The organism is Corynebacterium hylobatis, from assembly GCF_003955685.1.
In the GTDB taxonomy this organism is placed as follows: Bacteria; Actinomycetota; Actinomycetes; order Mycobacteriales; family Mycobacteriaceae; genus Corynebacterium; species Corynebacterium hylobatis.
The window spans coordinates 115,344-173,014 of record NZ_RXHJ01000004.1 but is presented as its reverse complement, the minus strand read 5'-3'; the positions used below and the strand labels follow the sequence as shown (position 1 = coordinate 173,014).

The window sequence follows — 57,671 nt, the reverse complement described above, 5'->3', positions numbered from 1 at the left end:
GCTGCTCACGATGGGTGTGGTCATCCTGCTCTTCGCCTTCTACGAGTCCTACTGGACCAATATCGCCGCGGGCCGTCTCCAGGATGAGAAGGCCAGCGCGCTGGAGGACGCCTGGGGGGAGACGGAGAACTCTGAACGGGTGAACCCGCGTCAGCGTCTGACCCCGGAGCTCGGTGAGGCATTCGCCCGCATGTACATCCCCGCTTTCGGCTCGGATTTCCAGTTCGCCATCGTTGAGGGCACCGATGACGCTGATCTGCTGGCCGGGCCGGGACGTTATGTCGATTCCCAGCTGCCCGGCCAGGCCGGCAACTTCGCCGTCGCTGGCCACCGCGTGGGCAAGGGGGCCCCTTTCAATGACCTGGGCAACCTGGAGGTGTGCGATGCGATTGTCGTGGAGACGCAGTCCGCGTGGGTCACCTACCGGGTGCTGCCCATTGACGCGCAGGGGGAGGTGCGCCGGTCCGAGGCCGAGGGCTGTCTGGGCCCGGAGCAGGTCGAGCGGGTCACCACCGGTGAGTATGCCGCGGTCCAGGGCCGGCACATCACGCTGCCGGGTGCCATCGAGGTGATCAACCCGGTGCCGGGCCAGTGGGCTGCGGTCACCCCGGAGCTGGAAGGCATGATCACCCTGACCACCTGTCATCCGCAGTTCTCGAATGCGGAGCGCATGATCATCCATGCCATGGAGGTCGAGTCGACCCCGAAGATCGCCGGCGAACGCCCGGCAGAACTGGAGGAGATCTAGATGTACGGACCGTTGTGGCGCGCACTGCCGGGCCCGTGGCCGGTGAAGCTGGTCCTGTTGCTGGTCCTCCTGAGCGCGGTGTTTCTGCTGCTCATGGAGGTCATCTTCCCCTGGGTGTCCACCTTGATGCCCTACAACGACGTGGCGGTCTGATCAGAGGCTGATCACAGGCTCAACCGGTCAATGACCTCGTGGGCCACCAGCTCCGCCTTGAGTGACTGGTCCTGGTTGCTGAACACGACGACCGCCCGGTCCTCCTTCTGCACCGCGTAGAGGGCCCCGTTGTGCCCGGGCACCATGCCTGCGCCGGCCCGCCCACCGGACCAGCCCTCCGGATCCTCCGCGGGCTCGGTGGTGTCGATGGGGGCGGCCCAGTCGACGACAGCGATCGCGGAATCCACGTCCGGCATGTCCCGGACGATGACTGTCAGGTGCGGCTCCTCGGGGTAGGACCAGAAGACACAGGCCGGTGTGTCGAAGCGCGGGTCCACCCCGACGCCCAGGGTGCGCTGGCCGTTGGTGTCGGAGACCCAGGTGGTGTCCAGGTACGGACATTCGTCCTGGCTCTCCCGTCCGCCGGGGATCTCCGGCATCGCGTCATGGGGCAGACCCGAATCAGTGACGGTGCCGGCGGCCTCCGTCTCCACCGCGGTCTCCGGTGTGGCCGAAGGTTCCCCGGTGGTGGGCGAGCAACCGGTGAGCAGCGCGGCAGTGAGGGCAGTGACGGCAGCGACGGCGGGGACAACGGAAACGCTCGGTAGGCTCAGACGCATGGAGACCAGCTTAGATCCCCAGGAAGGCGTGGATAAGCTCCGGCGCACCCGGGCACCGGATGAGGATGCCCTGACCGACGGTGTCCACATCCTCACCACCGTCCTGCTCATCGCTGCCCTGGCAGGCTCGGTGAACCTGCCCTTCGGTGAGGCGGCGCTCAACCTGCTGCTCTGCTCCGGCTTCGCGGTCCTCTACTTCTACGGCTCCGCGATGCAGCCGGAGTGGCGGGAGGGCACAGGTCTGGCGTGGCTGGCCAGCCTGACGCTGCTGTGGGTACTGGCCATGGCGATCTCCCCGGTGAGCATCTACCTGCTGTTTCCCCTGCTCTTCCTGTATCTGCGGGTCATGGATGATGTCCGTGGTGTGGTGGCGGTGTTGGCGGCGACCACCTCCTCCGTGCTCATCCAGTTCCCCACGGGGCTCACCGTCGGTGGTGTCATGGGACCGGCGGTCTCGGCGGCCGTCGTCCTGGCCATCCACTACGCCTTCCGCACCCTGGTGCGCATCAGCCGGGAACGGGAGGAGCTCATCGACCAGCTCATGGCCACCCGCACCCAGCTCGCGGAGACGGAACGCGCCGCCGGTGTCGCCGAGGAACGCCAGCGGCTGGCCCACGAGATCCACGACACCGTCGCACAGGGGCTGTCCAGCATCCAGATGCTGCTGCACTCCGCGGAACGAGATCTGCTCAATCTCGGGCTGGATGAACGGCAGCTGGCGGGCCCCACCCGGTTTATCGAGCTTGCCCGCACCACCGCGAAGGACAACCTCGGCGAGGCCCGGGCGATGATCGCCGCCCTCCAACCGGCCTCGCTCTCCGAGACTTCGCTGGAGAATGCCCTGGGTCGGATCGCCGCCGGCTTCGCTGCCGCGGGGGAGCTCAACATCGAGGTCAGCGTGGAGGGCAATGGCCGGCAGCTGCCCATGCGCACTGAGGCCGCTCTGCTGCGGATCGCGCAGGGGGCGGTCGGGAACGTGGCCAAGCATGCGGGTGCGAGCCGCTGCCGCGTGACGGTGACCTACGAACCGGACGAGGTGCGTCTCGACGTCGTGGACAACGGCCGTGGCTTCGACCCCTCCGAGGTCGCCGGACGGCCCTCCGGCCTCGGCCACATCGGGCTCGACGCGATGCGACGCAGGGCCGCTGAACAGGGTGGGAGCCTGGAGGTGGAATCCACCCCCGGCTACGGCACGGCGGTTTCCGTGGCAATCCCCCTACCGGCGGAAACTGGGGGTGGGGTTAAACTCGAGGAAACCCAGTGTGAAGAATCTGAGCGGGAAGGGATCTGAATCGCCATGATCCGAGTGCTGTTGGCAGATGATCATCAGATCGTCCGTATGGGGCTGCGTGCCGTCCTGGAGGAGGCCGAGGACATCGAGGTCGTCGGTGAGGTGGCCACCGCTGATGCGGCGATCGCCGCAGCCCAGGCTGGCGGCATCGACGTCATCCTCATGGACCTGCGCTTCGGCCCCGGTGTCGAGGGCACGCGGGTGACCACCGGTGCGGAGGCCACCGCCCGGATCAAGGAGTCCATGAGCACTCCACCGAAGGTGCTGGTGGTGACCAACTACGACACCGATGCCGATATTCTCGGGGCGATCGAGGCCGGGGCCGTCGGCTACATGCTCAAGGACGCCCCACCAGCCGAACTGCTCGCCGCCGTGCGCTCCGCCGCAGAGGGTGACTCCGCCCTGTCCCCGGTGGTCGCCGACCGGCTGATGACCCGGGTGCGCACCCCGCGCACCTCCCTGACACCCCGGGAACTGGAGGTGCTCACCCTGGTGGCCGCCGGTTCCTCTAACCGGGAGATCGGGCACGAACTCATGCTCTCCGAGGCGACGGTGAAATCCCACCTCGTGCACATCTACGACAAGCTCGGTGTCCGTTCCCGTACCTCGGCGGTGGCTGCCGCCCGTGAACAGGGTGTGCTCTAGCAGTCCGCGCCGGGCTTTCAGGACCGCACGGGGGCGTGTGTCTGCTCAGTCTCCGTTGAACTGCGCTCCGTGTCCTCGGCGGTGGTCTCTGACTTCTTCTCCCGTGCCGGTCGCGGGTCCAGCAGCCAGGCCACGAGGCAGCCGAAGACGATGCCCCAGAACGGGGCGGTGATGCCGAGCAGGGTGATCTCGGAGACCGTCACCAGGAAGCACACCAGTGCACCGGTGGAGAAGGCCCCGGAGAAACCGGCGACGAAGGCGTTCTTCAGCGGCGTGAGCATGGCGATGCCGGCCAGTGCGGCGATGAAGGACACCGGCATGGCGAGCATGAAGCCCACGAATGCGGGGGAGAACAGACCCACCGCGATTGCGCCGAGTGCGGTGACCATCGCGGCCGCATAATGGCGTTCCTTGCGCGGGCCCGCGACGATGAGCGCGTTCGTCGGCCCGGTCAGGCAGGTGGTGATGTTGCCGATGAAGGCCATGGGGATGGACACCAGACCGCTGGCGGCTGCGGCGAGGTTCACGCCCGGTCGGTGGCCGGCCGCCCGCAGCACTGCCACGCCCTGGCCGTTCTGGACGATGACGACGGTGATGGCCAGCGGGAGGACCAGCTCAATCATGGCGGCCAGGGAGAATTCCGGGCTGGTCACCACCGGAGTGGCGATGAGGCCGTCATCGAGGATACCGGTGCCGAGTCGTCCGGCGATGATGGCGACGACCGTGCCCACGACCGCGGCCACCGCCACGGGCGGAGCGACTGCGGCCACCCGGGCATTGATGCTCAGGGCGATGAAGATGATGATCATGGGCAGGGCGATGAAGGGATCATCGACGGCAGCCCCGATCAGATCCAGGCCGAAGCGCAGGAAGATGCCCGCCACCATCGCCATGACGATCGTCGGTGGGAGCACCGCCATGATCCGTCCGATGAGTCCGGTCCAGCCCAGGAGAAAGACCAGGACACCGGTGGCCAGGTAGGCACCGATCACCTCCCCGAAGCTGAGGTGGGTGAGGGCATCGCCGGCGAGGACGGTACCGGGGATGGTCCAGAAATAGGCCTGGGGGCTGCGGTAGAGCCAGGTCAGCAGGAGGGTGAGCAGGCCGTTACCCAGGAAGGCGCCGAAAATCCAGGAGGAGGTCTGCCCCGGGTCCAGGTTGCCGGCGGCTGCGGCGGCCAGGATGACGGCGATGGGGCCGGAGGCGGAGAAGATCAGGGCCACCAGTCCGTTGCCGATCTCCTGCGGGCCGAGGTCGCGGGCGATCTCCCGGAGCGTGGGGCGGGGTAGATGCGGTCTCTCGATTGCGAGCAGAGGTGACAGAGCCATGGGCGACAGTGTGGCATGTGACACGTTTCCCGGCCAGGGCTCTACCCCCTCACTGTCCGGTGGAGGTGCCCGGGGGTGGGCTTCTGCAGGATCGGCCCAGTTCAGGCCGCCCACAAATAGTTCGCATAGCGTACACAAGTACCCCCACCGAACGCCGCCGGGGGCGGGAAGCAGTGAAGGCGCGTCGCCGGACTGGTGTCCGGCCACGCGCCCTACGGGAGGTGCAGCTACTGCGCGTGCGCTGCGTTGTAGAGGTCCATGATCCGGGCGGGAATCTTGCCGCGGTCGGAAACGTCGTGTCCTTCCCGGCGGGCCCACTCGCGGACGGCCCGGGAGCGCTTCGCGGAGGAGGCGCTCTGGCGGCTGCTGCTGCGCTGCGTGGTGGTGGGGGCCGGGGCGGTCTGGGCAGCGGCGATCCACGGCTCCAGCGCCGCGCGGAATGCGGCGGCATTCTCCTCGGAGAGATCGATGAGGTAATGACTTCCGTCGACGCTGAAACGGATCTCGTTCACTTCATCGTCCTCGAGAGGGGTGTTATCAAGGTCATCGTAATACTGGGTGATGTTGCGGCGTGCCATGATGGATTTATCCTTTATGTGGGGGATCAGTTACTTAATCGGCAATTTCTCAAGTATCTCTCATGCTAGACCGAATATCCCCCTTAGTCACTATCGGTCCTGATGATTCACAGGGAAATGAAAGGGGAAATGGAGAAACCGTCGAATTGCTCACTCCAGTAACAATTCGACGGTGTGGTGAATTACATTAGTCCGCGGCAATTCAACCGCGGTGAAGCCGCTCCTGAATTTCCCCTGCCACCGCATCAATATCGCGGGAGATGGTGGAATGCGCCCGCCGGCGCTGTTCCGGTGTCATGAATTCGGCATTATCTGCTGCGGTATCCAGTTCCGCGAGTCGCTCCCGGACATCCACCACGAAACCGGGCGGGAGCTGCTGTTGGCTGAGGTTGCTCCGCACGCCGTCAATACGCGCCTTCAGGTCAGCCCCATGGCCGGAGTATCGTGCGAGCTGATCGGCAGAGACACCCACCCGACGCGCCCTGGCATCGACATACTGTTCCCGCCCGGCGGTGATGGCGCGGTAGATCAATGGCAGCATCACCGGCAATGCCACCCTGGCCAGGCCCGAATAACGCTTGAAGGTATCGGTATTGAGCCGACCGGCACGCAGCTGTTTGAGCGTGTTGTCCGCCATCTTCTCCTCATGGCGACGCTTGGCCTTCAGTCCCTTCTTCTCATCCTTGAGAAGATCCTTCTCAAATTTGTGCAGCAGCCTCTCGCGCTTGAGCTGCAACTTCGCCTCTTCCTTCGCTTCATGCTTGGCGCGGACTTTCGCAGCCTGCACCTCTGCCTTCGTCCTGGCTCGGCTCTTACGGATGGCTTCGAAAATGCCCATGTCTCTGAGGCCCTTAACTTCCGGAGTGAATGGTCTGTTTCAACATTACCTGCGGGGGTGGGTTATGCTCACGCCATTGTGATTGCCCAGCACGTTAGCGCCGCTGATCTGGTGGGTTGCCGTTACCGGCAGGTCCAGCGGCAGGTTCACCCGGAGATTCCCCGCACCCGCGCGGCCGCGATGCGCAAGGCGCGTTCCGACGCCGCCCGCGCCGCCGTCCACGCCCGGCTGCCCGTCGGCCCGGCGCTGGGGGACAGGCGTCGTTTCCTCCGCACCGACATTCCCCCGCTCCAGCTTGAGGAGGACACCTTCTCCGTAGAGCTGGCCACCCTGGAAGCGCTGGCTGCCCGGGCGGACCTGATCACGGGGGCCGTGTTCACGGGCAACTCCGACGGCATCCCGTGGCGGGTCGACGTGGACCTGCTTGTGCGGCGCCCGGATGACACGTACCTGCCCGTCGTCATCAGCAACCACCGTGTCGCCCGGGCGGACGAGCGTTCCACCGCCACGGTCATCGCCACCGCCCGCCTCGGCCTGGGGGAACCTGTCCAGGCACCCTTCCGGCTCCGCCACCACGTCGCAGACGGCTACCGCCTGGCCTTCGCCGCCCGCGCACTGGCGGAGATCGGCCTCGATTCCGGCACGGGGGCGGCGATCGGGCAGGACAGGTCCCGGGCCTTCCTGGCGCCCACGGCCCCCCTGCAGCCGGCGCTGGACGTCGCCCTGGCCACGGAACTGCCGATCGGCCCCCGCCACGTCAAGGAGTGCGCCACCTGTCGCTTCTGGCCCCGGTGTGAGGCGGACCTGCGGGCAGCCGACGACATCTCCCTGTACCTGCGCGGTGACCGGGCCCGGGACTTCCGCGAACGCGGCATCAACACGGTCGCCGGACTCATCGACGCCGGGCTCGGGGAAGCCAGCGAACTGGCCGCCGCCTGGCGCGCGGGCACCGTCCTGCTGCGCAGGGTGGACACGGTGACGGCACCTGCGACGGACGTGGAGATCGACGTCGACATGGAGGCCTACCTTGACCAGGGGGCCTACCTGTGGGGTGCCTTCGACGGGGAGGACTACCATCCCTTCGCCACCTGGGTGCCCCTCGGTGGGGACGGGGAGGCGGAGAACTTCGCGCGCTTCTGGCACTGGCTCATGGACCGCCGGGCCCGTGCCCGGGCAGAGGGGCAGAGCTTCGCCGCCTACTGCTGGTCCAATAACGGGGAGAACCACTGGCTGAAGATGTCCGCGCGGCGCTTCGCCGGCCGCGTCTTCGGCGATGTCACGGTGCCCGCCGAGGCGGAGATCCAGGAGTTCATCAGCAGCGACGAATGGGTTGATGTGTTCCGGGTGGTGCGCAGCCAGCTGGCTGGCCCTTCCGGCCTGGGGCTGAAGGTCGTCGCCCCGGAGGCCGGCTACACCTGGGAGGACGGGGATTTCGACGGTGAGGAGTCCATCAACGCCCGCCGCGTCTCCCGGGGTTCGGATGCGGCCGCGATGCAGGCCCGCGCCCAGCTCCTGCGTTACAACGAGGATGACTGCCGGGCCACCGCCGCCGTCCGCCACTGGCTGCGGGCCGGCGCGCCGGGCGTACCCCGGTTGGGCGGCTAGTTCTCAGGAGGTGCGGCGGCCGAGCACGGTCGCCACCGCCACCACCACGAGGAGGCCCACCGCCAGGACGAGCACGAAGCCCGCCCAGCTCAGCGCCATGAACACCAGCCCTGTGGCGCCACCGACCAACGAGGAACCCGCATAGTAGCTGAACAGGTACATGCTTGAGGCCTCCGCCCGGTGGTCGGTGGCGGCCAGGCCGATCCAGCTGGAGGCGGTGGAGTGCATGGCGAAGAAGGCCGCCGTGAACAGGAACAGGCCTGCCAGGGCCGCGGGCAGCCAGTCGGCGGCGGTGGCGAGCAGCCCGGCCAGCATGAGGGCAGCACCGGCGGAGAGGACGGTGCTGCGGCCGTATCTCTCGGCCAGTGCGCCGGCCCGGGTGGAACTCCACGTGCCGGACAGGTACATGAGGAAGACCACGCCCACCAGGGCGGGGGAGAGGCCGAAGTGCTCGACCATGCGGAAGCCGAAGAAGTTGTACAGCGAGACAAAGACCCCCATGCCCACGAAGGCGATGATGAACAGTCCCAGCAGACGGGGGTTGCGCAGGTGGCCGAGCATGGCGGCGAGCTCGGTGCGGGGGCCGATGTGTTTCGGGGTGAAGTTCTGCTGCGCCGGCAGGAGGAACCACATGAGGAGGGCCGTCAGCAGGGCCACCGTGGAGCTGGCCAGCAGCGCCATGCGCCAGTCGGTGATCTCAAGCAGCCCCGCCGGGATGAGACGACCGGTCAGTCCGCCGACGGTGGTGCCGGCGATGTAGATCCCCATGGCCCGGCCCAGATCGAGGGGATGGATCTCCTCGGCCAGCCAGGTCATGGCCACAGCCGGGACGCCGGCAACGGCGATGCCCTGCAGGGCCCGCAGGGCGATGAGGGCGGCGGCGTTCGGGGCCAGGGGGAGGAGCAGGCCGACAATGGTGGCCGTGATGGCGGAGAGCACCAGGACCCGGCCGCGGCCGAAGCGTTCCGAGAGGATCGACATCGGCACCACGCATACCGCCAGCAGGCCGGTGGCGGCGGAGACGGTCAGGGCCGCCTCTGTGGGCGTGATGTCCAGGTCCTCGACCAGGACGGGCAGCAGGGCCTGGGTGGCGTAGAGGGTGTTGAAGGTGGCCAGGCCCGCGGCGAGCAGGGCGAGGACTGCGCGCCTGTAGTCGCGGTCGCCGCGTCGCAGGCCGGTGGGCGTGGTCATGGTGATCATCCTGTCCTACTGGTCATCATGTGTAAAATGCTCCGCATGGAGCTTTTCGATACGATTCATGCATGACCGGGATCTCCACCTCTGACCTGCAGGGCTTCGTCATGGTCGCCGAATCCGGTCATCTCACCGACAGCGCCGCACAGCTCGGTGTTCCCCAGCCGACCCTGAGCCGGGCCGTCCGTCGCGTCGAGCGGGGTGTCAGGGCCGAACTCTTCGAGCGCCGCGGGCGCAGCCTGGCGCTCAACGCCCGGGGGCGGGCCTATCTGCCCCACGCCCGCCGGGCCCTTGCGGAACTCGCGGAGGGGGCCGGGAAGGTCTCCCGGTTGATGGACCCGGAGCTCGGCACGGTCCGGCTGGATTTCATGCACTCCCTGGGTACCTGGCTGGTGCCTGACCTGCTGCGTGACTACCGGGCGCTGCATCCTGGAGTCGACTTCCTGCTTCACCAGGGTGACGCCCGCTCGCTCGTGGACCGGGTGCTTGCCGACGCCGCCGACATCGCCCTGGTCGGCCCCCGCCCGGCGGAGGCCGGCACGGACCTCAGCTGGCACCAGCTCAGTGTCCAGCGCCTCGCGCTGGCCGTGCCTGAGGGGCACCACCTGGCTGCTGTTGCCGGTCCTGTTGATCTGCGGGAGGCGTCCGGGGAGCCTTTCGTCGGCATGCTCCCCGGTTACGGGACCCGCACGCTCCTGGACTCCATTGCTGCTGAGCTCGGTTTCAGTCCGAACCTCGTGTTCGAGTCGATGGAACTGAGTACCGTCGCCGGATTGGTCTCTGCAGGCCTGGGGGTGGCTCTGCTGCCCCTGGATGATCCTTATCTGGCGCCGGTGGGTATCGTCCTGCGCCCGGTCGATCCGCCGCAGTACCGTGAGCTGGGACTGGTGTGGCGGGCCGGGGCGCTCGCTGCCCCGCCTGTGGATCAGTTCCGGTCTTTCATCCTCCGACAGGGAAACGGGTGACGCCCCGCTCACGGGGAGTGAGGCAGGGCGTCGATGTTTCACGTGAAACCCGGGATGTTTCCCGGGGACGTGGGGGTATTACTTGGCTGCGGCGTAACGCTGTGCGACGTCGTCCCAGTTGAAGACGTTCCACACGGCCTTGACGTAATCGGCCTTGACGTTCTTGTACTGCAGGTAGAAGGCGTGCTCCCACATGTCCAGCATCAGCAGCGGGGTGAAGTCGACGGAGATGTTGCCCTGCTGGTCGGTCAGCTGCTGGATGATCAGGCGGCCGGCGATGTGGTCGTAGCCGAGCACGGCCCAGCCGGAGCCCTGCAGGCCGAGAGCAGCTGCGTTGAAGTGGGCCTGGAACTTCTCGAAGGAGCCGAAGTCGCGGTCGATGGCCTCAGCCAGCTCGCCGGTCGGGGTGCCGCCACCGTTGGGGGAGAGGTTCTTCCAGAAAATGGAGTGGTTGGTGTGGCCGCCGAGGTTGAAGGCCAGGTTCTTGGACAGTGCGCGGACGCGGTCCGGGTTGGCCTCGCCGTTGCGCTCCGCCTCGAGTGCCTCGAGGGCGGCGTTGGCGCCGCCGACGTAGGTGGCGTGGTGCTTGGAGTGGTGCAGCTCCATGATCTCGGCGGAGATGTGGGGCTCGAGGGCGTCGTATGCGTAGTCGAGCTCGGGAAGTTCGTAAACTGCCATGTTGTTTCAGTTTCCTTTCGTTTAAACAGGGACGTTCCCGACTGTACCGCCGGAAACCGCCCACTGACCATGATAAGTGAAAGAATCATTTCCGCAACGATAATGTTGCCGAAATGGATCGATGCTGGTGGCGGACCCCGCGAAAGCGGGCGTACAGTAGGAACCATGTCCTGGATGTTTGTCCGCACCCCTGAACTTGTACCCACCGACAAGGCCTTGCCCGGCCGTGACGCCCCGGTCCTGGCCCATCCCCGTCCGCACGCCGTGCTGGGCACCCCGATCACCGGCCCCTGGCGGGAGGGGCAGCGCTCCCTCCTCGTCGGCATCGGCTGCTTCTGGGGCGTGGAGAAGATCTACTGGGAGATGCCGGGCGTTGAGGGGACCTCCGTCGGTTATGCCGGCGGCACCACCCCCAACCCCACCTACCGCGAGGTCTGTGGCGGCGGCACCAACCACGCCGAGGTCGTCGAGGTGGTCTATGACCCGGAGAAGGTCACCCTGCAGCAGCTGGTGGCCACCGCCCTGGAGAACCATGATCCGACCCAGGTCATGCGGCAGGGCAATGACGTGGGCACGCAGTACCGCTCCGCCTTCTACACCACCGGCCCTGACGCGGAGGCTGAACGCGATGAGGTCCAGTCGATCGTCGACTCCTACGCCGCCCAGCTCAAGCAGCACGGCTTCGGTGAGGTGACCACGGAGGTGCGCACCCTGGCGGAGACCGATTCAGGCGCCTACTACCTGGCCGAGGACGAGCACCAGCAGTACCTGCACAAGGTGCCCCACGGCTACTGCCCCCACCACTCCACCGGAGTGGCCTGCCGCCTGCCGGAACAGTCGTAGCGGCCGCCTCATCCCCAGACGATCTCGTCGAGGGAGCCGATGCTGTCTGCGGCGTTCCCCTCGCGGGCCAGGTGGATGGCGGTCATGCCCACCTTCTGCGCCCCCGCCACGTCATTGACCCAGGAATCGCCGATCATGACGGTCTCCTCCGCCGTCACACCGAGCCTCTCCAGTGCCCCGAGGTAGGCCTCCGGCTGCGGTTTCGGCGCGCCGATCTCCACGGTCGCGCACATGACCATGCCCTCGCGCCACAGGCCGGTGCTCTCCATCTTCGCCTGCTGCATGACCTGTGCCCCGTTGGTGAGGATCCCGACCTTCAGCCCGGCCGCCAGGGCGCTGTCGAGGGAGGGGCGTGCGTCGGGGAAGGCCCGCCAGTTCTCCCGGTAGACCGCGAGGTAGAACTCGTAGAGGTCGAGGGCCTCGGCCTCGCCCAGCTCAGGGCGGCCGAGGAATTCCCGGCAGCGTCCGACCCGTTGACCCATGTGGCTGATCTCGCCGTTCTCGAAGCGGGTGAACCAGCGTCGCTCGATATCCGACCACCGGTCCCACTGGCCGTCGGGCATGCCGAGGGTGCGGCACCAGGCATCGACCCCGGCGCGGGCGGCGTGGTCATGGTCGACGAGGGTGCCGTCCAGGTCGTAGAGGACGGCAGCGGTGGCGGCGGGGAGTTGCATGCATCACAGGGTAGGTGACGTGGCAGTGACATTAGTTAAAGCGGTGTGAATTCTCGGCTGCCCGGTTTGCGGACCCGCAGGTCAGTCGGGACAATGAGGGCCGTGAGCATCACAGGGCACCACCGTACCGGCCCCCGGATCACGCGACGGGGGCTTCTCCAGGGCTCCCTGATCGCCGGCGCCGCGGCAGCCGCACCCAGTTCCCTGACCCGCGTCCGCGCCTCCGATATCCAGGCCTACGCTGATGTGGATCTCGATTCCCTGCACGCCCCCCTTCCTTATGCTGACCCGGAGTACCACGCGTTCATGCACGGGGTGGCCTCGGGTGATCCGCTCCCGAATTCCGTGATCCTGTGGACCCGGGTGACCCCGACCCCGGAGTCGGTCCCCGGTTCCGGGGTCGGCCCTGATGTGCTGCTGCGCTGGGAGGTCTCCGAGGATCCGGAGTTCTCCGTCCTGACCCGCGCCGGTACGGTCACCGCCACCGCCGCGCAGGACCACACCGTCCACGTCGACCCCTTCGGCCTGCGTCCGGGCACGGTGTACCACTACCGTTTCACCGCCCTCGACGGGGCGCAGGCGGGTCGGGTGTCCCGCACGGGGCGGACGCGGACGGCGCCGGCGGATGACGCGGACGTCGAGAAGCTCAGTCTGGCGGTGTGCTCCTGCGCGAATTTCGAGGCCGGCTACTTCTCCGCCTACTCCGACATCGCCCGCCGGGCGCATGCCGGGGAGATCGACATTGTGGTGCACATGGGCGACTACCTCTACGAATTCGCGTCCGGGGACTACGCCGGGAAGTACGGGGTGGTCCGCCCGCACGTGCCCACCTGGGAGATCCGTACCCTGGCGGACTATCGCTCGCGCTACGGCCACTACCGTCGCGATGTCGAGCTGCAGGCCGCCCATGCCGCCGCGCCCTGGGTGGTGACCTGGGACGACCACGAGATCGCCGACAACGCCTGGGAGGGTGGGGCGCAGGGTCACGACTCCTTCCACGGTGACTGGCACACCCGCCGGGACGCGGCGATGCAGGCCTACCTGGAGTGGCTGCCGGTCCGCGGTGATGCGCCCTCCAGGGGTGGGCGCATCTACCGGACGCTGCGTTTCGGCCGCCTGGCGGAAATCCACATGCTCGACCTGCGTTCCTACCGCAGCGCCCCGGGGGTGCTGCACCCGGTGCAGCGCAACGCGGTCGACCGTACGATCATGGGCTCCGAGCAGTTCACCTGGCTGGCCAACCGCCTGACCGCGGCCGATACGCGGTGGAACCTCATCGGCACCTCCGTCATGATGGCCCCGCTCAACCTCATCCACGTCGACCAGGCTGTGCGTTCCCAGCTGGCGGGCATGGTGGGGCTCGATGTCGCGGGCACCCCGGTCAACGTCGACCAGTGGGACGGTTATGCCGCAGACCGCGAGCGCCTGCTCGATGAGCTCGCCCGGGAGCACGGCCACGGACGCAACGTCTTCCTCACCGGGGACATCCACTCCGAGTGGGCCAGTCACATCCACCACGGCGACCGGATCATCGCGGCGGAGCTGGTGTGTTCGTCCATCACAGCCAACAACGTCGACGAGATCCTCGGCCTGGCGGAGGACAGCCCCGTCTCGCAGAGTGCGGAGCGTCACGTGCTGGCCCACAACCCGCACATCCGGCACGTGGACCTGGACGCGCACGGTTACGCCACCCTCACTGTCCACCCGACGCACGTGGACATGTCCTGGCAGCGCGTCCGCGACGTCACCGTCGCCGGTTCCCCGGTGGTGCAGGGCCCGGGCGTGCGTTACGACGGCGCGCTGATCACCGCCTGATCGAATCGCGCCGGATGAACGCCCCGGCGCGCAGGGCCAGCCGCCTGTCCATCCGCACCGCGGCGTGCCCACCGAGCACCGCGTCCCAGTACCAGAGCATCTCCTCGTGGTAGTTGTGCCCGTGGCCGCCGGGCACCAGCAGGGAGGTCAGCTGATCCAGGCCGATCTGCCAGCCGGTGATGAAGGGGATCCAGCGCATCCCCTGGAACACATCCAGGCGCTGCGGGCGGGGGCCCGGCACCCCGCGGGAGCCGGGTTCGGTGAGCCAGACGGGGCGGCGCCAGAACAGCTCCTGGTCCCACCACACGATGGGGTCGGAGGGGTGCTGGGCGACCACGACGCGGGGATGGTCCCAGTCGTGGGCGTAGGGCATGCCGCTGAAGTCCTGGCGCAGGTGCTCGGGGTGGGAGACGAAACGCACGTGCCGGCCGCCGCCGACGACCGGCAGTCGGGCGGGGGTGCCGGCATCGCGGGCGTCGGTGAGGCCGCGCAGCATGCGGGTGAAGCGGGGGGCGCCGGAGAAGAGGGCACCGTCGGTGCGTTCGAGGAGGTCCTCCAGGCCGTCGAAGGAGGTGGCGATGCCGTAGGCGCCGAGTGATTCCCCCGCGACGTAGAATTTCGGTCTGTTCTCCGGGGCCATCTGCCCCAGGCGGCGGAGGATCGCCTCGATGAGGATCCGGGAGGCGCGCACCGGGGTGTCATGGTCCACCAGGTAGGACAGGGCGGAGGGGAGGAAGGAGTACTGCATGGCCATGGTGGCGCAGTTCCCGCCGGTGAGGAATTCCACGGTGTCCACGGACCAGTCGGTGATCCAGCCGGAACCCGCGGAGGTCTGCAGCACCAGGGTGCTGCGGTGGAAGGCGCCGGTGCGGTCCATCTCCGCGAGGACGAGCCGGGCGGCGGACTTCAGGGAACGCCCCGGCACCAGGCCGACGAAGATCCGGATCGGTTCCCGGGCCTCCGCCAGGCCGGTGACCTCGGCTATGTCCTTCGCCCGCGGGCCGAGGGAGAGCACCGCCCGACCCTGTGAACCGACGGCCGACCACCGTTCCAGGGACCACGGGGAACCGGAGCGTTCCGGTTCCCAGGGCATGCTCGTACCGGGGAAGACGGACTGGTTGAGCTGTTCGGCCCGCTGGGACATATCCGCCAGGAACCGGCGCATGAGCACCTTGTCGCTGAGCACCAGCGCCAGCCAGGTCAGGCCGCCGGCTGCCAGCGACCATGCCACCCCCAGCGGCATCCAGCGGGAGAGCCGGCGGCCGAGCTCGTCGACGGAGACCTGGGCGGCGTCACCGAGCAGCAGCAGCATCCCGTAACCGGCGGTGCCGACCACCCCGCCGGCGAGGGCGTGCCGGCCGCCGCGCACGTGCTCCAGGTGAACCAGGCGGGCCTGCTGGCGCTGCCGCCGCAGACTCATGAAGACCGCCCCCATGGTCACCAGCGCCACCGCCGTGTGGCCGGTCTCCAGCCAGAAGTGGCGGACCCGGGCGGGCGGGCGCAGGCCGTGCCGGCGCAGCCACCGGTTCAACGCCCAGGACACCCCCGTGCCCGCCACATGACCCGCCCCCTGGCAGATGGCGACATTCGCCGCAGTCACCCACCAGGGACGCGGCAGCAGGGAGGGGGAGATCGCCCACCACGTGGCCAGCTCGGCGCCGAGGATCCCGGCGCCGAGGTCCTCCGGGAGGCGGCGGCGCCGCGTCATCCGGAAACCGGGTGTGAGGTCGGCGGTCACCTCCAGGGCAAAGGCTGCCCCCCTGAGTGCGTGCACCGCCACTGGCGCGGCGGCGGCCAGAATCCGGTGGTGCAGGCGGCGGGGAACCCTCATGTGGGCGATTCTGGCAGAGCGACGTGGGGTTTGCAGGGTCTGCTGCGCAGACCACCGGATCAGGCGACAATGGGGAGTGTCCCCCTCCCCGAGCCACCGGAGACCCCCATGCGAACAGCAGTCGGCAACAAGATCGTGCTCATCGGCGCCGGAGACGTGGGTGTGGCCTACGCGTATGCGCTGGTCAACCAGGGAACGGTTGATCACCTGGCCATCATTGACGTCGACGAGAAGAAGCTCCGCGGCAACGTGATGGACCTCAACCATGGTGTGGTGTGGTCCAGCTCCACCACGCGTGTCACCGAGGGCACCTATGAGGACTGCCGGGACGCGGCGATCGTGGTCATCTGCGCAGGTGCGGCCCAGAAGCCGGGTGAGACCCGCCTGCAGCTGGTGGACAAGAACATGCGGATCATGAAGTCGATCGTCGATGAGGTCATGGGACACGGTTTCGACGGCATCGTCATCGTCGCCACGAACCCGGTCGACATCCTCACCTACGGCGTGTGGCGTTATTCCGGCCTGGACCACCACCGGGTCATCGGCTCCGGCACCATCCTGGACTCCGCCCGCTACCGTTTCATGCTCGGCGAGCTGTCCCGGACGTCACCGACGTCGATCCACGCCTACATCATCGGCGAACACGGTGACACCGAACTGCCGGTGATCTCCTCCGCCACCATCGCGGGCGTCTCCCTGGCGTCCCGGGTGGAGCAGGAGGAGGGCTTTGAGGAACGCGTCGGGAAGATCTTCGAGGAGACCCGCGACGCCGCCTACGCGATCATCGACGCCAAAGGGTCCACCTCCTACGGTATCGGTATGGGGCTGGCGCGTATCACCAGGGCGATCATCCAGAACCAGGACGTGGCCCTTCCCGTCTCCGCCTACCTGGACGGTGAATACAGCGAGCAGGACCTGTACATCGGTACCCCGGCGATCATCAACCGGGCAGGCATCGCCCGCGTGGTGGAACTGCGGCTCAATGACCATGAGAAGGAGCGGTTCGCGCATTCAGCCGACACGCTGCGCGCCGTCAAGGAGGAGTTCTTCCCGCCCACCCCACCTGTGTCCTGAGGGGGCCCGACCCCCGTCCGGGATGCCGGGCCGCCCGATCATGGGCACAATGGGAAGGAATTATCCAACCAACTCAAGCGTGCGGAGGCCGACCGTGGACATCAGGTTGCATGAGCTGATCACCGAGGTTGACAACCTCATCGAGGCGCTCGGGACGGTGGAGCGGCGCCAGGCGGGCGCGATCTCCGCGGCCGCGGACAACCACCGCAGCGGTGCCGCCAACCTCGTCCACTACGCCGAACTGCGCCAGCATGATGTCCGCGCGGTGCAGGGTGGCCTCGCCTCCATCGGCGCCACCCGACTGTCCACCGCCGAGCCGGCCGTCCTGGCCCGGCTGCAGGCGGCCCGCAACGTGCTCTCCGCCTACGCGGGCGAGGAGCTGAAGTACACCGGCGTCCAGGTCCGCAACGCCTTCGCCCTGGCCGATGACATCCTCGAGGACCACGCGGCCATCCTCTTCGGCGAATCCTCCGAGGAGACCCATTCCCGCATCATGGTCACCCTCCCGACGGAGGCCGGCGAGGACCTCGGGATGGTGCGCGACTTCGCCCGGGCCGGCATGGAACTGGCCCGGATCAACTGCGCGCACGACGGCCCGCAGGTGTGGGAACGCATGATCGCCAACGTCCACACCGCCGCCCGCGAACTCGACCGGGAGATCAAGGTGGCCATGGACCTGGCCGGCCCGAAGGTGCGCACCGGACAGATCGCGCCGGGCCCGGCGGTCGGGCGTGCCCGTGTCACCCGGACCTCGACCGGCCGGGTGCTCACCCCCGCGAAGATCTGGCTCACCCCCGCTGACCTGGATGAGGAGAATACCCCGCCGGTGCCCACCGGCCTGCCGGGGCGCCCCACCCTGCCGCTGCGGGTCGACCGGGACTGGCTGGAGAAGCTCACCGTCGACTCCGAGATCACGCTGTATGACAACCGCGACGCCAAGCGCCGCTTCACCGTCACCAGCATCCGGGACGAGGGGGTCCTCGCGGAGGGGCAGCGCAACGCCTACATCGCCAACACCACCTTCCTGGAGCACGACTGGGAGCGGACGCGGGTCTCCGGGGTCCCGCCCACGGAGCAGCGCCTGCGGCTCCACGCGGGCGACCGGCTCATCCTCACCGATGACCAGACCCCCGCGGAACCGAGCCCGGGACAGACCCCGCGCATCGGTTGCACCCTGCCGGAGGCGGTGGCGGCGATCGAGGTCGGGCAGCGCGTGCTCTTCGATGACGGGGCGATCGCCGCCCGCGCCGTCGATAAGCAGCGCAGCGACGACGGCCACGCGGAGATCTGGCTGGAGATCACCCGGGCCCGTCCCGAGGGCACGAACCTGGCCGCCTACAAGGGCATCAACCTGCCGGAGACCGTCCTGCCGCTGCCCAGCCTGACGGAGGAGGACATCGAGGCCTTCCGTTTCGTGGCGGCCCACGGCGACATCGCCAACGTCTCCTTCATCCGCGACGCCGGTGATGTGGCCTTCCTGCTGGACACGCTTGAGCAGATCGCGCAGGAATCACCCGACCCGGAACGGGTGCGCAGCCTGGGGCTCGTGCTCAAGATCGAGACGATCCCGGCGTATGAGAACCTGCGCGACGTCCTGCTGGAGGGCATGCGGCACCCGAACCTAGGCATCATGATCGCCCGCGGTGACCTCGCCGTGGAACTCGGCTTCGAGCGCATGGCCGAGGTGCCGCGCCTGATCTCGCAGATGGCGGAGGCCGCGCACGTGCCGGTGGTCATGGCCACCCAGGTGCTGGAGAATCTGGCCAAATCCGGCCTGCCCTCCCGCGCGGAGATCACCGACGCCGGCTACGCCCTGCGCGCGGAGGCGGTCATGCTCAACAAGGGCCCGCACATCACCGACGCGATCCGCATCCTCCACACCCTGTCCCTGAAGCTGGGCCGCTCCCAGCGCAAGAACCGCCAGCTGCTGCGCCGCATCGGCAGCTGGGTCGACGACGATGAGTGACAGGTGACCGACCGTGAAGATCATCGCCCACCGCGGGTATTCCGCGAAGTACCCCGAACTGACCCAGGTGGCCTTCGAGAAGGCCCTCGAGCTGCCCATCCACGGTGTGGAATGCGATGTCCGCCTCACCCTCGACGGTGAGCTCGTGATCATCCACGACCCCGTCATCGACCGGGTCTCCGACGGCCGGGGACGGGTCTCCACCGCCACCCTCGCCCGCCTGCGCGACCTCAACTTCGGCACCGCCGAGCACCCGCAGCAGGTGCTCACCCTGCCGGAACTGCTGGAGATGATGCAGGACCATCCGGACAAACACCTCTACATCGAGACCAAACACCCCGTGCGCTACGGGCGGATCATCGAGGAACAGGTGGTGCGCTGCCTGCGGCACGCCGCGCTTCTCGACGACCCCCGCATGCACTTCATCTCCTTCTCACCCGCCGCCATCATCCGCATGCGCCACATCGCCCCCCGGCTCGACCGCATCCACCTGCGCCGCAAGATCGAACGTCGCCTCAACCCGCTGGACGTCCACCCCGGCAAACCCACCGGCCTGGGGGTGTCCCTGTGGCGGGCCAAGCTGCGCCCCAGCCTCATCGGACGCATGGGCCTGCCCACCTACATGTGGACGGTCAACGATCCCGACGACATGCTCTGGGCCCGGGACCGGGGCGTGGACCTGCTGGCCACCGACGAACCCGAACTCGCCCTCCGGACCCTCGGGAACTGAAGGCGGGCGGGTATCTTTGACCCATGGCCAAGAAGAACAAGAAGAACGAGAACCTCCCCGAGGGCATGAGCCGCCGCCAGGCGAAGCTCGCCGCCCGCGCCGCGGAACGCGCCGCCCTGGAGAAGGACGTCCGCCCCTACGGCGGCATCGGCGGTGAAGCCGACCTCATCGCCCTGCAGGAGTTCGTCCCCTCCGCGACCGCGAAGGTTGCCGTCACCGGCATCGACCGTGACGTCCACATCGCCACCGTCCTGCCCGGCGGTGCCGCGGCGATGATCCGCGAAGGGGAGAACGGCGGCACCGGTTTCGTTGCCCTGCAGACCACCGTCCACACCCAGAACCCGGGCCGCGACCTCGCCTACGCCCTCAACTGGCTCAAGGACGCCGAGCCGGGCCAGACCCTGGAGTCCGGCGTCGCCGACGGCAGCCAGTCGGCCCTGAGCGAGTTCATCGCCGCGGACGCCAAGCTCGAGATCACCGAGCACCAGGACTTCAACTGGTGGCTGCCGGAGGGCACCGAGCTCGACGCGGCCACCGCCCAGGCCCTGCAGTCCGCCAACGACTCCGTCGTGGAATCCCACCGTGTGGACACCGACATCCCCGGTGCCGTGTGGTGGGTCAACCCGGGTGGCGGCAAGGCCCACATCCGCTGGATCCGTCCCGAGGACAACGAGGACGCCCTCCTCAACGCCCTGGCGCGTGTCGCCGCCCGCGGTGAGCTCAACCTGGGGGAGAACACCAAATTCGCCGGTGCCTTCCGTACCCACGGCATCATCGTCCCCGTCTTCGACCTCGACCCGGAGGTCGCCTGGGACTCCTACGGCGCTGAGCTCAGCCGCATCTCCGCGGCCGTCGACGCAGAGCTGGCCAATGACACCCAGCTCACCGCTGATGAGCGCAAGCAGCTGCAGAACATCAAGTCCCGCCAGGTGACCATCCGGTAGATTCCTGCGCTGGAGGAACCTGGGACGCCGCACCGCTGTGCGGCGTCTTTTCTCTGTCCCGGGACTACTTCATCGACTCCCACAGCGCCTGCGCCCCGACCTGGTCCCACAGGACCACGCTGCCTACGGCATAGTCGGCGAAACCGGCGACGGGCACGGTCTCCGTCTGGACCCCACCGCGCATGGCCAGACCCACCCGGCCGAGGTGCCAGACGTGATCGCTTTTGCCCACCGTGAAGGCACCGGCGGTGCTGCTGACCAGGGGGATGAAGCGGAAGGGGTTGAGCAGGGTGCCCGCGTTGGTGGACTGGTCGACCAGGGCGGCGAAGAACTCCCGCTGGCGGTGCACCCGATCAAGGTCACCCTGCGCGGTGGCGCGGGTGCGGACATAACCGAGGGCTGTCGGGCCGTCCATCTCCTGGCAACCGGCCTGGATATCCAGCCGGGCGAGCGGATCATAGATCGGCTCCGGCGGGCAGAGCTCCACCCCGCCGACGGCGTCGACGACATTGGCCAGACCACCCATGCCGATCTCGGCGTAACGGTCGATGCGCAGCCCCGTGGCCTGCTCCACGGTGGCGGTCAGCAGTGGAGGGCCACCGAAGGTGAAGGCGGCGTTGATCTTGTTCTCGCCGTAGCCGGGGATGCTCACGTAGGAGTCACGCGGCAGGGAGACCAGCCGGGCCTGCCCGGTGAGCGGGATGTGCAGGATCATGATGGTGTCGGTGCGACCCACCCCCAGGTCACCGCCCGTACCCAGCCGGTCGACGTCTTCATCGCTGAGCCCCTGTCGCGAATCAGAGCCGACGAGCAGCCAGTTGGTGCCGGCGGTGTTGGCCACCCGGTACTCCGGCAGCGCCTCGACGCGGTTGAGTTGGGAATCCGCCCACAGCATCATCGACAGGCTGAGGACCACGACGATGGCCACGACCCAGCCCAGGGTGCGCAGCGGCCGGAAACGGCGGCGACCCGGCCTGCGGCGTCGGCTGCGCGGAGGTGCGGCGGGTGGGGCAGGCGGGGCTGGGGGACGCGCCGCTGGACGTTGCGGTGCGCGGGCCGGGGTGGCCCGGGCGGGCGGGGCCTGGTGGCGACGGGGGGATTCCTCGCGCCGGGGTGGGATGTACTGCTGCGGCCGCTCAACCGGGGCTGCTTCACGACGCGGCGGTCGCCGACGCGCCGACTCCTGCTGTCCCGCGTCGGGGCGGGCTGCCCCGGAGCGGCGCTGGACCGGACGTCCGTAGCGGTCGACGAGGGGCTTGCCGTCCCGGCCCCGGACGATGTCACCGGAGTCGCGGGGGTCGCCGGAGCGGCCCGGCGGACGGCCGGGTCGGGGGTCGCGCTGCCGGGGGTCGCGTTCATGCATGTCAATAGACTAGCCAGACTGACCGTTCAGCCCCAGCCGGAAGGCTGTGGCCGGTGATCCAGCTCGGCACTGTTGCACAGTTGGGTGGAAAACCGAGAAGGCCTAAGCTCTCAGCTCTTGATGATCTTTCTGTGCCAGCGTGCTCAGGCCGTTTCGAATACCCGGTCGACGATCGCCGCGGGGCTTCCGAACCACCTGGATGTGCAGCTGAAGCGCCGCGCCGAGATCAACCACAACGCTTATACCGCCCTCTCCCAGCTGTTTCAGGACGAAGGACACCGCCTGCGGATGGCTGAACTCGTTGACCGGGCCACGGTACCCATGTCGTATGTGACCCGGGTGAGCGGGGCCGACGATCAGCGGTCGCAAGCTGGTGGAGTCCGTTGCCCCTGATTATGTCGTGCTGGTTCGGGAACTCCTTGTCGATCACTTCCACCGCGGAGGAAACTCGCCAGCTGGGCCAATTTTGCAGCAGCACCGGCCTGCGCGACTTTCGCCAATTTCGTGACGTGGAACACATCTCCGGGTAGCGTCTTGGCTGTAAGTCACATCCCGATCCCCAGGAGGCAACCGTCATGACCGCTGCAGTCGACCAGTACACCGCCGCCGTCGTCGAGAAGTTCGGCCCCGAACTGACCATCAGGAAAATTGATCTGCCCGAACCCGGCAGAAACCAGGCCCTGGTCAAGCTCCACGCCAGCGGAATCTGCCATACCGACCTCCATGCGGCCGAGGGGGACTGGCCGGTCAAGCCGTCGCCGCCCTTCGTGCCCGGCCACGAGGGTGTGGGCGAGGTTGTCAAACTCGGACCGGGCGAGCACTCCGTTGAAGTCGGCGATATTGTGGGCAACGCTTGGTTGTGGTCGGCCTGCGGGAAATGTGAGTACTGTCGCACCGGCCGAGAGACCCTGTGCAATGAAGCCGAGTATGGCGGGTACACGGTCAACGGTTCTTTCGGTGAATACATGCTCGTGGACACCCGCTACTGTGCGCTCATCCCGGAGGGCGTTGACCCAGCCGAGGTCGCACCCATCCTCTGCGCTGGTCTGACCGTCTACAAGGGTCTGAAGATGTCCGACACCAAGCCAGGGCAGTTTATGGTCATCTCCGGTGTCGGCGGCCTCGGGCACATTGCCGTGCAGTATGCCGTGGCCATGGGTATGCGCGTGATCGCCGTCGATATCGCCGAGGATAAGCTGGAACTGGCCCGCAAGCACGGGGCCGAGTTCACCGTCAACGCAACCGAGACTGATCCGGTGGCCGCGGTAGTCGAATACACCAATGGCGGAGCCCACGGGGTGGAGGTCACCGCGGTGCACCCGGACGCCTTCGGGCAGGCGATCGGTATGGCGCGCAAGGGCGGCACAATTGTCTTTATCGGCCTACCGCCGGGGGATTTCCCAGCTCCGATCTTCGACATCGTGTTCAAGGGTCTGACCATCCGTGGTTCGCTGGTGGGCACCCGCCAGGACATGATCGAGGCGCTCGACTTCTATGCCAGGGGCAACATCCACCCAAGGGTCCGGGAGTGCTCCCTGGACGATGTCAATGAGGTCTTTGAGGACCTGCGCCGGGGCCGGGTAGAGGGCCGAGTGTCGATCAGGTACTGAAACAGTTTCCCGTTATCGCATCCTGGCGCATCGCCGTCCGCTTCTGGCGAATAGCTTGAGTTGGTACCGGTGTCCACGATGTACCGAGGTTCCACACCACCTACCCGGAACACCGGTACCAACAGCCCCTATTCGCCAAGAGTTGAGGAGAGCCAAGAATCGTCTTGGCCAAAGACCTCGGCGTCAACTGGGGCACCTTCTACGAAGCGCTTGCTGGGGAATGCTCAGCTAAAACCTCACTTAATCACTACAGGATTAACTGGGGCACCAGTGCCCGAGTGGATTTTGAGTGGAGAGGCGCTGTACATGAAGCTCCACTGTCCGTCTTCGTGGCAGTCATGCGCCAGGTCGTCGAGGGAGAGTATCTCCGAGAAGAGGACGCCGAGGTTGCGCATGAGTGCCTGATGAAGCGGCAGGCTGGTGCCGTTATTGGGGTCGATTGTGACCTCATTGGCGATGGTGTCGGTCCCGAGTACCGGGATTTCCATCTCAGCAAACCATTGGACCAGCTCAGGTGAATAGGTTAACCCCGGTTCGATGAACGGAGTGGCATGGAATTTTTCCACATCACCGGTGTAGTACGAACCGATCCAGCCGGTGCGGATGAGTAGGATATCTCGTTTTTGGATCTCAAGGCCCTGCTGCTCGGCTGCGTTAAGGAGATCGTTGAGCCCGAAGGTCTCACCCGGTGCCAGCACTGCTTTTCCACGGTAGGCGGCCATATCGACCAGCACGCCTCGTCCGACAACCCCATGTTCGGCGATCGGCATGATGGAGGCCTTTTCCGTCGCCCCGATGGTGCTGTCCGCGGAGTAGCCATTATAGATCTGGTCACTGTGCCAGGCGTGGCCAAGGGCATCAAATTGGGTAGTGCCCTGCAGATACATCACTACCACGTCGTCAGCATATTCCGCGCCTCCGGGAATTGCAGGACCCTTGCCAGAGGCGAAATGGGAGCGATCAATGACATTGAAGCGCTGGGTAGGGCGACGCCCCGGCCACACAGGATCCCCAGCAGGGTCGGCGATCGGGATGCCAAGGGTGAAGGATTTTCCCGAACGGATGGCGGCTTTACCCTTCAGGGCTGCCTGCTCGTCCAGATAGTTAAGCGATCCGATTTCATCTTCGGGCCCCCACTTTCCCCAGTTCCTGGGAGAGTCTGCAAGCAGTTCGGTGAACTGCGGAGGGGTATTGACAGTGGTGGTCATGGGGGTTCCTTAAGAGAGGTGGTTAGTAGGTGGCACGACCGCCGGAGAGATCAAAGACAGCTCCGGTAGAGAAAGAAAGGGCGGGAGAAGCAAGGAAAGTGATCATCTCCGCGACTTCAGCAGGTTCCCCTACTCTGCCCATCGGGATCCGCTCCAGCAGCTGCTTTTTTGTTTTTTCGTCAAACCACGGCTGGTCAAGCATTCCCGAACCGATCAGCGCAGGCGCAATTGCATTGACCAATACGTCTTTCATCGCGAGTTCTTTCCCAACAGCTTTCGTCATGGCGATCACTCCACCCTTCGCTGCCGCATAGGGACTAGATAGTGCATGTCCTTCCATTCCAGCAGCGGAGGCAGTGTTGACGATCCGGCCGTAGCCTCGCTCGATCATCAGGGGGATGACGGCTTTGAGCATCATGAATTGGCTGGTCAGGTTGACTTCGATATCTTGGCGCCACGTGTCCAGCTCGATTTCCCACAGCGGAACCATTCCCGAACCCATGCCGGCGTTATTGACCAGAATGTCCAGGCCGCCAAACTCCGACTGGGCAAGCTCTACTGCCCGGATCGACAGCGTGGGATCCGTGACATCGCCCGCGAGGGCTACGACCTTTCCGCCTGTTCCGCTACAACTTTCTCTCAACCCGTCCAACGCTTCCTGGTGGAGGTCGACGGCCACGACGTTGATGCCGATGTCCGCGAACTTGGTCACTACAGCGCTCCCGATGCCGCCGGCGGCACCGGTCACAATTGCGGTCTGACCGTTCATCTTGTTTTCCATCTGTTTCCTCCAGGTATGTACAGCAGAATGTTTAGGTTGCCTTGACAACGTTCAAACCCCCGGCGATCCAGATAGGCTGCCCGGTCATATAGGGAAGGTCACCAGAGGCCAGCGTGCCCACAGCGGTGCCAATGTCCTCGGGGCTTCCCCACCTCGCCAGCGGCACCCTTCCGTCAGCGATGGCAGCTTCTATCTCAGGAGAACCTGCCGAGGCCGTCATGGCTGTCTGCATAAAACCAGGCCGGATTTCATGGACTGCTACTCCTTCCGGACCCAGGCGATAGGCCAGGACTTTGGTGAGCATGGAGAGGCCCGCTTTGGTGATGTTGTACTGGGAGCGGTCAGGGGAGACGAGTTCTGCAGCGATGGAGGTCACGATGATGATGGATCGGTAGATCCCGTCCGAGAACCGATCGGGGTCTTCTACCATGCGGTTGGCCACCGTTTGGCTCAGAAAGAATGTCCCTCGCAGGTTGATATCCACGGCCCGGTCGAATGCGTCAGGGGCGAGCTCTAAAATATCCGTCAGCGGCCGGGCCGCGATGCCGGCGTTATTATGCAGGCAATCAAGGCGCCCGAAATCCTCCCACACTTGATCGACGATCTCCTGATGTCGTTCAATCTCGGAGATATCCAGTTGGTAATAGCGGGCTGTCGCTCCGAGGTCTCTCAGTTCCTGGAGGACTGAGTCCGTGGCGGGACCGGCCTCAGGTAAATCAACGATGGCGACATCAAAGCCTCGGCGAACCAGCCCCTTGGCTGCACCTAATCCAAGTCCTTGTCTCCCGCCGGTGACCAGAGCCACTGGCCTTACTACTTCTCCCATAATATCCTCCAAGCAGGTGGAATCACGACTACATGTTTCCACTCATGGTTATATTCCCTTAGCTGAGTCGATGGCACCTACAAGCGGGGTGCCGTCTCCCTTTTTCTTTCCCTTGTCCGGTCAGAACGGGAATTGTGCCTGGCCGGGAGCCACACCCACCCAGTGGGTGGTGGTGAACTCCTCGATGGCCCACTCACCGTTGAAACGACCCAGGCCCGAGTTCTTCTCCCCGCCGAACATCACATGCGCCTCATCATTGACGGTGATGTCATTGACGTGGCTCATACCCGCCTCGATCTGGCGGGCGAAGTTGAGGCCACGCTGCAGATCCCGGGTGTACACGGCCGAGGACAAACCGAACTCGGTGTCGTTGGCCAACGTGAGGGCGTGTGCCTCATCCTCAGCGCGGATGATGCCGACGACGGGGCCGAAGATCTCCTCCCGGAACAGCTCCATCTCCGGGGTGACATCAGCAAAAACATGCGGGGCAATGACCCGGCCCTCCACCGGACCGGAAACCACCTCGCGCGCCCCCTCCGCGCGTGCACGCTCAATCTTCTCGGTGACAGAGTGCAGCTGACTGTCGTTGATGACCGGACCCACAACGGTGGCATCATCCAACTGATCACCGTAAGCCAGGGTCTGCACCCGTGCGGTGAAAGCAGCAACGAACTCGTCGTAGACCTCGGCCTGGACGATGATGCGGTTGACAGCCATGCAGATCTGCCCCTGATGCAGGAACTTACCCATCGTCGCCGCACCCACGGCCTGCTCCATATCCGCATCATCGAGGACGACCAGCGGGGCGTTGCCACCGAGCTCCAGGGAGACCTTCTTCATGTGCTCACCACCGACAGCCACACGCCCCACACCCTTGCCCACCGGGGTGGAACCGGTGAACGAGATCAGACGCGGGACAGCATGTTCGACGAAGTGGTCGCCGATCTCAGAACCGGCACCGACGACAATGTTCAGCACACCCTCGGGCAGGCCGGCGGCCTCGAAGATGGTGCCCAGCAGCAGACCACCGACGATCGGGGTGTCCGAGGCCGGCTTGAGCACCACGGCGTTACCGCACCCCAGGGCCGGGGCGACTGAGCGCATGGACAGGGCAAAGGGGAAGTTCCACGGGCTGATCACACCCACGACACCGAGTGCCTCACGGAAGACGTAGTTGGCCTTGCCCGGGGTGTTCGAGGGCAGGATCTGGCCGGTGATCCGTGTCGGGAAGGTCGCGGCCTCGCGCAGGGAACCGATCGCCAGGGACGTCTCGATATTCGCCTTGATCGCGGTGGAACCGGATTCGACACGGATCAGCTCGACGACGGCGGCGCGGTTGTCCTCGATCCAGTCAGCTGCCTTGGTGAGGATGGCGGCGCGCTTTTTCGGCGGCAGGGCTGCCCAGCCGATCTGGGCTTCCTGGGCGATCTCGTAGGCGGTGTCGACGTCCTCCTTCGAGGCCTGGCGGATGGTGGCGATGGTGTCGTTGTTGAAGGGGTTGGTGGTCGTGGTGGTGGTCTCGGAGGTGCCCTCGCGCCAGCCGCCGATGTAGAGCTGCTCGGTGATCAGGTCGGCGTAGGTCCGGGTTGCGGTGGTCATGGTGCTCAACTGCTTTCGTTGTGGTTCTGGAAGTGGTTGCGGTTCAGTGGTGATGGGTTAGTGGTTGGTCACTGGTGGGTGTCCTCGACCCGGAGCACGGCCTTGATGGTGGAACCCTCATGCGCATCGGCGATGGCCTTGTCGATCTCGTCGAAGCCGTAGACGGTGACCAGCCGGTCGAAGGGGAACCGGCCCTGGCGGTACAGCTCAATCAGACCGGGGATGAGCTCATGGCTGGTCGACGATCCACCGAGGGTGCCCACGATGTGTTTGCCGAACAGGGTGCGCATGTGGTCGACCGAGAACCGGGCCTGTGCCGGTGCCCCGCCGACGAGGATGACCGTGCCCAGCAGGCCGACAGCATCCGCGGCCTGCTCGATGACCTGGATGTTGCCGGTGCAGTCGAGCACATAGTCGGCCGGGCCGCCGCAGATCTCGGTGACCGCGTCGACGATGCCGCGCTCGCGGGTGTTGACGGTGTGGGTGGCGCCGAATTCGCGGGCCAGTTCCAGGCGGGAGTCCTGCAGGTCCATCGCGATGATCGTGGTGGCCGGGGTGTTGCGCGCGGCCATGATGGCTGCCAGGCCGACAGCACCCGCGCCGATGACCACGACTGATTCCCCCGGGCCGGGTTGCGCGGTGTGGAAGACGGCGCCTGCGCCGGTGGTGATGCCGCAGGCCAGGGGGCCGAGGAGTTCCAGGTCGAGGTCTTTGTCGACGGTGATCAGGGCGTTGGCACGGGTCAGGGAGTAGGTGGCGAAGGAGGACTGGCCGAAGAAGTGCCCGGAGATGGTGGTGCCGTCGGCGCGGGTGTAGGCGGAGGCACCCGCGTCGGGGCCGTGCAGACGCATACCGGCCAGTAGCTCGGCACCGATGTTGAGGCAGTAGCGGTGCTGACCGCGGATGCAGTTGCGGCAGGTGCCGCAGTAGGGCCAGCCCATGATGACGTGGTCGCCGGGTGCGACGTTGGTCACGCCCGCGCCGACAGACTCCACGACGCCGGAGCCTTCGTGGCCGAACACGCCCGGCAGGGGTAGGGGCATGTCGCCGGACTGGGTGTTGAGGTCGGTGTGGCACACTCCGGTGGCCACCACCTTGACCAGGACTTCGCCGGGGCCGGGGTCGTCGATGGTGAGGGTCTCGCGGGTGAACGGGGCGTTGATCTCTTCGACCACGTAGGCATCGATCTTCATGTTCTCTCCTCGGTCTTAGGGGTGAAAGTGCTAAAGAGTGGCCGGAGCAGGGGCGGGGACGTCGCGAAGCTCGTAGCCCTCGGAGTCGAAGGTTCCGTTCGCGTCGCGGAAGGCGTAACCGAAATCGGGCCAGATGAGAGTCAGTCGGCCGGTGCGCTGGTCGACGTACCAGGAGTTACATCCGCCATCGAGCCATACGGTGCCGACGGCATTGCGCTGAATGTGCTCGACATAGGCTTCTTCTGCCTCAGGGGTGGGCTCGATGATGCTTGCCCCGGTGGCAGACATGTAGTCCATGGCCCCCAGGATGTACTCGATCTGGGACTCGATGATGTAGACGATGGAGTTGTGTCCGAGGGAGGTGTTGGGACCGTTGATGGAAAACAGGTTGGGGAACCCGGACACTGCCACCGACTGGTAGGCCTGCATGCCCTTCTTCCAGTGCTCAGACAGGTTGACGCCGCCGCGGCCATCGATGAGCTGGGCGTAGGGAGGCTCGGTGGCTTCGAATCCAGTGGCGAAAATGATCACATCGAGCTCGTATTCCTCTCCGGAAGCTGCTCGAACAGTCGACCCGTTGATGCTTCCGAGAGCTGAGGCTTCCAGGGTGGTCGTCGGGGCCTGCAGTGCTGGATAGAAGGTATTGGAAATCAGGACGCGCTTACAGCCGGGTTCGTAAGCGGGGGTCAGTTTCGCTCGCAGCTCCTCATCCGGTACCTGGGCCGCGAGGTGATCCAGCGCCAGCTTCTTGCCTTCGGCGAGGAAACGGGGAATGGCACGTCGCTGAGCGAAGGTGTTCTCCCCTCCCCAGAAGAGCTCGGAGCGGAGGTCCTCGATGGCCTGGGGATTGCGCTGGAACAGCCGCTTCTCGCCGTCGGTGTACTCGCGTTCCATGCGGGGGATGATGTAGCTCGGAGTGCGTTGGAAGACGACCAGCTCTGAAGCGATTTTGGCCATTTCTGGCACGATCTGGATGGCGGATGCTCCTGTCCCCACCACGCCGATCCGCTTGCCCTCCAGGCTGACGCTGTGGTCCCAGCGGGCGGAGTGGAACTTCTCTCCGGTGAAGCCCTCGAGGCCGGGAATAGTGGGGTAGGACTCATCGGCGAGGTGTCCGGTTCCGGTGACCAGGAATTGTGCGATGTACACCTGGTCGGGAGTGGTGATGTACCACCGTCCTTCGTCTTCGTTCCACCGGGCGTTGTCCATGTTCCGGTTGAAATGCAGGTGGGGAAGGAGGCCCTCGTCTTTGGCGAAGGTCTGCAGGTAGGTCTGGATCTCCGGACCTGGGGAAAAGACCTGGGACCAGTTGGGATTGGGGTGGAAGGAGAAGGAGTAAAGGTGGGAGGGGACGTCGCAGGCTGCCCCTGGGTAGGTGTTGTCTCGCCAGGTCCCACCGAGGTCTGTGGCTCGCTCGATGATGATGAAGTCGTGGTCGCCGTGGCGTTTGAGCTGGGCGCCCATTCCTAGGCCGGCAAAACCGGACCCGACGATAACCGTGCGGGTACGGATGGCTTCAGTAGTAGTAGTCACTGGTGTTCTTCCTTTGAGAGTGAGGTTGGATGATTAGGGCTTGGGTGTGGGAATGATGGTCCCGGCGTCGTACTGATCCGGGTTATCCATGAACTGCTGGATGTGATGGCTGAGCTCACTGGGTCGTTCGAAGACCACGGCATGTCCGGTGGGGATCTCCACATAACGGGAGTTTTCGATTGCTCCGAACAGAGCGAGCTGGTGACGGGTGGGCACCATCTGGTCATGGGTGCAGGAGATGACCAGGGTGGGCGCCGTGATGGTTTCGGCTTCGGCGGTGATATCAATGCGTCGGTTCAGCTCCATCTGCTGGTCACCGAACTCATCGAAGGTCATGGCCTGCATTCCCGGTTGCATGTCAGACAGGGTCTTGGTTGCGAGGAAGGGGCCGCCGAAGGCGCAGAAGGTGGAGTATTCGCGGAGAGCCTGCTCGTCACCGGCTCGACGAAGCGCGTGCCAGACGTCGTTTCGCAGAATCTGCTGGAGATCGGTGCGGATCCAGCCGGCAACGAGGACGAGCCGATCAACCAGGTCAGGGTGGTCTGCGGCGATTTTGGCCGCGACCACGGCACCGAGCGAGTATCCCAGCAGAATGACCCTCTGGCCCGGCAGCAGATGCCGGATCGTCGTCGTGACCTGCTCGACCAGGTCATCGGTTTCGAGGGGGCGGGTGGGGTCCACCTGGGCCCAGTCGATGGAGATAACGCGCTGTCGGGCTGCAAGCACCGGGTAGAGGAAGCCGAAGTGGGCGGCCGTGGAACCTGAGGTGCCGTGAATGAGGACAAGCACGTCGTCGGGGTGGTTACGGGTGTCTTCAGAGTCGTAGTAGGTGATCTCTACGTCGTTGATAGTGGTGGTGCGCGGAATCATCAGATCCTGGGTAAGCATGAATGCTCCTGGGGTTTTTGAGGGGTGTGGTTAGCGGACGTCGGTGAGGCGGATGCCCTTGGTTTCCTTCCACCGGAATCCCACGACAATGGCGGTGCCGAGAGTCATGGCGATGATGTAGGCGTCGAAGAGCCAGAACATGTCGATGGAGGCCAACCAGGTGTTGATGTAGGGGGCAGTGCCACCGAACAGGGCGACGGCCAGGGGCATGGCGGTTCCCATGATCAGGGTGCGGTACCGGGTGGGGATCTGTTCAGCCAACATGGCTGGCTGTGTTCCGCCGATGCAGGCGCTGAGTCCCATCATCAGGGACTGGGCGATGAACAGAGTCCAGGGATTGTCGTCGATCATCGTGAAGACGGGGACGGTCAGGGCCGCGGTTGCCAGAGCGTAAACCAGGACTGGAATGCGTCGCCCGATCTTGTCGGCGATCAGGCCCATGATCGGCACGAGCGCCAGGTTGACGGCCATGGCTCCCAGGGATGCCGTAAAGGCGCCAGCCGGATCCATGTCTTTCTGGGTGATGGCGTAGGTCGCTGCGAAAGAGGACCAGATGTAGTACGGCAGGGTGGTGCCGGCCATGTAAAAGAACACTTCGACCGACTTGACGAAAACCTTCCGACGGGACCATTCGACCACGACAACGCCGGTGCTGGCCTCAGCAGTTGCTTCAGCGTCGGCCTGGGTGAGGGACGGGTTCTTTTCCAGAGCCTTGACCGTCTGGGCGGTTTCGACATGAGCCTCGTGGACCTCGGACTCCATCATGTTGCGGCGGAGCCACAGGACGACAACTGCCAGCAGGCCGCCGAAGATGAACGGGATACGCCAGCCCCAGTCACTCATGAAGGCGGAGTCAAAGATGTTGGTCAACACCGAACCGAACAGGATGGCGATCATCGTGCCCAGCCCCATGGCAAAGCCGATGGTGGAGCCGTAGAGGGCCCGGCGGTTACGGGGGGCGATTTCAGGCAGGTAGACATTTGAGGCGGTGGCTTCTCCACCATGTGCGAATCCCTGGAGCAGCCTGGCCAGCAGGAGCAGGAGAGATGCGAAACCGCCGATGGTTTCATAGCTGGGGATGATGCCGATGAGCAGTGAACCACTGGCCATCATGAGCATGGTGACCAGGAGAACCCATTTACGTCCTTTACGGTCAGCAATCCTGCCGAACACAAAGCCCCCGAGCGGGCGCATCACGAAGCCGACGGCAAATACCGCAAGGGTGGACAGCAGCGCGGAGACGGGATTGTCCTGATTGAACAGGGCCATCGCGATGTAAGTAGAGAAAACGCCGTAGACCGCCCAGTCAAACCATTCCAGGACGTTGCCTACTCCGGTGGCGAGCAGTGATCGACGGCGGGTGAATTCAGAGACGGGGGATGGTGAGGGCGTGGGGGTGATGACAGCAGTGGTTGTTGAGGTTGTCATGCTGTTCCTTCGTTCAGTGGGGAAGGTGGAACTGCGGGCGGAAGCGTGCCCAGTGACACGTGGATGGCTTTCCCTAAAACTCAAAGTTCATTAAATGAACTTCAAGGGAAGAGAGTTCTTGTGGTGCCAATCACCTTGTGTTGCTAGTGGATGGTAGGGCACATGTTGCAGCAGTGCAAGCATTGAAGTGCGAAAATATCGCAAATGACCCAGGATTCTTGTGGTCTTTTTGCGCGATGTAGCCCGCCATCTGCAGCTATGGACTGCTGTCGCCCCACGTCTTTTGTGATCTCGCGGTCAGAAAAAGTCCATTTAACGAACTTTTATGTTAAAGTGCTAGGGGGTCCGAGCGGGTGTCAACGCCTGGAGGGCTCGCATCGCGAGCGTGCGAAAATCAAGGGAAACGATGGCCAAGAAGTTTTTCAAGGAAAGCTGGGAAGCATGACAGATAAGGAAAATCGAACGCATGTACTGAGCCGGGCGGCTGTGATTCTGGAGGCTGTCGCATCTGCCGGCCCAGAAGGCATCCGGTTGCTGGATTTGGCGGAGGATACCGGCATCTCTCGCCCCACGGTGTACCGAATTCTCGGAAGCTTGCGGGAAATTGGATATGCACAACAGTTAGAAAATAAGCGTTATACCCTCGGGGTGCGGTTAGGGCTGCTGGGGTTGGCGGCTCCCCCGCCGCTCCACCACGCTTCCGAACTGCAGAAAATTGTCCAGGACCTGGCGGACAACTTAGGGGACACCGTCTATCTCGCAATGCAGTACTTCGACAGTGTTTATTATTTGGCGCGCGCCCATGGCAGTTTTCCCATTCGTATGCAGACCGTTGATGTGGGTGACGTCCAGCCGATGAGCGCCACCTACAGCGGTATTGCGATCTTGTCCCAGCTCCGACAATCTCAGCAAGAACGAATGATTGATAACCTGTCTCGTACTGAGCGTCCTGAATGGTCAGAGATCGGAACGGAACAACATCAACAACTTATTCGCCGGGCAATAGATCAATTCAAGAATGACGGATTTCTCTACGGGGACGACTACGTTTTGCCAGGACTGTCGGGGGCTGCGATCCTGGTTCCTCACAGTGCTGAAAACCAGCTCATTGCCTTAAGCGTCTCAGCGATCCATAGTCGGCTACCTGAGTCCCGCAAGGAGATCGTCATCAAGGCCATGCATGCCACCTCCCGGAGGATTCAGGAACTTCTGCGAACCGCAGGAAAAGGTGAGTGGTGATAGTCAACTTTCCGGAAGGGAAGCAAGGCACAACACCGGCAGTTTCCCGCTGCAAGGTCATGACTGACTGCCAACAAACGTCTGGCGAGCAGACGAAGCCGGAGGAGAACCACGCTTGCCCATTCCTTTCCCATGGGACAGAGAAACGGATTTCATCGCAGCTCATTCTTCAGCTCAGAGCATGGTGATCTGATCTCTCTACCTTTGATGCCGCCTCCAGATCTGTTTTGGCGGCATCAGTGCATCCATCTAACTTGCAGCTTATTCGGTGACGGGCTGGGTTTCTTCCTTCGCCTTCTTACGGCGGTGCAGGGTCGACCACAGCGCGATAGCGATAATCGTTGCGATGAGTGCCAGATCCAGCTTCATCCACCAGGACAGCTGCGGCCGCCAACCACCGGGCTTCTCATCCTCGGTGATCGGGGCGGTATCCCGGATCGCTGTGACCAGCAGCCGGTCGGAGTTGATGCCGTAGGGCGTACAGGTAATGAGGACGAGCTTGTCCACACCCTCCTGGTAGGTGACCGCCTCATAGTCATCGGGTTTGACCACCTCCGAGCCGGTCATGCGGTAGCGCAGGGTCTCACCCAGCACGTTGATGTAGACGGGCTGTCCCTCCTCCAGCTTGCCGAGGTTATCGAACATACTGGCATTGACCATTCCGGTGTGTGCCGTGATCGCCGCGCTGTTGCCCTCCCCGCCGATGGGCAGGTCACTGCCGTACATGTGGCCGGCCCCGCGGTAGAGGACGTTATCGGTGGTGCCGTGGTAGACGGGCAGGTCCACCCCGATGTCCGGAATCCTGATGCGCGCCATAACCGAACTGCGTTCGGAGGGCAGGAGCTGGGACTTGTAGTCCCGGTACTCCGGATCCTCTGGATCCTCCCGGCGGTAGTGGTGCCCAGTGGCGTCAAGATGGTCGTTGTATTCCTCAGCTCTGCGCCAGAGATCGGCAAACACATCCGGAGAGTCAATCTTGCTCAGTTCCTCTTCGTACTTCCGCGCGATCTCACTGTTTTGGTAGTCGTTCCATAGCGTGGACACCACCGGATACAGCAGGATCAGCAGACTCACGATGAGCAGCAGGAGGGAAAGCAGGCGAGATTTTCTTCCTGGGTCCTGCTTTCTGTCCGCTTTCCTGCGGTTCTCCAGGCTGTGTAGTGCCACTTACTTCCTCCGGCTCCGGACGTAGAGTGCCAGTGCTCCCAGCGCCGCGATCAGTCCCAGGGCCAGGACCCCCACGAGGGTGGTCACACCGGTGGCGGGAAGCATGCCGATCAGATCGGATAACCGCATCGCGCCGTGCTTGTCGTTGGCGGTGGCCGTGATCTCGCGGCCGTCGATGATCACGGTGGCCTCAGCTGTTACCTCTGCGGCGTCCGCCTCGTAATGGAAAGATGCCTCAGGGTTAGCGAATGAGACCTCAAGGGAACAGGTTGCTTCACCATTCGCATCGAATGTGAGTGTGCAGCCTGAGACCTCCCCACTGCTGGGATCCACCGTGACGCCCGCCGGTAGGGTGAACAGACTGTTGTTCAGCGAGGGGTCGTAAATCTTGATGGTGTCTAGCTCCACGGCACCAATGTTCTTGACGGTGTAGTGGATAGTCATGCTGTCTTCCCCGGAGGGGAGGAGAGTGGTTTTCCCGATGCCATCCAGTGGGCCGTCAATGTGTTTGTCCACTTCAATTGCGGCGTAGGAGTTGGTGACGTTCAGGGTCTGGTCCGGAGTAGTGAGAGTTGAAACAGGACCAGCCACGAAAGAGGCCGTCGCATAGCCACCTCCGTAACCTCCGGTGGTCAATTCGTCTTCGTCCAGGGCCCAGGAAACTACCGGGCCAGCCTCATCGGTTCCCAGAGTCTCACGGATCAGGACGGAGGTGTCCTCAAGATGTTCATCGAGCACGGGAACATCCTCGATGGTGAACGTCCCTTCGTGACTAATGGTGGTCCCAGGTTCTGGTGTCCAGCTTTCACCCCCATCAAGGGAGTACTGGAACGAGAAATCCCTGTCCTCGAACGCTTCCCCTGCCACCGTTTTCGTTACGACAACATCGCGGGTGTCGATGTCATAGACATGGACGATGTTGACCGAATAGAATTCAGCATCTTCGGGGACAACGAACGTGAATGAGTGGTTCTTCCACTCGTCACCAACCGACTCAGCATCCACCTCAACTCGATCATCGCTACTGTCCACCGACTCAGGAGACATGACGGTGGGATCATCTCCCAGTGTCTCCCCTGAGACAACCACAGCGTTATCGACCGTGTCGAGGAAATACGTGTACGGAGTGCGCGTAGGGGTATCTCCGGTAGGCCTCAGCGCATCTTGATGTCCCAGACCTTCCTGCTCAGGATCTGCGACCACGGTGCAGACTGCACCGGGAGCAACCTGAATGGGCTCTGCCAGCCCGCCGGCGGCACCGGCCAGAGCAAGGCCGGTGGTGGGGTCGAAGAGGAAGCCGTCACCGACCTCGTCCTCGCCGTATACCAGACCAGTTTCCGCAAGCCCGGGCCAGCGATCCGCTTCGCAGACCATGTCGTAGGTGTATCCCCCGGTGTGCAGATCACGGCCGTTGCCTATCTTCGCGACGTCCACATTCAGGTCGATGAGGTCCCAGTGCTGGGCCATCACAGAAGCGGTGCCAAGAGGAAGATGAATAACCTCGCCGCTTGTGTTCAGATCCAGGACGTTAACTTCAAGCGCGGATACCGTGAATACCGCTCCGTGGTTTACTTCCTCCAGTGTCTGCCGGTTGATAATGACATTGGCCAGTGGAGCCAACACCTGAGTGAGGACAGGATTCAAGGTGCTGAGCAGCGGAGAAACCACCTGTGTCTGGAGATCCCCGAGCAGGCCGCCGAGTAGACCGGTGCCCTCAGCGAAGAGAAGACCCTCAATAATAGCTCCGACGCCACCCAACAAAGTGACGATCAGGGGAGCTGTCAGTCCGGCGATGACACCTTCCCGGTAGTAGTAGTCGTAGGGGGCGGCTTGGTACTGTGCCTCAGACGTCGCTCTTTGAACGGCAGGATTGAGCAGTCCACCCAACGTTGTTTTTAGGGTCACCGTGGTCAGGCCCGTACAGATCAGGGCACAGATTTCGATATCCACCGCGGTGGCGTAGAGGCCACCCTGTTTATTTTCTCCCCGCAGAATCCTGTCGAGTCGGGCATTGAGACCATTCGGCTCATCTTCCTTGCCGGCTGTCAGCAGATTTGTCACGGTGTCCGTGATCTGCGACAGTTCCTGGGCCGTCAGCAGAGACGTGTTGGGATCGAGCCCGCTGAGGTTTCCGCCATGAAGCTGTTTCAGGTCAACAAGAACTTCGCCGGTTGACAGATCGATGGAAACAAGCCCTGTGGAATCCTCCAACGGATCAGCAAGTAGCGCCTGAGTGATATCAGTCGTAGGAAGGGAAACGTTTGCTTCAACTTTCCCGAGTAGACCAAGCACGGGACCAAGAAGAGGAAGATTCCTCAACGAAGCAATAAGTCCTGTTGAGCCCAGCACACCATTGAGCGTGTTATCAACGCCGCCAAGGAGGATATTCAGAGTGCCCTGCAGGGTGGTGACAAGTGTGCCCACCACAGGAGCATCGACAACAACCTGTGCGTCTGCGATCTGGTAACCGCTGCAGATCCTACCGTCTTCTTCAGCGAGGACTGTCAGATCCCCGGCGAGATCCGCTGTACCCAGCCTGTTGTAGTCGAAAGACGTCAGGTTGGCATCACACGACACGGGAGGTTCCGAGCTGTTGGGTTTGGTCGCAACTGCGCTCACCGCACCCAGTTCCAGAGCAGCGGCACTGATGATGCTCTCAGGGATGAGATTACTGCCCTGGAGGTCCAGCAGGCTGAGCAGGTTGATCGAGGCATTTTTACCTGAGCCTGGTTGGGTGATCTCCAACCCACCGGAGTCACTGACGACACCAGCGGCACCGTGCGCAGCGGTGGCGGAAGGGGTGTGAGCATACTCGCGGAGGACACCGACGGATGCGTCGTTAAGAACCAACTCAAGCAAACCACCCTCTCCCACCAGCGGGAGGGAGATTGCTCCCAGGTTGAGGTAGATGAGTTCGAGTGCCTGAAGATCAATAGTCGAAGTGGTGGCAGTCTGATCGTTGTGTATAGCGGTTTCCCAGAGCTGATCCACACCGCGGAGTTCGGCGGCACTCAGTGCGCGGCCGTTTTGGCCAATGGTGAGAAATTCGTGGAGCAACCGAAGGTCCAGCAGCCCACCGTAGCTGTAGGCGTACGCATCATCCAGATGCGTGATCGGATCGTACGTACTCTCCTGCGCATTCGTCTCCACCGGCAGCACGACACCAGCCATCAGGAAAACACTGAGGGCTGTTGCAAGTGGGCGACGGAGTTTCTTCTTCATGTTTCTAAGCACGGCGACCTCGCAGGAAAAGAGTGATACCGATAATCGAAAGGAGAGTTCCCAGGGCGAGCATTCCTAGGACACTGGCACCGGTAGAAGCCAGAGGATTCCTGGGCTCAGGCTGCTCCGGAGAGCCGGGTGCTTCAGGGGTATCCGGGGTGGCAGCGGGCATAATCTCCGGAGTTTCGCCCACGGAACCGGGTGTCAGCAGGGTGCTGCTTCCTGAACTTCCCGAAGAGCCCGCCGGAATGGGAATGGGGACAGGGATGATCAGGCCGCTGGAATCAGCCACCGGCAGCACATGCTCATTGGAGACCACTGACTCCTCGCCATCCTCGGGGTAGCCGTCGGGGTAGAGGTGGCCGATGTTGAGTACCTGGCTGCCGCCCACCAGATCAGAGGATGCACGCACACCGAAGGTGAAACGCAGGATCACGTCGGCGTGCTCCTTGCGTTCCTGGGCGAGAAGCTCCAGCCCAGCCTGGGTGAAAGTGGCGGTGATGATGCTGTCGTCACGGGTCGTGACGTTGTAGTGTTCACCGGCGCTGAGCGGGACTGTACGGGATCCGATGCGTAGCTGCGCTGAGGATTTCCCCGTCAGGGTGACACCTGCCGGCAGGGCATCACGGAAGACGTAGCGGTGCAGCTGGCCGTTGGTGTCGGGTAGCGGAACAGTGCCGTCGAGGGTGTAACGGAACTTTGAACCCGGGGTGACTTTGCGGACATCAGCGGACTTCCGCAGGGCCAGCGGCTGGGTCTTGGGGTAGACGGTGACGTCATAAGAATCACCCTTGGGGATGGTCGCCGTGATCGGTGCAACGGTGGCACGCGCAACGTCGCCGGTACGCGTAGCCAGCTCCCGGATGGTGTAGGTGCCGGGGGTGAGGTCGCCGAAACGTACCGTGTCGCTGTCGCTGTACAGCGTGACCGGGGTAGTGAGGTTGCCGCCGGACAGCTCAAATTTGACGGGATGGGCTCCCGGGCTGTCCAGCGAGGTGGGAAGCTTCTTGATGGTCACCGAACCGAGCCGCTCTTGGGCAGCGGCGGGGACGGGTAAGGCCATGACCATGGCTGCGAGCATCATGGACAGCAGCCGTAACAGGGTTTTTCTTCCTGAGCTGCTGACAGAATTATCTGTGCCGGCAATCGTGTGGGCCCACGATGTAGATGCCCTTACGGTCATTTCCGCTCCTTTCTGTGCCGATAAATCCAAACCAAAAAAATGAGAACAACAAGAGCAGCGCTCAAGGCGAAGGCCAGGAGCATCCAGGGCTGCCAGATGAAGCTGGCATCCTGGGAGGGGAGGGGGACGTCGATAAGCCTTTCCCCGGTGACCAGAAGTCGGTGCGTGTTGATGCCGTAGGGCGTGCACGTGAGCAGCGTGAGCAGATCCTTGTCCGCGACCGTGCGTAGCGTTTCGGCTTCGTGCGGCAGCACCGTCTGGATCTGCGTGACGCGGTAGACGAGCGTCTCACCCAGCACGTCGACGGCCATGAGCTCGCCCTCGGTGACATCGACGAGGTTGTCGAACAGTGTCGCCGTGGTGATGCCGGTATGCCCGGTGATCACCGCGTGCGTCCCCGTCCCGCCCACCGGCAGCGATGTTCCGTAGAGATGACCTGCACCGTGCGCCAGCGTCTGCTCATCCGTGCCGTGGTGCACCGGCAGATCAATCTGGGCCGACGGCACCCGGATGCGCGCCATCACCGGGGTGATATTGAGTTCCTGCAGATAAGCCTGGTAGTCGGGGGTAGCGGTGTCAGCGTCGACGGTCCAGGGATCACCCGCGACCGGAATGCTTTTCGACGCATTCCACTCCCACGCCCGACCTCGTTCCGCATCCAGCTGCTCCGCATGCAGCTGCGCGATCTGTTCCGAGTACTCCTGGGCAGTGCGTGCCTGCTCCATGTTGTGCAGCTGGGTCGACACCACCGGTGCCAGCATGATGCCGATGCCGAGCAGCACGAGAAAAATGGGTGCCACAACATAGCGCAGCGTGTATCCGAGTCCTCTTCTTTTCGAAGAGGCAGGCTCGGGAGCCGGCAATGTATGAGCACCCATGTGTATGTTTCTTGTCTCGCGCGTGTTTGTCGTGTGACCAGCCGGGAAGGCTGGTCACACGAGCTGGTTCACGTGATTAACCGCGTGCGCGGTTTCCACGCAGAGCTGCGAAGCCACCTACGACTGCAACGAGCAGACCTCCGGCGATCATCGCCATGGTGCCCATGCCACCGGTGGCGGGCAGCTGGCCGTCGATGGTGTCGTCGAGGTTGATGACGTTGACGACCATGGCGTAGTCGTCATCGGTTTCTTCGGTGTAGCTAACCGACTGCGGCTCCGGGTTGAGGGTGTATCCCTCAGGGGCCACGGTCTCCACCACGCAGAGGGCTTCACCAATATCGGCGGTCGGGGTACCGCCGTTGACCCAGTCGAGTACCTGGACGCCGTAGAGGGTGGCCTGTCCGTTGGTCGTGACGAAGGTGTCGGTCACACTGTTCACATCGGTGGCACTGGTGGCCGCGGAAAGCGGCTCGCCGATAACCCTGAACCCGTCGCCGTCAGCCTGGCAGCGCCACAGCTCGAAAGCAGCGGTGCCACCGGTGATCAGCTCCTCCTCAACATCAACCTTGTTGATGGTCAGCTGGCCGAGACGGGTCTCGGTGCCGTCATCGGGGTTGTCCGGGTCGTCGGTGCTGTAGACCAGGCCGCCACCGAAGTCGATGGAGGCATGGTTTTCAATGACATCGTTCGCCGGGAGGGAGCCAACAGTGGTGTCGAATTCGACAATGATCTGAAGGTCTGGATTTGCTCCGCGGAGTGCCTGCAGAGCCGCCCGGTCGTTGGCACCGAACGAGACGGTCAGTTTGTTGCCGTCGTCCCCAGCTTCGACAATTGAACCGTCGTCCAGGGTGTAAGCAGCACGGTCGGCCTCGCTGGTGCCGGTGAAGATCCGCACATTGGTGGCGGCGGTGAGCTCGTCAGGCAGGTCATCCACGACGGCAAGTGCGGTCAGATCACCGGCGGGAAGGGGCGCGGAGATGGTGTAGGTGATCTCCTGCCCCAGAGTGGCACCCAGATCCTCGACATCCTTCTCGATGTTGATGTCGGCCTGGTTCTTGGGGTGGACAACCTGGTCGTAGTTCCAGACACCGGTGTCGGTGTCAGTGAATGGGAGGGTCACGAAGAAGGGGGCTGCAACGGTGTAGCCCGGCATGGGCTGTTCGGTGACGAGATAGACACCGACCCCGAAGTCCGGGGTGTCGGAGTCGATGGTGGCGACCCCAGAAGTGTCGGTGGGGACGGTGTCCACCTCCGTCAGGATGAGCCCCGACGTATCAGCAGCATTGAGGTCGGCCACAGCCTGCCACCCTGCGGTGGTGCTGAGATCGATGCCCTCGACCTTCTCGATCAGGAAGTTGAAGCCTTCGAGCCGCTCCAGGTTGTCCAGATCGGCGGGATCCGTGACCGGCAGGCCCTCGTACTTGTTGATGGTCAGGGACACGTCTGCGCCCAGATCGACGGTGGAGGCCTGGTTCGTGGAAATCTGTGCGGCGGCCATCGGCGCGAGAACGGGTGCTCCGGCAACAGAGAAGCCGAGTGCAAGGCTCAGGACAGCGGCACTGATCCGCTTATGGGTCTTCTTCATTTTTCCTCAAAAGGTGGGGGAGGCATGTGGGCCACGTTGATCGCATCAGCGGTCAGTTCATCAGCTTGCGGTGGTCCAGCCAAACAGTATTTATGCTTTTGACAAGCAAGAACGGATGGTAACAATGTTCACAAAAAGTAAAAATTGAGTTTAACCGCAGGCACTTCTCTAAAGCCGATTTAAATAGTCAACATTGTTCTGAGCTGTGAGAATGCTGTGTGTTCAATGGTTTGTGGGGGGGGGTAGTGGAAGGGGGTGGGGACTGTCGATCAGGGCCTCCTGCGCGGAACCGATTGCATTCGTCGAAGTGGCCGGAATGCGCAGGTAAGCTGAGTTTTTATGACAATTCACTCAGCATTAATTAACAAACTGGCATGGTTGGCTATTATAAAAATCTGTTAATTGCGGAAGAAACAATTGGCTGGGCATTGTGGGAGAACATTTGCCCTGCGGGGCGGCGGAAGGCTAATTGGCCGGCGATTTCCCAGGGCCTTGTCGGCGACGGCAGCCATTGACGGCGCTGCGAATCGTTTGACTTTCCTGGCGCTCATTCAATTACTTGAGGCGGCAATCAATTGTTAATTGGAGAAGCAATGGAGAGGTGTCTCAGCGCGTTATTCTCCGGCCTTTAAAGCCCCAGCCAACTCAGGTCTCCACCGATCGCGGTGTAGCCCACAAACGCCACGGCGTCGATGATGAAGTGGGCGATGACCAACGGCCAGATCCGTCCGGTCCGCCAGTAGAACCAGCCGTAGAGCAGTCCCATGAGGATGTTGCCGAAGCCGGCGGAGACCCCCTGGTAGAGGTGGTAGCTGCCGCGCAGCACGCTGGAGGCGGCCAGGGCGGCAGGTAGTCCCCAGCCCAGCTGCCGCAGGCGGGTGAGCAGGTACATCACCACGACAACTTCCTCGCCGAAGGCATTGGCCAGCGACCAGAGCAGCAGGACCGGGATCTCGGTCCAGGGGTGTTCCAGCGTGGTCGGGATGACCTCCCGCGACAGGCCAAGGTGGACGGCCGCGGCATAGAACACCAGGCCCGGTATGCCGATGATCGCGGCCAGCCCCGCACCCCATCCGAGATCGCGCAGGCCCGGTCGGCGAAGTCGGGCATCCCCCGCCAGCAGGAAGACGGCCAGGGCCCCGTAGGCGAAGAGTGTCGCGGCGGAGGCGAGCTGCAGGCCGAGGTCGATCCAGGGACTCTGGGAGAGCGTCTGGTTGAGGGTGACCTGCTGCTCCTCGAGGGGGCGTGAGTCGAGAAGGGCGTCGGTGAGCCGCAGCAGGGCCCGGATCCCGGAGATGCCGAAGGTGACGGCGATGACCAGCAGGATCTCGGTACGCAGGCGCCGAGTCAGGTGGGTCATTCGTGCAGTACCCCGGCGAGGGTGAGCAGTGCAGCGTCGTTGAGCGTGACTGAACCCAGGTGCACGCCGACGGGTTGTCGTCCGGGCACCTCCCAGGGCACGGATACTGCGGCACGGCCGGTCATGTTGAACAGGGATCCCCAGGGCGACCAGCGGGTCTGCTCAAGGAAGTTCTCTGCCGGGCGCATGTCTGCGAAATACCCGATGGGTGGGGGATCGGTGGTGGTCATCGGGGTGAGCAGGGCGTCCACACCCCAGTACTCGGCGAGGTGGGTGCCCAGGTGGTCGGCGTGTTTCTCTGCGGCGGCGATCCGGTCTTGGCTCAGGGAGCGGCCGTGAGCGCGCAGCCAGGCGACCAGGCCTTCCGCGGGGTCGGGTAACCCGGACAGCCGGGAGGTGAAGATCGTGGTGAAGGCCTCGAAGGTCTCCTCCGCTCCCGGGTAGGGGTGAACTTCGACGACCTCATGGCCGGCCTCCCGCAGCACATCGGCGGCCTCCGCCACGGCACGCAGATGGACCTCATCAACGGAGGCGCCGGTGAACAGCGGCTGGGTGAGCACGCCGATGCGGCGGCGGCCCGGCGCGGGGGAGAGGCGGTGGAGGAAGGCGGTGTCGGCAAGCGAGCGGGTGATGAAACCCTGCGCCGCCAGCCGGGGGGCGGTGGGCTTGAAACCGACGACTCCACAGGCGGCGGCCGGCACCCGGATGGAACCGCCACCATCGGAGGCGTGGGCGGCGGGCAGCAGTCCGCGGGCGACAAGCACGGCGGCCCCACCGGAGGAACCGGCGGGGGTGCGCCCCGGCCACAGCGGGTTCTCGGGGGCAGCCATCCCCGGGGGCTCGGTGTAGATCATGAGCCCGAGCTCGGCGGAGGCGGACTTACCGGGGATGATGGCACCGGCGTCGATAAGCGCCTGCGTGACGGTGTCGGAGGCCTCGGCATGGCGGGTGCGGTGGACGGAGCCGAAGGTGGTGGGCATCCCGCGGACATTCGAGAGGTCCTTGACGGGAATGAGTAGCCCGTGCAGCCGACCGCGCTGCGCGGTGGCCACCTTGTCGGCCCGTTCCGCGCGTTCGTGGGCCTGCTCAAGCGCGAGATGGGAGAAACCGTGCCCGTCCGCGCCGAGTCCGGTGAGGCGCTGCGCCAGTTCCTCGACCTGCTCCACCGCCGACACCTCACCGCGGCGCAGGCGGTCGGCGAGTTCACGCAGGGAAGTGGTCATGCGTTACAGAATACGACTGTCTAGGCTGGCAGTCATGACTGAACCCACTGTCACCGTCGCCTATCTCGGCCCCGCCGGTACCTTCACCGAAGCTGCGCTGCTGCGCTTCGCGGTTGCCGGGGCCTTCGGTCCGGAGGAAGTGACGCAGCTGCCGGTCAGCTCCCCGCGGGAGGCGCTCGATGCGGTGCGTGAGGGGCGCGCGCAGTTCGCCTGCGTGGCCATCGAGAACTCCGTGGACGGCGCGGTGACCTCCACTTTCGACGCACTGGTCGAGGGCGGTGGCGTGCAGATCTACCACGAGCTGGAGATCGAGATCGCCTTCTCCATCATGGTGCGCCCCGGTGTGCAGCTGTCGGACGTGAAGACCTTCGCCACCCACCCCGTCGCCCACCAGCAGGTGCGCAGGTGGCTGGCCGCGAACATCCCCGATGCCCGGTTCGTCCCCGCCTCCTCGAACGCCGCGGCAGCCGAGGCCGTCGCCGAGGGGCGTGCCGACGCCGCCGCCGCTCCCGATCGCGCCGCTGTGCTCTTCGGCCTGGATGTGCTGGAGAAGGGCGTGGCCGACATGGCCGGTGCGCGGACCCGCTTCGTCGTCGTCGGCCCGCGCGGTGTGCCCACCCCGCGCACCGGTGCGGACCAGACCACCGTCGTGTTCACCCTGCCCAACGAACCGGGCACCCTCGTCGGTGCGCTCACCGAGTTCTCACTGCGCGGGGTGGACCTCAGCCGCATCGAATCGCGGCCGACGCGCCGGAAGTTCGGCACCTACCACTTCTATGCCGACCTGGTGGGCCACATCGACGACCTCCCGCTCGCTGAGGCGCTGCGGGCCCTGTGGCTGCGCGCCGAGGACATCACCTACCTCGGTTCCTGGCCCACCCCGGGCCGCGACGGCCGGGAGGATGCCCTGCAGGCCGACCTCGACCGCCTGCAGCGCGCCTCGGACTGGGTGGCCGCCGTACGTGAAGGAAAGGATCTCTGACACCGCCATGACCGGAAGACTCATCCTGCTGCGCCACGGGCAGACGTACAGCAACGTCGCCCGGAGGCTGGACACCCGCCCGCCGGGTGCAGAACTCACCGACACCGGACGTAACCAGGCCTGGAACGTCGGTGAGGAACTCGTCGAGTTCTGCGGCGCCGGCAACGGCTCCGCCGGTCGGTTGGGCGCGGTGATCAGCTCCGTCGCGTTGCGTGCCCAGCAGACCGCCCTGCTGGCGATGAATGCCTTCGAGCAGAGCGCCGGGCTGGAGGAGTTCTCGATGCGCATTGATGTCCTGCCCGGCATTCACGAGATCTACGCCGGTGAACATGAGATGCTGGCCGATGATGATTCCCACCGTTCCTACGCCACGGCCCTGCGCGGCTGGCTCGACGGGGATGATTCCGCCCTGATTCCGGGCGGGGAGACCTACCTCGAGCTGATGGGCCGCTATCAGCCGGTGATGGAGGAGCTGGTGCTCGCCCACCTGGCCGATGGCGCCAGCCGGGACGTCCTCATGGTCAGCCATGGCGCGGCGATCCGCACGATGGCCACCCATGCGGCAGCGGTGGACCCGGACTTCGCCTTCGCCGGCTACCTGGGCAACTGCCGTTTCATCGTCCTGGAACCGGGGGACCGCCCCTTCGGCCAGTGGAAGCTGGTGCGCTGGGCCGACGTCGATCATCAGATCTGAGCCGGTTCCCTGGGTACGCCGGGCGCCGGGAACTGTCACACGGGGTCAGCGGGAGGCGGGTGTTTTCCGCAGGGCGCTTGTCTGTGAGGTCTTCATCCCGTGTGACATTTCCGGGTGCCCACGCCCAGGGGCAGACCGGACGTCGGGCATTGGCCGGCAGCACGGTGACCACCTGAAGTTCCCCCGGGACTCAATCATCCGGGCATCAGACCTAACCCCAGCCGAGGCGGTGCAGCGTCTCCTCATCGATGCCGAAATAGTGACCCACTTCGTGGAAGACGGTCACCATGACCTCCTCAGCGAGCTGCTCCTCGGTATGGCAGTGGGACTCGAGGGCACCCTTGAAGATGGAGATGGTGTCCGGCAGAAAACCGGTGTGGTCGAAGGTGCGGTCGGTCATCGCGACCCCCTCGTAGAGGCCGAGGGTCCACGGGCTCTCCTCGTGGAAGTCGCGCACCAGGACGACGACGTTGGTCATGCGGCGGGCGAATTCCTCGGGGATGCGGTCGAGGGCGTCGTCGACCATCTCGTCGAAACGTTCGTCACTGACTTCCACCACGAAGCTACATTCTCCTGTCTATTCTGCGGTTTCGCGCAGCGGGTTACGTTCCGGTTGCTCAGCCGGGGGCTGGCCGTTGATGGTGAAACCGTCCCGGCTGTCGCGGGCGGTGCCGTTGAGGGTGGCGAAACCCCCCTCCTCGTCTGCGAAGACCAGGGAGCAGTTCACGGAACGGGAACCACCCACCCAGGAGGCCTCCTGCAGGGTGCCCCAGTAGGGCTGCAGGGTGGACTGGTAGAGGTTCTCCTCCTCGCCGAGATAGTCGATGGCGGCGTCGGTGCACACGTCCCGCAGGTGGTTGTCCTGGTCCTCGACACTCGGGACGCCCTCCGGGAAAACGGGCGCCAGATCGACGACGAGGGTGGTCTCCAGGTTGTGGTCTTCGGCGCAGTCGACGGTGCGCAGCGAACGGGACTCGTCGACGGACAGGCAGGTCCCCGGCTGGGCAACCACCGCCTGGTCCTGATCGGCTGCGGCGCCGGCGGTGAGCATCGGGATGCCGCCCATGTCGGTGGCCTGGAGGCCGCACAGCATCGTGCGGTCACCGGCGGCCCAGGCCTCGGCGGGCGGCAGGATCGGGGCGATGGAATAGCGGCCCACCGGGTCGAACTGCCCGCCCAGGTAGCGCAGGGTCGGGTTGAGGCACAGCTCCTCGCGCAGCTGCGCCTGGCGGGTCAGGTCGGGGATGGGGGCGTTCCCGCCGAATTCGGAGGAGGGATAGGTGGCCAGGTTCTCCCGGGCGGAGACCTCGAAGCGGTGCTCCCCGGAGCAGTCAGTCTGCTGGAAGCCGCTCACTGTGCCGTCGGCTGCGATGTCCCAGGTCAGACAGGAACCAGCGTCGGCGGTGGTGAAGGGGGCGACCCCCGAGGAGGTCTCCCCATTGCCCGGCGCGGCCGACCCCGTCGCCGTGGAACCGTCGGTGGTGGAACCGCCGTTCGTGGCCGTGGAGAAATAGCCGTAGGAGCCGACAGCGACGGCGGCGGCCAGCGCGGCCACCAGGCCGGTGCGCACGGCTGCCGCTGAGCGGGCGGTACGAGTCGTCATAGTCTTCCCATTGTGCACCTGCCCGCGGCGGAAAATCTACTCCGCCGTCCGCGTGACACGGGCGTTCAGCCGGTAGCGGTCGGTGCGGTAGACCGAGGAGCACCACTCCACGGGCAGTTCCCCGGAACAGGAGAGCCGCACGATGCGGAGCAGGGCGGTGCCGGGCGCGACGTCGAGAAGCACGGCGATCTCCTCGTCGGCATTGACGGCGGTGACCACCTGGTCGGCCTCGGTGACGGGCACACGGTAGTTCTCGTCGAGGATGGTGTAGACGGAGTTGTAGACGTCGTTCTCCAGCAGGTCGGGCACGTGTTCGGCGTTGTACCAGGCATCATCGATGGAATAGGGCTCGCCGTCCCCGAGGCGCAGGCGCCGCAGGTGGGTGTGCGGGGTACCCGGTCCGCCGCCGAAGAACTGCCGCACCTCCTCCGGGGCGGGGGAACGCCCGGAGAGCAGGATCTTCGAGCTCGCCGTGACATTCTGGGCCGCCATCTCGGAGCTGAAGGAGGCCAGGTGCAGGCGGGAGACCAGCGGGTTGGGGGCCACGAAGGTGCCCTTGCCCCGGGCCCGCCGCAGGCGGCCGGCGGCCACGAGATCACCGATCGCCCGGCGGACGGTGATACGGGAGACACCGTAGGTCTCCTCCAGCACGCGTTCGCCGGGCAGGAGGTCACCGGGGTGGAGCCGGGTGTCGCACAGTTCCTCGAGGATCGCGCGGAGCTGGGCGTGTTTCGGTGTCGGCCCGTCCATGATCTCCCGGGCGGGCAACTGGAGATGACGCGGTCCCCGCGTTGCTGCAGCCATGGTTCCATCCTAGACCGCTGGTTATGACCAGTCTCACGAATCGCGCTCTCCCCGCTGCCGGGGAACAGGTGCGCAGGTAGCAGCACGGAGCGCGGGGCCGCGCGGTAGGCTCATATGCGTGATTGATCTCAAATTCCTCCGCGAGAACCCCGATGTCGTCCGTGCCTCACAGATCAACCGTGGGGAGGACCCTGAGCTGGTCGACCAGCTGATCGCCGCCGACGAGTCCCGTCGCGCATCGATCCAGGCCGCGGACACCCTGCGCGGCGAACAGAAGAGCTTCGGCAAGAAGATCGGTCAGGCCGCCCCGGAGGACCGCCCCGCCCTGCTGGAGGGCTCCAACGAGCTCAAGGCCAAGGTGAAGGAGGCCGAGGAGGCCCAGAAGGCCGCCGAGGAGAAGGTCACCGAACTCCAGTACCGCATCTCCAACATCGTGGAGGGCGCCCCGGCCGGCGGCGAGGAGGACTTCGTCGTTCTCGAGCACGTCGGCGAGCCCACGAAATTCGACTTCGAGCCGAAGGACCACCTCGAGCTGGGCACCAGCCTCGGCCTGATCGACATGGAGCGCGGCACCAAGGTCGGCGGCTCCCGCTTCTACTACCTCACCGGTGACGGCGCCTTCCTGCAGCTGGGCATGATGATGCTCGCCGCCCAGAAGGCCCGCGAAGCAGGCTTCCAGCTGATGATCCCCCCGGTGCTCGTGCGCCCCGAGATCATGCAGGGCACCGGCTTCCTCGGCGAGCACTCCGACGAGATCTACTACCTCGAGCGCGACGACCTCTACCTGGTCGGTACCTCCGAGGTCGCCCTGGCCGGCTACCACAAGGACGAGATCATCGACCTGTCCAACGGCCCGGTCCGCTACACCGGCTGGTCCTCCTGCTTCCGCCGCGAGGCCGGCTCCTACGGCAAGGACACCCGCGGCATCCTGCGCGTCCACCAGTTCGACAAGCTGGAGATGTTCGTCTACTGCCGCCCCGAGGAGGCGCAGGAGCAGCACCAGGCGCTGCTGAACATGGAACGCGACATGCTCGCCGCCGTCGAGGTGCCCTACCGCATCATCGACGTCGCCGGTGGCGACCTCGGTTCCTCCGCCGCCCGGAAATTCGACACCGAGGCGTGGGTCCCCACCCAGGGCACCTGGCGCGAGCTGACCTCCACCTCCAACTGCACCACCTTCCAGGGCCGCCGCCTGAACACCCGCTACCGCGACGCCGACGGCAAGACCCAGACCGCCGCCACCCTCAACGGCACCCTGGCCACCACCCGCTGGCTGGTCGCCATCCTGGAGAACCACCAGCAGGCCGACGGCTCCGTCGTAGTGCCGGAGGCCCTGCGCCCGTTCGTGGGCAAGGACATCATCGAGCCCGGGAAATAATGATGGCGGCACAGCGGAAGTTCGAGAAGCGCGCCGGGGTCTTCTATGTGCCCGCCGGTCTGCCGGAGGTGCCCGACCACCCCACGGAGGCGAGGGAGCCGGTCTACAACGGCATCATCATCCGCCTGCTCAAGGCACTGCTGAAGGCCCAGGGCATCCGGGTCACTGTCTTCGGTGCGGAGAACATCCCGCTCACCGGCGGCGCGCTGCTGGCCATGAACCACACCGGTTACTACGACTTCATCTTCGGTGAGGTCGCCGCCCACCTGCGGGGCAAGCGCCTGGTCCGGTTCATGGCGAAGAAGGAGATCTTCGACACGCCTGTCGCCGGACCCCTCATGCGCGCGATGAAGCACGTGTCCGTGGACCGTTCCAGCGGGGCGGCCTCCCGCGAGGAGGCGGAGGCGCATCTGCACGACGGGCAGCTGGTGGGGATCTTCCCGGAGGCGACGATCTCCCGTTCCTTCGAACTCAAGGAGTTCAAGAACGGCGCGGTCCGCATCGCGGCGGATGCCAATGTCCCGCTGATCCCCATGGTCACCTGGGGTTCGCAGCGCATCTGGACCAAAGACCACCCCAAACGCCTGGGACGGACCAACACTCCGGTGTTCATCCGCGTCGGCGAGCCCGTCGACACCGGTGGCACACCGGAGGAGGCGATCGAACGTCTCCGGGATGCCATGCAGGACCTGCTCGACCTCGTCCGCGAGGACTACCAGCGTGCCTACGGTCCCTTCCCGGCCGGCGCGTACTGGCTGCCCGCCGCCGTGGGCGGCACCGCCCCGACGCTTATCGACGCCGCCGGGATCGACCAGCAGGAACGCGCCGCCCGCGCCGCGAAGAAAGAGAAGAAGGCCGCGGCGAAGCTGGACAAACGGGCCGACGCGGCGCTCGGCAACGCACGAACCTTCATCGACAGGGTGAAGGAAAAATTCAGGAGGTAACAACCACCACCATGGACATTCTCGGGCCGGCACCGAAACTGGTGGCCAGCGACATCGACGGCACCCTGCTCAACTCACAGGAACGGGTCGTGCCCCGGGTCCGCGCCGCCGTCATCCGTGCCGTCGAGTCCGGAACCGAGGTGGCCCTGGCCACGGGACGACCGCACCGGTGGATCTTCCCGGTCCTGGAGCAGCTGCCCATCCGCCCGGTGTGCGTCACCGCCAACGGCGCGGTGCTCTACGACTCCGCCAACGATAAAATCCTGCGCTCCCACGCCCTGCAGCCGGCGACGATGACCGAGGTCCTGGCGATCGCGCAGGAGGCCTTCGCTGACGTGGGTGGGGTGGCCATCGGCTGCGAACGCGTCGGTGTCTCCGCCTTCGACCCGGAGGAGGAGATGTTCGTCATCTCCCCGGACTACCTCCACACCTGGCACGCCCAGGGCTACAGCATCCTCCCCGAGGACGAGGTCATGTCCGAACCGGCCGTGAAGATGCTGCTGCGCAACGAATTCCTCAACGCCCCCGAGATGTACGAACTGCTCGCCCCCCACATCGATCCGGAGGTGGCGCACCTGACCTTCTCCATGAACGAGGGCCTGCTCGAGGTCGCCGCCCCCGGTGTGACCAAGGCACTGGGTGTGTCCACGTTGGCTGAGCTGCATGAGATCGACCAGGCGGACGTCATCGCTTTCGGGGACATGCCCAATGACATCGAGATGCTCCGCTGGGCGGGCACCGGCGTGGCCATGGGCAACGCCCGTGACTCCGTCAAGGACGCCGCCGATCTGACCACCGCCACCAACGAGGAGGCCGGCGTGGCGCAGGTGCTGGAGCACTGGTTCTGAGCTGATTCTGTTCACTGGGGTGACGGGAGCGCTGACTGGCCTCCACGGAAACCGACGCGGCAGCGAGACCGGTGACCACGGCGCTGCCCAGAAGGTAGATGATTCCGGGGCTGCTGAACTCAAAGCCGGTGAACATCAGCAGGGCAGCGGCAAGCAGCAGCACCGTTGTCGCACCCCAGAGCAGGTTCCGCAGTGGCGTAGCGGGGTCAGTCAATTCACCCCGGGCCCGCCCGGCGACCCAGATCCACAGTGCGACGAAGGTGGCCGCCTGCGCCGCACAGACAAGGAACATGGCGAGCGCCAGTGCGAAGCTCGCACCGATATTCGTGTCCCAGCTGTCGCGGGCCATCACGGTTGTCACGATGAACGCCAGCAGGCCGCCCCTCCAGCACCAGGTTGCGATGGAGCGGAGCGTTCCCGGAAGGCTGTCCACGGCCTGAGCCTATCCCCCGAGCCGGGAATATGATGCTGATCGTACGGGCGCACCACCCGCCCCGTGGCAGACTTGAGGCATGACGGCTTCCTCCCCGAAACAGTATGTGGCGGCGATTGACCAGGGCACGACGTCGACGCGTTGCGTCATCGTCGGCCACGACGGTCAGGTGGTCTCCTCCGCCCAGTTCGAGCACGAGCAGATCATGCCGCAGCAGGGCTGGGTGGAGCATGATCCGCTGGAGATCTGGGACAACACCCGCCGGGCGGTGTCGAAGGCGATGGTGGACATTGACGTCTCCCCGGCGAACATCACGGCCCTGGGGGTGACCAACCAGCGGGAGACCGCCGTGGTCTGGGAGAAGGCCACCGGCCGACCCCTCCACAACGCCATTGTCTGGCAGGACACCCGAACCGCAGGTATCGCCGGCACTGACCCGGCGCGCTGGTTGGAGCGCACCGGGCTGCTGGCCAACTCCTATCCGGCGGGTCCGAAGATCGCATGGATCCTGGACCATGTCCCCGGCGCCCGGCAGCGGGCGGAGGCCGGGGAGCTGCTCGCCGGCACCATCGACACGTGGTTGCTGTGGAATCTCACTGGCGGGGCGCGGGGCGATGAGGGACGTCCGGCGGTGCATGCGACCGACGTGACCAATGCCTCCCGCACCCTGCTCATGGATCTGCGCACCCGCCGGTGGGATCCGGAGCTGTGCGGGGAGATCGGGGTGCCGGTGCAGGTGCTCCCGGAGATCCGGCCCTCGGTGAGTGAGTTCGGCCGGGTGCGTAGCCGCGGCACGCTGGCCGGGGTTCCGGTCACCGGGGTGTTGGGGGATCAGCAGTCCGCGATGTTCGGGCAGGGCTGCTTCGAGGTCGGCGACGCGAAGAACACCTACGGGACGGGTCTGTTCCTGCTGCTCAACACCGGCACCACCCCGCAGTTCAGTACCCACGGCCTGCTATCGACGGTGCTCTATGAGATCGAGGGTCAGGAGCCGGTCTACGCCCTGGAGGGCTCGGTCGCGGTGGGTGGTTCGCTCATCCAGTGGCTGCGGGACCAGCTGGGGATCATCCGCTCCGCGCGCGAGGTGGAGGAGATCGCGGCGAAGGACAACGGCGGGGTGTTCATCGTGCCGGCCTTCTCCGGGCTCTTCGCCCCGCGGTGGCGGCCCGACGCCCGCGGGGTGATTGTCGGGCTGACGCGTTTCGCGGACCGCAGCCACATCGCGCGTGCGGCGCTGGAGGCGACCGCGCTGCAGACGCGGGAGGTCGTGGAGGCGATGGCCGCGGATTCGGGCATCCGTCCCACGAGCCTGCGGGTCGACGGCGGCATGACGGCCAATGACCTGCTCATGCAGCTGCAGGCCGATCTGCTCGGCGCGGAGGTCGTCCGCCCCGGAAACATTGAGACCACCGCCCTCGGCGCGGCTTTCGCTGCCGGGGTGGGCGGTGGTTTCTGGTCCTCGCTTGCCGACGTCCGCGGCCTCCAGACCGCGGACCGTTCCTGGTCCCCCCAGTGGTCGGACCAGCAGCGCGAGGCGCTGGTCGCCGACTGGGACCGGGCGGTGGAGCGGTCCCTGGACTGGGCGTGAGCGTCAGCTCAGCTTGACGTTGACTTCACCGGTGGCCGGGTTGACGGTGGCGTGGCCGCCCTCGAAGTCGACGCGGACGAGATCACCTTCGTTGTACTGCTCGTTGAGCGGCATACCCAGGGGGCCGAGGTCGAAGCCCTGGCCGGCCCACACGTCGGCAATCGAGCCCCACAGGGCGCGGGCCTCCCCGGAGTTGACCTTGTCGATGATGATGCCTTCGTCGAAGAGTGCGTAGGTGGCGTTCTCGGTGTTCACGCCGCCACGCGGTTCACCGAGAACGGCACCGTAGTTGGCGACCACCCGGTTGGCGGTCTCGCTGATCTTCGAGTCCTCCGCCAGACTTGAGGCGATGTCCAGGACCGGCTTGAGATCCGCGAGGGAGACCCCGTCGAGGATCTGCACGTCGCCAACCTGTGTGGCGGTGCCCGGCAGGCTGCCCTCGGCGGCGAGGAAAGCCACCGCGAGTCCGGCCAGGGAGCCGATGATGGTCAGCAGGGCGGTCTGGTCACCGTCGATGGCACTGCTCAGCAGGGCCGGGACCTCGGTGAGTTCCGTGGCCTGGTCCGGCAGGCTGGAGCCGATCGGTTCGATGGTGCCGTCGTCGCCCGGATCCGGGGTGGTGGTCGGGGGAGTGGCGGTGCCGCCTGGGTCGGCAGTGCCGGAGGTCACGGCCTGGTATTTCGCCGAGGCGATGTTGCGGATGTTGTCCATCTGCGCGTAGCCGAAGGTGCCCGGGCAGGCGTTGTTGTGGGCGTCGCGGTGGGCGAAGATGGCCGGCAGGTTCATGGTGACTCCGCCCGTGTACTTCGAACCGGAGAAGGCGTAGGGGGTGTAGCGGTCGGAGCCCTTCGGGTCGAAGCCGGCGATTGCGGCCTTCCAGCCGATCATGTCGCCGACGGCCTGTACCATCTCCGGGGTGGTCGGGGCGATGTCGTAGTTGCCCATCATGGAGATGCCGAAGGTGTTGTGGTTGAAGCCACCGATGTGGGCACCCTGGACGTTCTTGTCCAGCCCGCCGAAGCGACCCTCGTAGATGGTGCCGTACTTGTCCACGAGCGCGTTGTAGCCCACATCGCACCAGCCCAGGGTGCGGGCGTGGTAGTCGTAGATGCCGCGGACAATGCCGGCGGACTGCGCCTTGGTGTAGTTGTTGGAGCCTGCGGTGTGGTGGACGCCGGCGGCCTGGACCTCGTTGTCGTAGGTGGCGTTGCGGCAGCGGGCGTTCTCGTTGGCGCCCCAGCCGGAACGGGTGACCACCTCCGGCATGCCGTAGGCGACGGAGTCGGTGGCCAGGGCGATGCCGCCCTCTTCCGCGCGGCCGTCGATGAAGACGACGCCGAGCTCATCGGCGGCCGCGACGTCGGCGACCGGCTGGATGTCGCCGTAGTTGGTCGGCAGCGGGGCGATACCCGCCGGGGCCGGCTCCTCGATCACCGGTGCCTCAGCGACCGGCTCCTCGATCACCGGTGCCTCGGCCACCGGGGCGTCGGCGATGTTGATGTCGACCTCGGGGACGGCCGGGGCGGCCTCCTCGGTGCCGTCACCGAGGATGTCCACGCCGGTGATGGATACCTGGACGCGGTTGGTGGGCTCGACGTAGATCAGCTCGGTGCCGTTCTCACCGCCGGGGCCGGTCTGGCCGATGGGCTCGGCGTCCCACCAGGGACCCCAGGAGCCGTCGGCCTGCTCGGCGCGGATGAAGGCGGCGAGATCGCGGTGACCGTTCCAGGTCACGGCGAACATGGAGAACTCCTCGTCGCGTTCGAACTCCTTGACGGTGCGGGGACCGCCGACGCCGGACTGGGCAGCGATGGCGGCATCGTCGACAACCACGTTGTCGCCGTCCGCGAAGGAGGCCTCGGCGGAGGCGACCTCGATGGGGTTGCCGCCGGCCTCCTGGGTGCGGAGAATCTGGTTTCCGCCGAAGGCGGCAGAGGCGACAAGAGCGACGGTGAGGATGACGGCCACTGTCGGATTGACGCTGGTGAGCCGTGACGTGGCGATTCGGCGTCTTTGCTGCACGGGGGAACTCCCTGGGAATATCGGAAATAGGTGTTGCCCAAGTTGGACAGAGTGAACTCTAGTACATATTCGTGACTCGTGATACTGATGTGACGAAGGGGGTCTCCTGGTGTAATCGGATGTGCCCGCTGCCCTCGGCGGACGGTGTTGCACCGGGTGGGGGGAGCGGGTGTCGATTAGCCTGATCCACATGACTTACGACCTGATTGTTGTCGGCTCCGGCCTCTTCGGACTCACGGTGGCGGAACGCGCCGCCAGTCAGCTGGGCAAGAAGGTGCTCATCGTTGAGCGCCGTGCCCACCTCGGCGGCAACGCCTACTCCGAGGCGGAACCGGAGACGGGCATCGAGATCCACAAATACGGTGCCCACCTCTTCCACACCTCCAACGAGCGGGTCTGGGACTACGTCAACCAGTTCACCGGTTTCACCGGCTACCAGCACCGCGTCTTCGCCATGCACGACGGCACGGCCTACCAGTTCCCCATGGGTCTGGGCATGATCAACCAGTTCTTCGGCCGCTACTACTCACCGGATGAGGCCCGCGCGCTCATCGCGGAGCAGGCCAGCGAGATCGACTCCGCCGACGCCGCCAACCTGGAGGAGAAGGCCATCTCGCTGATCGGCCGCCCCCTCTACGAGGCCTTCATCCGCGACTACACCGCCAAGCAGTGGCAGACCGACCCGAAGAACCTGCCGGCCTCCAACATCACCCGCCTGCCGGTGCGTTACACCTTCAACAACCGCTACTTCAACGACACCTTCGAAGGTCTGCCCGTCGACGGCTACGCCGCCTGGCTCGAGCGCATGGCTGAGCATGAGCTCATCGAGGTCCGTCTGGACACCGACTGGTTCGAGGTGCGCGGTCAGCTGCGTGCCGAGTCCCCGGACGCCCCGGTCATCTACACCGGTCCGCTCGACCGCTACTTCGACTACTCCGCCGGCGAGCTGGGCTGGCGCACCCTCGACTTCGAGACCGAGGTGCTGGAGACCGGCGACTTCCAGGGAACCTCCGTCATGAACTACAACGATGCGGATGTCCCCTACACCCGCATCCACGAGTTCCGTCACTTTCACCCCGAGCGGGAGAACGTCTACCCGAAGGACAGGACGGTCATCATGAAGGAGTACTCGCGCTTCGCGGAAGAGGGGGACGAGCCCTACTACCCGATCAACACCCCCGGCGACCGTGAGATGCTCAAGTCCTACCGTGACCTCGCCGCCGCCGAGGCCCGGGACAACAAGGTCCTCTTCGGTGGGCGCCTGGGCACCTACCAGTACCTGGACATGCACATGGCGATCGCTTCAGCGCTGACGCTCTTCGACAACAAACTCGTGCCGTACTTCACGGAGGGCGCCCCCCTCGAACAGGGGCGCGGACAGTAGTTCGTGGACGATTACCGGACATTTAGGGTCGAATTGGTTGTGGGAAAACATAGACTGGGCGTAACGTTAACGCCAGGTTAACTGCGGGGGAACGATGCGTTCCCCCCTTTCGTCCGCACAGAAAGGTGCCGTCATGACCGGTGACCGGTTCGCCATCGTCCGTGAGGACATGCACCGCCGTTATG

52 protein-coding genes (2 of these 52 cut by a window edge) are annotated in these 57,671 nt (G+C 65.1%); 23 read left to right on the top strand and 29 right to left on the bottom strand.

What is annotated here, in order from left to right:
- Together EAH68_RS04000 and EAH68_RS14695 are read left to right on the top strand one after the other, a co-directional pair.
- On the top strand, positions 1-748 hold the 3' portion of the coding sequence (locus EAH68_RS04000) for a class E sortase (RefSeq protein ID WP_126120036.1). It extends 62 nt beyond the left edge of the window; 748 of the gene's 810 nt are visible here — the last part of the coding sequence; its start codon lies off the left edge, out of view; its stop codon occupies positions 746-748.
- Positions 749-901, top strand: a complete 153-nt coding sequence (locus tag EAH68_RS14695; protein ID WP_164546390.1) for a hypothetical protein — start codon at positions 749-751, stop codon at positions 899-901. It begins immediately after the preceding gene.
- A gap of 11 nt (positions 902-912) precedes the next feature.
- Here the strand turns inward: EAH68_RS14695 and EAH68_RS03995 are convergent, their stop codons facing one another.
- Positions 913-1,521 (bottom strand): DUF2020 domain-containing protein, encoded by a 609-nt coding sequence (locus EAH68_RS03995; protein WP_126120035.1) that lies wholly within the window; start codon positions 1,519-1,521, stop codon positions 913-915.
- On the opposite strand from EAH68_RS03995, the gene EAH68_RS03990 reads away from it, so the two are divergent.
- Together EAH68_RS03990 and EAH68_RS03985 are read left to right on the top strand one after the other, a co-directional pair.
- Positions 1,520-2,812, top strand: coding sequence for a sensor histidine kinase (locus tag EAH68_RS03990; protein WP_126120034.1), 1,293 nt, complete (start codon positions 1,520-1,522; stop codon positions 2,810-2,812). The genes EAH68_RS03995 and EAH68_RS03990 overlap by 2 nt on opposite strands.
- 6 nt (positions 2,813-2,818) lie before the next feature.
- Positions 2,819-3,457 (top strand): response regulator, encoded by a 639-nt coding sequence (locus EAH68_RS03985; protein ID WP_126120033.1) that lies wholly within the window; start codon positions 2,819-2,821, stop codon positions 3,455-3,457.
- A gap of 17 nt (positions 3,458-3,474) precedes the next feature.
- On the opposite strand, the gene EAH68_RS03980 is transcribed toward EAH68_RS03985, so the two are convergent.
- The 3 genes from EAH68_RS03980 to EAH68_RS03970 all read right to left on the bottom strand — a co-directional run bounded on the left by EAH68_RS03980 (position 3,475) and on the right by EAH68_RS03970 (position 6,201).
- On the bottom strand, positions 3,475-4,785 hold the full coding sequence (locus EAH68_RS03980) for a benzoate/H(+) symporter BenE family transporter (protein WP_126120032.1): 1,311 nt from the start codon (positions 4,783-4,785) through the stop codon (positions 3,475-3,477).
- 227 nt (positions 4,786-5,012) lie between these two features.
- On the bottom strand, positions 5,013-5,363 hold the full coding sequence (locus EAH68_RS03975) for a histone-like nucleoid-structuring protein Lsr2 (RefSeq protein ID WP_126120031.1): 351 nt from the start codon (positions 5,361-5,363) through the stop codon (positions 5,013-5,015).
- A gap of 202 nt (positions 5,364-5,565) precedes the next feature.
- Positions 5,566-6,201, bottom strand: a complete 636-nt coding sequence (locus EAH68_RS03970; protein WP_126120030.1) for a DUF6474 family protein — start codon at positions 6,199-6,201, stop codon at positions 5,566-5,568.
- A 78-nt stretch (positions 6,202-6,279) separates the two neighbouring features.
- Here EAH68_RS03970 and EAH68_RS03965 point away from each other — a divergent pair, with 78 nt between their 5' ends.
- Positions 6,280-7,806, top strand: coding sequence for a TM0106 family RecB-like putative nuclease (locus EAH68_RS03965; RefSeq protein ID WP_126120029.1), 1,527 nt, complete (start codon positions 6,280-6,282; stop codon positions 7,804-7,806).
- Between the two features lie 3 nt (positions 7,807-7,809).
- Here the strand turns inward: EAH68_RS03965 and EAH68_RS03960 are convergent, their stop codons facing one another.
- The gene (locus tag EAH68_RS03960) at positions 7,810-8,997 is read right to left on the bottom strand and encodes an MFS transporter (RefSeq protein ID WP_164546389.1); all 1,188 of its coding nucleotides are present in this window, start codon (positions 8,995-8,997) and stop codon (positions 7,810-7,812) included.
- Between the two features lie 71 nt (positions 8,998-9,068).
- Between EAH68_RS03960 and EAH68_RS03955 the strand changes: the two genes are divergently transcribed.
- Positions 9,069-9,965 (top strand): LysR family transcriptional regulator, encoded by an 897-nt coding sequence (locus EAH68_RS03955; RefSeq protein ID WP_126120027.1) that lies wholly within the window; start codon positions 9,069-9,071, stop codon positions 9,963-9,965.
- A 78-nt stretch (positions 9,966-10,043) separates the two neighbouring features.
- On the opposite strand, the gene EAH68_RS03950 is transcribed toward EAH68_RS03955, so the two are convergent.
- Positions 10,044-10,643, bottom strand: a complete 600-nt coding sequence (locus EAH68_RS03950) for a superoxide dismutase (protein WP_126120026.1) — start codon at positions 10,641-10,643, stop codon at positions 10,044-10,046.
- Between the two features lie 165 nt (positions 10,644-10,808).
- On the opposite strand from EAH68_RS03950, the gene msrA reads away from it, so the two are divergent.
- Entirely contained in the window at positions 10,809-11,486 is a 678-nt protein-coding gene (msrA, locus tag EAH68_RS03945; RefSeq protein ID WP_206436347.1) for a peptide-methionine (S)-S-oxide reductase MsrA, read from the top strand.
- Positions 11,487-11,494: 8 nt separating this feature from the next.
- Here msrA and EAH68_RS03940 read toward each other — a convergent pair whose 3' ends face one another.
- The gene (locus tag EAH68_RS03940; protein WP_126120025.1) at positions 11,495-12,160 is read right to left on the bottom strand and encodes an HAD family hydrolase; all 666 of its coding nucleotides are present in this window, start codon (positions 12,158-12,160) and stop codon (positions 11,495-11,497) included.
- A gap of 102 nt (positions 12,161-12,262) precedes the next feature.
- Between EAH68_RS03940 and EAH68_RS03935 the strand changes: the two genes are divergently transcribed.
- On the top strand, positions 12,263-13,975 hold the full coding sequence (locus EAH68_RS03935; RefSeq protein WP_241228282.1) for an alkaline phosphatase D family protein: 1,713 nt from the start codon (positions 12,263-12,265) through the stop codon (positions 13,973-13,975).
- Here the strand turns inward: EAH68_RS03935 and EAH68_RS03930 are convergent.
- Positions 13,965-15,806, bottom strand: coding sequence for an alpha/beta-hydrolase family protein (locus EAH68_RS03930; protein WP_126120023.1), 1,842 nt, complete (start codon positions 15,804-15,806; stop codon positions 13,965-13,967). The two genes, EAH68_RS03935 and EAH68_RS03930, sit on opposite strands and share 11 nt — an antisense overlap.
- A gap of 108 nt (positions 15,807-15,914) precedes the next feature.
- Here EAH68_RS03930 and EAH68_RS03925 point away from each other — a divergent pair, with 108 nt between their 5' ends.
- The 4 genes from EAH68_RS03925 to EAH68_RS03910 all read left to right on the top strand — a co-directional run bounded on the left by EAH68_RS03925 (position 15,915) and on the right by EAH68_RS03910 (position 20,520).
- A complete protein-coding gene (locus tag EAH68_RS03925; protein WP_126120022.1) occupies positions 15,915-16,880 on the top strand; it encodes an L-lactate dehydrogenase in 966 nt (321 codons plus the stop codon).
- A 94-nt stretch (positions 16,881-16,974) separates the two neighbouring features.
- Entirely contained in the window at positions 16,975-18,846 is a 1,872-nt protein-coding gene (locus tag EAH68_RS03920) for a pyruvate kinase (protein ID WP_241228281.1), read from the top strand.
- Between the two features lie 13 nt (positions 18,847-18,859).
- Positions 18,860-19,576 (top strand): glycerophosphodiester phosphodiesterase family protein, encoded by a 717-nt coding sequence (locus tag EAH68_RS03915; RefSeq protein ID WP_126120020.1) that lies wholly within the window; start codon positions 18,860-18,862, stop codon positions 19,574-19,576.
- A gap of 23 nt (positions 19,577-19,599) precedes the next feature.
- Positions 19,600-20,520, top strand: a complete 921-nt coding sequence (locus tag EAH68_RS03910; RefSeq protein ID WP_126120019.1) for a DUF5926 family protein — start codon at positions 19,600-19,602, stop codon at positions 20,518-20,520.
- Between the two features lie 64 nt (positions 20,521-20,584).
- Here EAH68_RS03910 and EAH68_RS03905 read toward each other — a convergent pair whose 3' ends face one another.
- A complete protein-coding gene (locus EAH68_RS03905) occupies positions 20,585-21,883 on the bottom strand; it encodes an LCP family protein (protein ID WP_126120018.1) in 1,299 nt (432 codons plus the stop codon).
- A gap of 117 nt (positions 21,884-22,000) precedes the next feature.
- Between EAH68_RS03905 and EAH68_RS03900 the strand changes: the two genes are divergently transcribed.
- Together EAH68_RS03900 and adhP are read left to right on the top strand one after the other, a co-directional pair.
- On the top strand, positions 22,001-22,276 hold the full coding sequence (locus EAH68_RS03900; RefSeq protein ID WP_126120017.1) for a hypothetical protein: 276 nt from the start codon (positions 22,001-22,003) through the stop codon (positions 22,274-22,276).
- Positions 22,277-22,458: 182 nt separating this feature from the next.
- On the top strand, positions 22,459-23,493 hold the full coding sequence (adhP, locus tag EAH68_RS03895) for an alcohol dehydrogenase AdhP (protein WP_126120016.1): 1,035 nt from the start codon (positions 22,459-22,461) through the stop codon (positions 23,491-23,493).
- A gap of 236 nt (positions 23,494-23,729) precedes the next feature.
- Here the strand turns inward: adhP and EAH68_RS03890 are convergent, their stop codons facing one another.
- The 8 genes from EAH68_RS03890 to EAH68_RS03855 form a co-directional block, all read right to left on the bottom strand.
- A complete protein-coding gene (locus tag EAH68_RS03890; RefSeq protein WP_126120015.1) occupies positions 23,730-24,701 on the bottom strand; it encodes a cyclase family protein in 972 nt (323 codons plus the stop codon).
- A 22-nt stretch (positions 24,702-24,723) separates the two neighbouring features.
- On the bottom strand, positions 24,724-25,482 hold the full coding sequence (locus EAH68_RS03885) for an SDR family NAD(P)-dependent oxidoreductase (RefSeq protein WP_126120014.1): 759 nt from the start codon (positions 25,480-25,482) through the stop codon (positions 24,724-24,726).
- A 31-nt stretch (positions 25,483-25,513) separates the two neighbouring features.
- Positions 25,514-26,287, bottom strand: coding sequence for a 3-ketoacyl-ACP reductase (locus EAH68_RS03880; protein WP_241228280.1), 774 nt, complete (start codon positions 26,285-26,287; stop codon positions 25,514-25,516).
- A gap of 141 nt (positions 26,288-26,428) precedes the next feature.
- On the bottom strand, positions 26,429-27,907 hold the full coding sequence (locus tag EAH68_RS03875) for an aldehyde dehydrogenase family protein (RefSeq protein ID WP_126120012.1): 1,479 nt from the start codon (positions 27,905-27,907) through the stop codon (positions 26,429-26,431).
- A gap of 68 nt (positions 27,908-27,975) precedes the next feature.
- Entirely contained in the window at positions 27,976-29,100 is a 1,125-nt protein-coding gene (locus EAH68_RS03870) for an NAD(P)-dependent alcohol dehydrogenase (protein WP_126120011.1), read from the bottom strand.
- Between the two features lie 30 nt (positions 29,101-29,130).
- Positions 29,131-30,633 (bottom strand): flavin-containing monooxygenase, encoded by a 1,503-nt coding sequence (locus EAH68_RS03865; RefSeq protein WP_126120010.1) that lies wholly within the window; start codon positions 30,631-30,633, stop codon positions 29,131-29,133.
- 33 nt (positions 30,634-30,666) lie between these two features.
- A complete protein-coding gene (locus tag EAH68_RS03860) occupies positions 30,667-31,521 on the bottom strand; it encodes an alpha/beta fold hydrolase (RefSeq protein ID WP_126120009.1) in 855 nt (284 codons plus the stop codon).
- 30 nt (positions 31,522-31,551) lie between these two features.
- The gene (locus EAH68_RS03855) at positions 31,552-32,949 is read right to left on the bottom strand and encodes an MFS transporter (protein ID WP_126120008.1); all 1,398 of its coding nucleotides are present in this window, start codon (positions 32,947-32,949) and stop codon (positions 31,552-31,554) included.
- 441 nt (positions 32,950-33,390) lie between these two features.
- Here EAH68_RS03855 and EAH68_RS03850 point away from each other — a divergent pair, with 441 nt between their 5' ends.
- Entirely contained in the window at positions 33,391-34,188 is a 798-nt protein-coding gene (locus EAH68_RS03850; protein WP_241228279.1) for an IclR family transcriptional regulator, read from the top strand.
- Between the two features lie 261 nt (positions 34,189-34,449).
- On the opposite strand, the gene EAH68_RS03845 is transcribed toward EAH68_RS03850, so the two are convergent.
- From EAH68_RS03845 to EAH68_RS03815, 7 genes are all read right to left on the bottom strand, one after another.
- The gene (locus EAH68_RS03845) at positions 34,450-35,262 is read right to left on the bottom strand and encodes a class C sortase (RefSeq protein WP_241228278.1); all 813 of its coding nucleotides are present in this window, start codon (positions 35,260-35,262) and stop codon (positions 34,450-34,452) included.
- Between the two features lie 93 nt (positions 35,263-35,355).
- The gene (locus EAH68_RS03840) at positions 35,356-38,577 is read right to left on the bottom strand and encodes a choice-of-anchor G family protein (RefSeq protein WP_126120006.1); all 3,222 of its coding nucleotides are present in this window, start codon (positions 38,575-38,577) and stop codon (positions 35,356-35,358) included.
- A 4-nt stretch (positions 38,578-38,581) separates the two neighbouring features.
- Positions 38,582-39,661 (bottom strand): isopeptide-forming domain-containing fimbrial protein, encoded by a 1,080-nt coding sequence (locus EAH68_RS03835; RefSeq protein WP_164546388.1) that lies wholly within the window; start codon positions 39,659-39,661, stop codon positions 38,582-38,584.
- A gap of 95 nt (positions 39,662-39,756) precedes the next feature.
- Positions 39,757-40,542 (bottom strand): class C sortase, encoded by a 786-nt coding sequence (locus tag EAH68_RS03830; RefSeq protein WP_241228277.1) that lies wholly within the window; start codon positions 40,540-40,542, stop codon positions 39,757-39,759.
- A gap of 172 nt (positions 40,543-40,714) precedes the next feature.
- The gene (locus EAH68_RS03825; RefSeq protein WP_126120004.1) at positions 40,715-42,223 is read right to left on the bottom strand and encodes a SpaH/EbpB family LPXTG-anchored major pilin; all 1,509 of its coding nucleotides are present in this window, start codon (positions 42,221-42,223) and stop codon (positions 40,715-40,717) included.
- A gap of 628 nt (positions 42,224-42,851) precedes the next feature.
- On the bottom strand, positions 42,852-43,583 hold the full coding sequence (locus tag EAH68_RS03820) for a CPBP family intramembrane glutamic endopeptidase (RefSeq protein ID WP_126120003.1): 732 nt from the start codon (positions 43,581-43,583) through the stop codon (positions 42,852-42,854).
- Positions 43,580-44,806, bottom strand: coding sequence for an amidase (locus tag EAH68_RS03815; RefSeq protein WP_126120002.1), 1,227 nt, complete (start codon positions 44,804-44,806; stop codon positions 43,580-43,582). The genes EAH68_RS03820 and EAH68_RS03815 overlap by 4 nt, the downstream gene beginning before the upstream one ends.
- A 34-nt stretch (positions 44,807-44,840) precedes the next feature.
- Here EAH68_RS03815 and pheA point away from each other — a divergent pair, with 34 nt between their 5' ends.
- Together pheA and EAH68_RS03805 are read left to right on the top strand one after the other, a co-directional pair.
- A complete protein-coding gene (gene pheA, locus EAH68_RS03810) occupies positions 44,841-45,788 on the top strand; it encodes a prephenate dehydratase (RefSeq protein WP_126120001.1) in 948 nt (315 codons plus the stop codon).
- A gap of 7 nt (positions 45,789-45,795) precedes the next feature.
- On the top strand, positions 45,796-46,482 hold the full coding sequence (locus EAH68_RS03805; protein WP_126120000.1) for a histidine phosphatase family protein: 687 nt from the start codon (positions 45,796-45,798) through the stop codon (positions 46,480-46,482).
- A gap of 211 nt (positions 46,483-46,693) precedes the next feature.
- On the opposite strand, the gene EAH68_RS03800 is transcribed toward EAH68_RS03805, so the two are convergent.
- Genes EAH68_RS03800 through EAH68_RS03790 form a run of 3 tightly spaced genes read right to left on the bottom strand, consistent with a single transcriptional unit; the run spans position 46,694 to position 48,889 of the window.
- A complete protein-coding gene (locus EAH68_RS03800) occupies positions 46,694-47,041 on the bottom strand; it encodes a metallopeptidase family protein (RefSeq protein ID WP_126119999.1) in 348 nt (115 codons plus the stop codon).
- An 18-nt stretch (positions 47,042-47,059) separates the two neighbouring features.
- Entirely contained in the window at positions 47,060-48,085 is a 1,026-nt protein-coding gene (locus tag EAH68_RS03795) for a septum formation family protein (protein WP_126119998.1), read from the bottom strand.
- A 36-nt stretch (positions 48,086-48,121) separates the two neighbouring features.
- The gene (locus EAH68_RS03790; protein WP_126119997.1) at positions 48,122-48,889 is read right to left on the bottom strand and encodes a GntR family transcriptional regulator; all 768 of its coding nucleotides are present in this window, start codon (positions 48,887-48,889) and stop codon (positions 48,122-48,124) included.
- A 118-nt stretch (positions 48,890-49,007) separates the two neighbouring features.
- Here EAH68_RS03790 and serS point away from each other — a divergent pair, with 118 nt between their 5' ends.
- Genes serS through EAH68_RS03775 form a run of 3 tightly spaced genes read left to right on the top strand, consistent with a single transcriptional unit; the run spans position 49,008 to position 52,059 of the window.
- Positions 49,008-50,267: a serine--tRNA ligase gene (gene serS / locus EAH68_RS03785; protein WP_126119996.1), complete on the top strand. Its 1,260-nt coding sequence runs from the start codon at positions 49,008-49,010 to the stop codon at positions 50,265-50,267.
- A gap of 2 nt (positions 50,268-50,269) precedes the next feature.
- A complete protein-coding gene (locus tag EAH68_RS03780; RefSeq protein WP_126119995.1) occupies positions 50,270-51,211 on the top strand; it encodes a lysophospholipid acyltransferase family protein in 942 nt (313 codons plus the stop codon).
- An 11-nt stretch (positions 51,212-51,222) separates the two neighbouring features.
- Positions 51,223-52,059: an HAD family hydrolase gene (locus EAH68_RS03775; protein WP_126119994.1), complete on the top strand. Its 837-nt coding sequence runs from the start codon at positions 51,223-51,225 to the stop codon at positions 52,057-52,059.
- On the opposite strand, the gene EAH68_RS03770 is transcribed toward EAH68_RS03775, so the two are convergent.
- A complete protein-coding gene (locus EAH68_RS03770; protein WP_126119993.1) occupies positions 51,983-52,492 on the bottom strand; it encodes a hypothetical protein in 510 nt (169 codons plus the stop codon). The two genes, EAH68_RS03775 and EAH68_RS03770, sit on opposite strands and share 77 nt — an antisense overlap.
- A 79-nt stretch (positions 52,493-52,571) precedes the next feature.
- Between EAH68_RS03770 and glpK the strand changes: the two genes are divergently transcribed.
- The gene (gene glpK / locus EAH68_RS03765; protein WP_126119992.1) at positions 52,572-54,080 is read left to right on the top strand and encodes a glycerol kinase GlpK; all 1,509 of its coding nucleotides are present in this window, start codon (positions 52,572-52,574) and stop codon (positions 54,078-54,080) included.
- Positions 54,081-54,083: 3 nt separating this feature from the next.
- On the opposite strand, the gene EAH68_RS03760 is transcribed toward glpK, so the two are convergent.
- Positions 54,084-56,102, bottom strand: coding sequence for an N-acetylmuramoyl-L-alanine amidase (locus tag EAH68_RS03760; protein WP_241228276.1), 2,019 nt, complete (start codon positions 56,100-56,102; stop codon positions 54,084-54,086).
- 190 nt (positions 56,103-56,292) lie between these two features.
- Between EAH68_RS03760 and glf the strand changes: the two genes are divergently transcribed.
- The gene (glf, locus tag EAH68_RS03755; protein WP_126119990.1) at positions 56,293-57,486 is read left to right on the top strand and encodes a UDP-galactopyranose mutase; all 1,194 of its coding nucleotides are present in this window, start codon (positions 56,293-56,295) and stop codon (positions 57,484-57,486) included.
- 133 nt (positions 57,487-57,619) lie between these two features.
- A protein-coding gene (locus EAH68_RS03750; RefSeq protein WP_126119989.1) for an arsenate-mycothiol transferase ArsC crosses the window boundary here: on the top strand, positions 57,620-57,671 show its 5' portion. 593 nt of this gene lie beyond the right edge of the window; 52 of the gene's 645 nt are visible here — the first part of the coding sequence; the start codon lies at positions 57,620-57,622; its stop codon lies beyond the right edge, outside the window.

Coding starts and splice junctions, on each gene's coding strand:
- EAH68_RS03860 (WP_126120009.1), bottom strand. CDS start 31,521: ATGCTTACCCAGGATCTGATGATTCCGCGCACCACCACTATCAACGAC.
- msrA (WP_206436347.1), top strand. CDS start 10,809: ATGTCCTGGATGTTTGTCCGCACCCCTGAACTTGTACCCACCGACAAG.
- EAH68_RS03960 (WP_164546389.1), bottom strand. CDS start 8,997: ATGACCACGCCCACCGGCCTGCGACGCGGCGACCGCGACTACAGGCGC.
- EAH68_RS03820 (WP_126120003.1), bottom strand. CDS start 43,583: ATGACCCACCTGACTCGGCGCCTGCGTACCGAGATCCTGCTGGTCATC.
- EAH68_RS03955 (WP_126120027.1), top strand. CDS start 9,069: ATGACCGGGATCTCCACCTCTGACCTGCAGGGCTTCGTCATGGTCGCC.
- EAH68_RS03790 (WP_126119997.1), bottom strand. CDS start 48,889: ATGGCTGCAGCAACGCGGGGACCGCGTCATCTCCAGTTGCCCGCCCGG.
- EAH68_RS03850 (WP_241228279.1), top strand. CDS start 33,391: ATGACAGATAAGGAAAATCGAACGCATGTACTGAGCCGGGCGGCTGTG.
- EAH68_RS03890 (WP_126120015.1), bottom strand. CDS start 24,701: ATGACCACCACTGTCAATACCCCTCCGCAGTTCACCGAACTGCTTGCA.
- EAH68_RS03940 (WP_126120025.1), bottom strand. CDS start 12,160: ATGCAACTCCCCGCCGCCACCGCTGCCGTCCTCTACGACCTGGACGGC.
- EAH68_RS03870 (WP_126120011.1), bottom strand. CDS start 29,100: ATGAAGATCGATGCCTACGTGGTCGAAGAGATCAACGCCCCGTTCACC.
- EAH68_RS03995 (WP_126120035.1), bottom strand. CDS start 1,521: ATGCGTCTGAGCCTACCGAGCGTTTCCGTTGTCCCCGCCGTCGCTGCC.
- EAH68_RS03980 (WP_126120032.1), bottom strand. CDS start 4,785: ATGGCTCTGTCACCTCTGCTCGCAATCGAGAGACCGCATCTACCCCGC.
- pheA (WP_126120001.1), top strand. CDS start 44,841: ATGACTGAACCCACTGTCACCGTCGCCTATCTCGGCCCCGCCGGTACC.
- EAH68_RS03840 (WP_126120006.1), bottom strand. CDS start 38,577: ATGAAGAAGAAACTCCGTCGCCCACTTGCAACAGCCCTCAGTGTTTTC.
- glf (WP_126119990.1), top strand. CDS start 56,293: ATGACTTACGACCTGATTGTTGTCGGCTCCGGCCTCTTCGGACTCACG.
- EAH68_RS03910 (WP_126120019.1), top strand. CDS start 19,600: ATGGCCAAGAAGAACAAGAAGAACGAGAACCTCCCCGAGGGCATGAGC.
- EAH68_RS03985 (WP_126120033.1), top strand. CDS start 2,819: ATGATCCGAGTGCTGTTGGCAGATGATCATCAGATCGTCCGTATGGGG.
- EAH68_RS03975 (WP_126120031.1), bottom strand. CDS start 5,363: ATGGCACGCCGCAACATCACCCAGTATTACGATGACCTTGATAACACC.
- EAH68_RS03950 (WP_126120026.1), bottom strand. CDS start 10,643: ATGGCAGTTTACGAACTTCCCGAGCTCGACTACGCATACGACGCCCTC.
- EAH68_RS03815 (WP_126120002.1), bottom strand. CDS start 44,806: ATGACCACTTCCCTGCGTGAACTCGCCGACCGCCTGCGCCGCGGTGAG.
- adhP (WP_126120016.1), top strand. CDS start 22,459: ATGACCGCTGCAGTCGACCAGTACACCGCCGCCGTCGTCGAGAAGTTC.
- EAH68_RS03775 (WP_126119994.1), top strand. CDS start 51,223: ATGGACATTCTCGGGCCGGCACCGAAACTGGTGGCCAGCGACATCGAC.
- glpK (WP_126119992.1), top strand. CDS start 52,572: ATGACGGCTTCCTCCCCGAAACAGTATGTGGCGGCGATTGACCAGGGC.
- EAH68_RS03990 (WP_126120034.1), top strand. CDS start 1,520: ATGGAGACCAGCTTAGATCCCCAGGAAGGCGTGGATAAGCTCCGGCGC.
- EAH68_RS03855 (WP_126120008.1), bottom strand. CDS start 32,949: ATGACAACCTCAACAACCACTGCTGTCATCACCCCCACGCCCTCACCA.
- EAH68_RS03780 (WP_126119995.1), top strand. CDS start 50,270: ATGGCGGCACAGCGGAAGTTCGAGAAGCGCGCCGGGGTCTTCTATGTG.
- EAH68_RS03885 (WP_126120014.1), bottom strand. CDS start 25,482: ATGGAAAACAAGATGAACGGTCAGACCGCAATTGTGACCGGTGCCGCC.
- EAH68_RS03925 (WP_126120022.1), top strand. CDS start 15,915: ATGCGAACAGCAGTCGGCAACAAGATCGTGCTCATCGGCGCCGGAGAC.
- EAH68_RS03805 (WP_126120000.1), top strand. CDS start 45,796: ATGACCGGAAGACTCATCCTGCTGCGCCACGGGCAGACGTACAGCAAC.
- EAH68_RS03825 (WP_126120004.1), bottom strand. CDS start 42,223: ATGAAGAAGACCCATAAGCGGATCAGTGCCGCTGTCCTGAGCCTTGCA.
- EAH68_RS03930 (WP_126120023.1), bottom strand. CDS start 15,806: ATGAGGGTTCCCCGCCGCCTGCACCACCGGATTCTGGCCGCCGCCGCG.
- EAH68_RS03835 (WP_164546388.1), bottom strand. CDS start 39,661: ATGATGCTCGCAGCCATGGTCATGGCCTTACCCGTCCCCGCCGCTGCC.
- EAH68_RS03905 (WP_126120018.1), bottom strand. CDS start 21,883: ATGCATGAACGCGACCCCCGGCAGCGCGACCCCCGACCCGGCCGTCCG.
- EAH68_RS14695 (WP_164546390.1), top strand. CDS start 749: ATGTACGGACCGTTGTGGCGCGCACTGCCGGGCCCGTGGCCGGTGAAG.
- EAH68_RS03970 (WP_126120030.1), bottom strand. CDS start 6,201: ATGGGCATTTTCGAAGCCATCCGTAAGAGCCGAGCCAGGACGAAGGCA.
- EAH68_RS03875 (WP_126120012.1), bottom strand. CDS start 27,907: ATGACCACCGCAACCCGGACCTACGCCGACCTGATCACCGAGCAGCTC.
- EAH68_RS03795 (WP_126119998.1), bottom strand. CDS start 48,085: ATGACGACTCGTACCGCCCGCTCAGCGGCAGCCGTGCGCACCGGCCTG.